47 protein-coding genes (2 of these 47 cut by a window edge) are annotated in these 57671 nt (G+C 71.3%); 26 read left to right on the plus strand and 21 right to left on the minus strand.

The genetic code is table 11. The features are described 5' to 3' along the window. The 5 genes in view from K8612_RS20715 to K8612_RS20735 are tightly spaced (at most 14 nt apart) and all read right to left on the minus strand, a layout consistent with a single transcriptional unit that may run on beyond the window. A protein-coding gene (locus tag K8612_RS20715) for a GMC oxidoreductase (RefSeq protein WP_223763539.1) crosses the window boundary here: on the minus strand, nucleotides 1–489 show its 5' portion. It extends 1287 nt beyond the left edge of the window; the window shows 489 of its 1776 coding nt (coding positions 1–489); the start codon lies at nucleotides 487–489; its stop codon lies beyond the left edge, outside the window. Further along, entirely contained in the window at nucleotides 473–2593 is a 2121-nt protein-coding gene (locus K8612_RS20720) for a patatin-like phospholipase family protein (protein ID WP_223763540.1), read from the minus strand. The genes K8612_RS20715 and K8612_RS20720 overlap by 17 nt, the downstream gene beginning before the upstream one ends. Beyond that, nucleotides 2590–3132, minus strand: a complete 543-nt coding sequence (locus K8612_RS20725; protein ID WP_223763541.1) for a hypothetical protein — start codon at nucleotides 3130–3132, stop codon at nucleotides 2590–2592. The genes K8612_RS20720 and K8612_RS20725 overlap by 4 nt, the downstream gene beginning before the upstream one ends. Then, complete coding sequence (locus K8612_RS20730; protein WP_223738292.1) at nucleotides 3129–4070, minus strand: acetoacetate decarboxylase family protein; 942 nt, start codon at nucleotides 4068–4070, stop codon at nucleotides 3129–3131. Before K8612_RS20730 ends, K8612_RS20725 begins: the two co-directional genes overlap by 4 nt. A gap of 14 nt (nucleotides 4071–4084) precedes the next feature. Continuing rightward, on the minus strand, nucleotides 4085–5143 hold the full coding sequence (locus K8612_RS20735) for an alpha/beta fold hydrolase (protein WP_223763542.1): 1059 nt from the start codon (nucleotides 5141–5143) through the stop codon (nucleotides 4085–4087). Between the two features lie 169 nt (nucleotides 5144–5312). Here K8612_RS20735 and K8612_RS20740 point away from each other — a divergent pair, with 169 nt between their 5' ends. The 4 genes from K8612_RS20740 (at nucleotide 5313) to K8612_RS20755 (ending at nucleotide 9069) form a co-directional block, all read left to right on the plus strand. Further along, the gene (locus K8612_RS20740) at nucleotides 5313–5660 is read left to right on the plus strand and encodes a hypothetical protein (protein ID WP_223763543.1); all 348 of its coding nucleotides are present in this window, start codon (nucleotides 5313–5315) and stop codon (nucleotides 5658–5660) included. A gap of 132 nt (nucleotides 5661–5792) precedes the next feature. Further along, complete coding sequence (locus K8612_RS20745; protein ID WP_223763544.1) at nucleotides 5793–6794, plus strand: protocatechuate 3,4-dioxygenase; 1002 nt, start codon at nucleotides 5793–5795, stop codon at nucleotides 6792–6794. A gap of 59 nt (nucleotides 6795–6853) precedes the next feature. Then, nucleotides 6854–7528, plus strand: a complete 675-nt coding sequence (locus K8612_RS20750; protein WP_223738288.1) for a response regulator transcription factor — start codon at nucleotides 6854–6856, stop codon at nucleotides 7526–7528. Next, nucleotides 7525–9069: a HAMP domain-containing sensor histidine kinase gene (locus tag K8612_RS20755; protein WP_223763545.1), complete on the plus strand. Its 1545-nt coding sequence runs from the start codon at nucleotides 7525–7527 to the stop codon at nucleotides 9067–9069. Before K8612_RS20750 ends, K8612_RS20755 begins: the two co-directional genes overlap by 4 nt. 67 nt (nucleotides 9070–9136) lie before the next feature. Here the strand turns inward: K8612_RS20755 and K8612_RS20760 are convergent, their stop codons facing one another. After that, complete coding sequence (locus K8612_RS20760) at nucleotides 9137–9892, minus strand: hypothetical protein (protein WP_223763546.1); 756 nt, start codon at nucleotides 9890–9892, stop codon at nucleotides 9137–9139. Between the two features lie 440 nt (nucleotides 9893–10332). Here K8612_RS20760 and K8612_RS20765 point away from each other — a divergent pair, with 440 nt between their 5' ends. Beyond that, nucleotides 10333–11769, plus strand: a complete 1437-nt coding sequence (locus tag K8612_RS20765) for a FadR/GntR family transcriptional regulator (protein ID WP_373692120.1) — start codon at nucleotides 10333–10335, stop codon at nucleotides 11767–11769. A gap of 463 nt (nucleotides 11770–12232) precedes the next feature. Here K8612_RS20765 and K8612_RS20770 read toward each other — a convergent pair whose 3' ends face one another. Continuing rightward, nucleotides 12233–12784, minus strand: a complete 552-nt coding sequence (locus K8612_RS20770; protein WP_223763548.1) for a hypothetical protein — start codon at nucleotides 12782–12784, stop codon at nucleotides 12233–12235. Nucleotides 12785–12912: 128 nt separating this feature from the next. After that, nucleotides 12913–13518: a sigma-70 family RNA polymerase sigma factor gene (locus tag K8612_RS20775; protein ID WP_223738283.1), complete on the minus strand. Its 606-nt coding sequence runs from the start codon at nucleotides 13516–13518 to the stop codon at nucleotides 12913–12915. A gap of 211 nt (nucleotides 13519–13729) precedes the next feature. Between K8612_RS20775 and K8612_RS20780 the strand changes: the two genes are divergently transcribed. The 5 genes from K8612_RS20780 to K8612_RS20800 are packed head-to-tail and all read left to right on the plus strand — an operon-like array spanning nucleotide 13730 to nucleotide 21931. Next, nucleotides 13730–15724, plus strand: coding sequence for an alpha-1,4-glucan--maltose-1-phosphate maltosyltransferase (locus K8612_RS20780; protein ID WP_223763549.1), 1995 nt, complete (start codon nucleotides 13730–13732; stop codon nucleotides 15722–15724). A gap of 17 nt (nucleotides 15725–15741) precedes the next feature. Continuing rightward, complete coding sequence (gene treS, locus K8612_RS20785) at nucleotides 15742–17391, plus strand: maltose alpha-D-glucosyltransferase (RefSeq protein WP_223738281.1); 1650 nt, start codon at nucleotides 15742–15744, stop codon at nucleotides 17389–17391. Between the two features lie 6 nt (nucleotides 17392–17397). Next, on the plus strand, nucleotides 17398–18732 hold the full coding sequence (locus K8612_RS20790; RefSeq protein WP_223763550.1) for a phosphotransferase: 1335 nt from the start codon (nucleotides 17398–17400) through the stop codon (nucleotides 18730–18732). Then, nucleotides 18729–20933: a 1,4-alpha-glucan branching protein GlgB gene (glgB, locus tag K8612_RS20795; protein WP_223763551.1), complete on the plus strand. Its 2205-nt coding sequence runs from the start codon at nucleotides 18729–18731 to the stop codon at nucleotides 20931–20933. Before K8612_RS20790 ends, glgB begins: the two co-directional genes overlap by 4 nt. Before the next feature lie 32 nt (nucleotides 20934–20965). After that, a complete protein-coding gene (locus K8612_RS20800; protein WP_223763552.1) occupies nucleotides 20966–21931 on the plus strand; it encodes an aldo/keto reductase in 966 nt (321 codons plus the stop codon). A 240-nt stretch (nucleotides 21932–22171) separates the two neighbouring features. On the opposite strand, the gene K8612_RS20805 is transcribed toward K8612_RS20800, so the two are convergent. The 3 genes from K8612_RS20805 to K8612_RS20815 all read right to left on the minus strand — a co-directional run bounded on the left by K8612_RS20805 (nucleotide 22172) and on the right by K8612_RS20815 (nucleotide 23671). Then, the gene (locus K8612_RS20805; RefSeq protein ID WP_223763609.1) at nucleotides 22172–22510 is read right to left on the minus strand and encodes a PilZ domain-containing protein; all 339 of its coding nucleotides are present in this window, start codon (nucleotides 22508–22510) and stop codon (nucleotides 22172–22174) included. Between the two features lie 115 nt (nucleotides 22511–22625). Further along, on the minus strand, nucleotides 22626–23399 hold the full coding sequence (locus K8612_RS20810; protein WP_223763553.1) for a heme oxygenase (biliverdin-producing): 774 nt from the start codon (nucleotides 23397–23399) through the stop codon (nucleotides 22626–22628). Nucleotides 23400–23413: 14 nt separating this feature from the next. Next, nucleotides 23414–23671 carry a hypothetical protein gene (locus K8612_RS20815; protein WP_223738277.1) on the minus strand — a complete coding sequence of 86 codons (258 nt, stop codon included), beginning with the start codon at nucleotides 23669–23671 and terminating at the stop codon, nucleotides 23414–23416. A 359-nt stretch (nucleotides 23672–24030) separates the two neighbouring features. Between K8612_RS20815 and K8612_RS20820 the strand changes: the two genes are divergently transcribed. Continuing rightward, nucleotides 24031–25407: a sorbosone dehydrogenase family protein gene (locus K8612_RS20820; protein WP_223763554.1), complete on the plus strand. Its 1377-nt coding sequence runs from the start codon at nucleotides 24031–24033 to the stop codon at nucleotides 25405–25407. A 16-nt stretch (nucleotides 25408–25423) separates the two neighbouring features. Here K8612_RS20820 and K8612_RS20825 read toward each other — a convergent pair whose 3' ends face one another. Genes K8612_RS20825 through K8612_RS20835 form a run of 3 tightly spaced genes read right to left on the minus strand, consistent with a single transcriptional unit; the run spans nucleotide 25424 to nucleotide 27564 of the window. Beyond that, entirely contained in the window at nucleotides 25424–25951 is a 528-nt protein-coding gene (locus K8612_RS20825; RefSeq protein WP_120590935.1) for a gamma-glutamylcyclotransferase, read from the minus strand. Nucleotides 25952–25969: 18 nt separating this feature from the next. Continuing rightward, nucleotides 25970–26569 carry a GbsR/MarR family transcriptional regulator gene (locus K8612_RS20830; protein ID WP_223738275.1) on the minus strand — a complete coding sequence of 200 codons (600 nt, stop codon included), beginning with the start codon at nucleotides 26567–26569 and terminating at the stop codon, nucleotides 25970–25972. Beyond that, nucleotides 26566–27564, minus strand: coding sequence for a polyprenyl synthetase family protein (locus tag K8612_RS20835; RefSeq protein WP_223738274.1), 999 nt, complete (start codon nucleotides 27562–27564; stop codon nucleotides 26566–26568). The genes K8612_RS20830 and K8612_RS20835 overlap by 4 nt, the downstream gene beginning before the upstream one ends. Nucleotides 27565–27730: 166 nt before the next feature. On the opposite strand from K8612_RS20835, the gene K8612_RS20840 reads away from it, so the two are divergent. After that, nucleotides 27731–29263, plus strand: coding sequence for an MFS transporter (locus K8612_RS20840; protein WP_223763555.1), 1533 nt, complete (start codon nucleotides 27731–27733; stop codon nucleotides 29261–29263). On the opposite strand, the gene K8612_RS20845 is transcribed toward K8612_RS20840, so the two are convergent. From K8612_RS20845 to K8612_RS20855, 3 genes are all read right to left on the minus strand, one after another. Further along, nucleotides 29211–30743, minus strand: coding sequence for a methyl-accepting chemotaxis protein (locus K8612_RS20845; RefSeq protein WP_223738272.1), 1533 nt, complete (start codon nucleotides 30741–30743; stop codon nucleotides 29211–29213). The two genes, K8612_RS20840 and K8612_RS20845, sit on opposite strands and share 53 nt — an antisense overlap. Before the next feature lie 187 nt (nucleotides 30744–30930). Then, entirely contained in the window at nucleotides 30931–32115 is a 1185-nt protein-coding gene (locus K8612_RS20850) for an alpha/beta fold hydrolase (RefSeq protein ID WP_223763556.1), read from the minus strand. A gap of 201 nt (nucleotides 32116–32316) precedes the next feature. Further along, complete coding sequence (locus K8612_RS20855) at nucleotides 32317–33588, minus strand: ATP-binding protein (protein ID WP_223763557.1); 1272 nt, start codon at nucleotides 33586–33588, stop codon at nucleotides 32317–32319. Between the two features lie 215 nt (nucleotides 33589–33803). Between K8612_RS20855 and K8612_RS20860 the strand changes: the two genes are divergently transcribed. The 12 genes from K8612_RS20860 (at nucleotide 33804) to K8612_RS20915 (ending at nucleotide 48209) form a co-directional block, all read left to right on the plus strand. Next, nucleotides 33804–34907 carry an ornithine cyclodeaminase family protein gene (locus K8612_RS20860; RefSeq protein ID WP_223763558.1) on the plus strand — a complete coding sequence of 368 codons (1104 nt, stop codon included), beginning with the start codon at nucleotides 33804–33806 and terminating at the stop codon, nucleotides 34905–34907. Nucleotides 34908–34994: 87 nt separating this feature from the next. Continuing rightward, nucleotides 34995–35861 carry an N-acetylmuramoyl-L-alanine amidase gene (locus K8612_RS20865; RefSeq protein WP_223763559.1) on the plus strand — a complete coding sequence of 289 codons (867 nt, stop codon included), beginning with the start codon at nucleotides 34995–34997 and terminating at the stop codon, nucleotides 35859–35861. Between the two features lie 73 nt (nucleotides 35862–35934). Further along, on the plus strand, nucleotides 35935–36252 hold the full coding sequence (locus tag K8612_RS20870) for a hypothetical protein (RefSeq protein WP_223763560.1): 318 nt from the start codon (nucleotides 35935–35937) through the stop codon (nucleotides 36250–36252). A 106-nt stretch (nucleotides 36253–36358) separates the two neighbouring features. Beyond that, on the plus strand, nucleotides 36359–37588 hold the full coding sequence (locus K8612_RS20875; RefSeq protein WP_223763561.1) for a TolC family protein: 1230 nt from the start codon (nucleotides 36359–36361) through the stop codon (nucleotides 37586–37588). Then, nucleotides 37585–38775: an efflux RND transporter periplasmic adaptor subunit gene (locus tag K8612_RS20880; protein WP_223763562.1), complete on the plus strand. Its 1191-nt coding sequence runs from the start codon at nucleotides 37585–37587 to the stop codon at nucleotides 38773–38775. The genes K8612_RS20875 and K8612_RS20880 overlap by 4 nt, the downstream gene beginning before the upstream one ends. Beyond that, nucleotides 38765–41893 (plus strand): efflux RND transporter permease subunit, encoded by a 3129-nt coding sequence (locus K8612_RS20885; RefSeq protein WP_223763563.1) that lies wholly within the window; start codon nucleotides 38765–38767, stop codon nucleotides 41891–41893. The genes K8612_RS20880 and K8612_RS20885 overlap by 11 nt, the downstream gene beginning before the upstream one ends. Beyond that, complete coding sequence (locus tag K8612_RS20890) at nucleotides 41890–42435, plus strand: RNA polymerase sigma factor (RefSeq protein WP_223738263.1); 546 nt, start codon at nucleotides 41890–41892, stop codon at nucleotides 42433–42435. The genes K8612_RS20885 and K8612_RS20890 overlap by 4 nt, the downstream gene beginning before the upstream one ends. Nucleotides 42436–42500: 65 nt before the next feature. Then, nucleotides 42501–43154, plus strand: coding sequence for an isoprenylcysteine carboxylmethyltransferase family protein (locus K8612_RS20895; RefSeq protein ID WP_223763564.1), 654 nt, complete (start codon nucleotides 42501–42503; stop codon nucleotides 43152–43154). Nucleotides 43155–43314: 160 nt separating this feature from the next. Then, on the plus strand, nucleotides 43315–44745 hold the full coding sequence (locus tag K8612_RS20900; protein ID WP_223763565.1) for a TolC family protein: 1431 nt from the start codon (nucleotides 43315–43317) through the stop codon (nucleotides 44743–44745). Then, a complete protein-coding gene (locus K8612_RS20905) occupies nucleotides 44723–46150 on the plus strand; it encodes a multicopper oxidase family protein (protein WP_223763566.1) in 1428 nt (475 codons plus the stop codon). The genes K8612_RS20900 and K8612_RS20905 overlap by 23 nt, the downstream gene beginning before the upstream one ends. Nucleotides 46151–46222: 72 nt before the next feature. After that, complete coding sequence (locus K8612_RS20910; RefSeq protein ID WP_223763567.1) at nucleotides 46223–46708, plus strand: PH domain-containing protein; 486 nt, start codon at nucleotides 46223–46225, stop codon at nucleotides 46706–46708. Next, nucleotides 46698–48209, plus strand: a complete 1512-nt coding sequence (locus K8612_RS20915; RefSeq protein ID WP_223763568.1) for a PH domain-containing protein — start codon at nucleotides 46698–46700, stop codon at nucleotides 48207–48209. Before K8612_RS20910 ends, K8612_RS20915 begins: the two co-directional genes overlap by 11 nt. 15 nt (nucleotides 48210–48224) lie before the next feature. Here the strand turns inward: K8612_RS20915 and dhaL are convergent, their stop codons facing one another. Next, entirely contained in the window at nucleotides 48225–49922 is a 1698-nt protein-coding gene (gene dhaL / locus K8612_RS20920; RefSeq protein WP_373692122.1) for a dihydroxyacetone kinase subunit DhaL, read from the minus strand. 198 nt (nucleotides 49923–50120) lie between these two features. Between dhaL and mxcL the strand changes: the two genes are divergently transcribed. Continuing rightward, on the plus strand, nucleotides 50121–51386 hold the full coding sequence (mxcL, locus tag K8612_RS20925; protein WP_223763570.1) for a myxochelin B biosynthesis transaminase MxcL: 1266 nt from the start codon (nucleotides 50121–50123) through the stop codon (nucleotides 51384–51386). Nucleotides 51387–51449: 63 nt separating this feature from the next. On the opposite strand, the gene K8612_RS20930 is transcribed toward mxcL, so the two are convergent. Continuing rightward, on the minus strand, nucleotides 51450–53483 hold the full coding sequence (locus K8612_RS20930; protein WP_223738254.1) for a membrane dipeptidase: 2034 nt from the start codon (nucleotides 53481–53483) through the stop codon (nucleotides 51450–51452). Nucleotides 53484–53636: 153 nt separating this feature from the next. On the opposite strand from K8612_RS20930, the gene K8612_RS20935 reads away from it, so the two are divergent. After that, nucleotides 53637–54779, plus strand: coding sequence for a hypothetical protein (locus K8612_RS20935; RefSeq protein ID WP_223738253.1), 1143 nt, complete (start codon nucleotides 53637–53639; stop codon nucleotides 54777–54779). 3 nt (nucleotides 54780–54782) lie between these two features. Here K8612_RS20935 and K8612_RS20940 read toward each other — a convergent pair whose 3' ends face one another. Then, on the minus strand, nucleotides 54783–57503 hold the full coding sequence (locus tag K8612_RS20940) for a hypothetical protein (RefSeq protein WP_223763571.1): 2721 nt from the start codon (nucleotides 57501–57503) through the stop codon (nucleotides 54783–54785). A 62-nt stretch (nucleotides 57504–57565) separates the two neighbouring features. Then, nucleotides 57566–57671, minus strand: partial view of a hypothetical protein gene (locus K8612_RS20945; RefSeq protein WP_223763572.1) — the 3' end only. Its footprint extends 2522 nt past the window's final position; 106 of the gene's 2628 nt are visible here — the last part of the coding sequence; its start codon lies beyond the right edge, outside the window; it ends in the stop codon at nucleotides 57566–57568.

Here is a 57671-nt window from a genome sequence, read left to right on the forward strand (position 1 = left end):
CAGGCGCTCGGCCGCGATCCTCATGGCCAGCGTCTTCGCGGTGGAGGCATACGGCGGATGCTCCAGCGGGTAGCGCTGCGCGTGCATCATCCGCTCCACGGCGTCGTAGTGCGTCTCCAGGTCCGCGCGGGTGACGGGCCAGTCCTCGTAGCCTCCGCCATGGAGGTCCTCGTGGATGAAGGTCTTCTCGTCCTTGCGCAGGAGCACGTTCGCGTAGATGAGCGACCCGCCCCCCAGCCCCGAGGACACCACGCCGCCCAGCCCCTGGAAGGACCAGAGGTTGAACAGGCCGAGCATGCCCTTGCTCGGGTCCCAGAAGTTGCGGCGCATGTCGTACGGACTGCGCGCGAAGGAGCCCGGCGGATACGCCTTGCCCCGCTCCAGCACGCACACCCGCAGGCCCGCCTCCGCCAGCCGCCACGCCATCACGGAACCACCGAAGCCAGAGCCCACGATGACGACGTCGAAGTGCTCATCCCTCGTGGCCATGGGGCGCCTCCCCTTCGTGCTCGCGCACCGGTGCCTCCGGGGCGTAGAGGTCCCAGAGCGCGCCCAGGAACAGGCGGCCGAAGCGCGCCATCATCTCCGCGCCCTCCACGCCCCCGCGCGACGAGTGCATGCTGGACACCAGGTGGAGCAGCTCGCGCATGCCCAGCACCAGGACGCCCGCGCCCACCACCGGGCCGCGCGCGTCCACGCCTTCGTGCAGGTAGCTGTAGAGCCGGGTGGTGTCGCGCCAGAGGTCCGGGCCCGGGTCGTCGCGCAGCGTCTTCGTGCCGTCCAGGTAGTAGTCCTGGCCGTTCGCCTGGAAGCGCAGGCCGTAGCTCATGATCTTCGTGCGCGGATCATCCGTGGCGCGGAAGAGGTTGAAGCTCCCGTCGCGCACGGGCAGGTCCATGCCCAGCGGCTTGTATTGCACGTGCGCCACCAGCCGGGCCGCGTGGTCCGGGTCGCGGATGAACGCCTCCATGTCGTCGATGGTGATGGTGCAGTGCATGGTGAAGGGCGTGGAGCGCCCGTCGTGGGCGCCCGCCTCGGGGTCGGTGGTGCCCATCGCGAGCGGACCGGACATGGTCTCGCGGAAGCTCAGGTCGTAGGCGGGTTCGGTCATCTGCGTGATCTCCGGGGTGAGGGGCAGGCCCCGGCCGTCCGCCACCGCCAGGTAGCGGCAGGCGTCCGAGTAGCCCTGGTCGATGAGGGTCGCCGCCGTGATGTGGCCCGCGTAGAAGTCCGGGTCCAGGGGCAGCGGGTGCTCGGGTTTGATGAGGTGCACGGTGATGGGCCGCGCGTGTCCCGGCACGCGCTCGCCCGCGAGGATGCGCGCGTTGAGCTCGCGCACCTGCTCCAACTGGGCGAAGAGCGCGCCGTTCGCGCTCAACTCGATCATGTGGACGTACTGGTGGAAGAAGCCGTCGGAGTACCGGGGCGTGTTGCCGATGCACCAGACGATCCACACCTCGTCCGCGCCCCGGCGCACGGCCTCCATCACGTTGGCGTCCTGGATCCACACCGAGTCCAGGTACAGGTGGCTGTCCTTCGCCACCGGGGGCATGAAGAGCGGCAGGGAGATGCCCGCCACCAGCAGGTCGCGGTCCACGTCCGTGTGCGGGATGGCCTCGTTCGTCTTCCGGGTGAAGTCGCACACGTTGAAGGTGCCGGAGCGGTCGCGGTTGGCGCGGATGGCGTCCACGTCCACGCCCAGGTGCGGGAAGACGCGCTGGATGATGCCGTCCGCGTCCCCCAGCGCGGTGAGCTTCCAGGGCCGCGCGTAGTCGTCCAGCGGCATCAGCGACACGAAGTCCTTCACGTCCAGCGTCCGCCACCGCTCGCACATCTCCGCGGGGGACTGGCCGGACAGCCACATCGCCAGGGTGATGATGCCGCCGGACGTGCCGTCCGCGTGGCGGAAGGACAGCCGCGCGTCCGTCAGCGCGCGCAGCACGCCCGCCTGCCACGCCACGCGCATGCCGCCGCCCGCGAGCACCAGCGAACGCCGGGGGCCCTCCGCTGGAGACACCGGGACGGCCGCGCCCTCCCCGAGCGCGCGCGGGGGCGGCCGGGGAGGCCCGCCATTCCGGGTCGCCTCCGCGACACGCAGCGCGCTGACGGAGGGGCTGGCGACCTCTGGAGAGGCCTCCTCTGTCCGCGGCTTGAGCACGGTGATGATCTGCTCGCGCTGGCGCAGCGACGCGTAGAACCCCAGCACCAGCACGGCGGACAGCAGGTCGAACGCCGCCACCCCCAGCGCCAGGGGCGACAGCAGGCCGCGCGCCACGCCCACGGTCACCATCCCGCAGGCGCCCACCTTCTGGAGGCCGGTCCATAGGAAGGCGGCGGGGTTCGCCCGGGGCTCGTGCAGGCCGTGCAGGAGCAGGCCGCCGAACAGCACCATGAACATGCCCACGATGCGGAAGAAGTGCGCGGGCGCGGCGGACGCGTCCGCGTGCAGCAGCCGCAGCTCCAGCCCCGGCAGGAACATCTGCGCCGTGCCGGTCGCGATCGTGATCCACCCGATGGCCGCGAGCGCCCAGCGCCACGGGCGTCCGTTGACGCGGGCCTGACGCTCCAACCATCGCGACGCGGCCGGGCTCATGCGTGGGCCTCCCGGCGCGCCGTCACGGACAGCCCCACGCGGAGGCGCTTCGCCGCCGGGTGCTCCGCGCGCAGCACCCGGTGCACGAAGTAGCCCAGCGTGAACAGCCACTGCACCGTCCACAGCCCCACGCGGATGCGGTTCATCCGCATCCACGCGTCCAGCACCTCCCTCAGCCGTTCGGGCGACGTGATGCCGGCCGCCATCTCGGCGTTGTACGGGAAGATGAAGATGCGCGTGAGCAGCGTGGCCACCACCACCGCCAGCAGCACGACCAGCGGGTACAAGAGAAGGGCCGTCCGGCGCTCGCGCCACGCCAGCACGCCGGAGGACAGCAGCATCACCGCCGTCATCCAGGTGAAGAAGCGCGTGGCCGCCTGCACCTGCGGCACGAACTGCAGGGAGTAGTTGTCCACCGTGAGCTGGGGCGCGATGGGGAACGAGAAGAGGATCAGCGACCAGCCCGTGCCCAGGTACATGGACGTGCACAGGAACAGCAGGCACGCGTTCGCCAGATCCAGACGGCCGCCGCGCTTCATGGACGCGCTTCCTCGCGAGGCCGCGCTCCGGGCACGGGCCCCACGGCCTGGAGCGCCTCCGGCGGTGCCCCCTCCGGCTCCGGCGGCGGCATGGGCGTCTGATCCTGCCCCAGGTCCACCACGCTCTTGAGCCCCTCCGGGTACGTGTCCGGAGGCAGCGTGGGCTCGGTGAGGAACCACGCCTCGCAGTGGTCATCCAGCACGCCGCTGGACGCCGGGAAGAACCCGGTGAGGAACGGCCGGGGGGAGATGCCCAGGTCCCTCAGCACCTGCACGCGCGGATGGTCGCCCAGCTCCAGCGTCCCCCACGCGCGCCTCCCCAACCGGAAGCCGAAGCGGCCCCGGAAGTAGATGGTGGACTTCATCAGCATCCCCCGGAAGGCGCAGTAGTTCACCGCCGCCATCCGCAGCGGCAGCCACGCGAGCTTCGGCCGCTCGATGCGCACGCGCACCGCCTGCTGGCCGCCCTCCTCGTAGCGGCTGCTCACGGAGCCGTCCTCCATGCGGAAGTCCAGCCGGGCCAGGTGCTTGGGCATGCCCCAGATGCCCTTGCCGCCCTTCACGGAGATCTCCGTGTTCACCGGCAGGTCCACCACGTACTGCCCCACGCCGAAGCGCTTCTGGAACAGCAGGGGCAGCAGCGGCGGCGCGGGCCTGCGCCCGTGCGTGCACGCGAGCGCGATGCTGAACTCGATGTACGCGCCGATGTCCGTCTGCTTGTAGTCGATGACGGAGACGAGCAGCACGCTCCGGTCGCGCGACACGCGCAGCGGGTGCAGTTCGTTGCCGGGCAGCAGGGCCGCCGCGCGCCGCGCGTCCACGGTGAAGGCGGCCAACATCGCCGGGGCCCCCTTGGAGTCCACGGGCAGCGCGTAGGGAATGTCATCCACCCGCGAATAGCGGCCGGACTGGGTCTGGATGCGTCGAGGCAGGAACATGGTTTTGCCTTTCGTCAGTGGATCACCGGGCGATCCAGCTCGGAGAGGATGAGGGGGAACACGTCCTGGGACGCGCGCTTGCCCATGAAGACGTCCAGGTGGCCGTAGTCCGGCAGGAGGTGCAGCGCGTGCCGGCCCGGGTGGAAGCGCTCCAGGTGTTCGAAGCTGCGGCGCTGGCTCTCCGCGAGGAAGCAGCGGTTCTGCTCGCCCGCGAGGAAGACGAACCGCGCGTCCGTCTGGGGCTCGCGCACGCCCAGGTCCTCCGGCAGCGCGCGGAAGCCCTCCACGGGCACCAGGTGGCCGGCGCGCACGCACGCGTCCATCTGGCGGAAGAAGCTGAAGGGCACCGGGCCGAACTCGTGCTGGAGCCAGTCATGCGTCTGGGCGTTGAGGTTCTCGTGGCGCCACAGCACCGGGAAGCCCGTGCCGTAGGTGAAGCTGGTCCAGCGGCAGACCAGGTTCTGGCACTCGTGATGCGTGGCCTGCACCACGCGCGTCAGCATCCGGGCCGTGCGCGTGGGGCCGCCGTAGGCCCACTGCGGATCCAGGAAGGGCGTCAGCCGCGCGACCAGCGGCACGGCGTAGTGCAGCTTCACCTTCGCGGTCGCGGGCACCACCGGGTGCAGCGACACCGCGTTGGTGATGATGAGGTCCACCTCCGGAAGGAGCCCCGCCACCGCGGCCATGGTGAAGCTGGTGGAGCCCTGGCAGTGGATGATGGCCTTGACCTTGTCCGCGCCCGTCTTCTCCCGCACGGCGCGGATGGCGGGCGGGTGGTCCATGACGGCGGCCTGGTCCAGGGTCCACTCGCCCGGCTCCACGTCCATGCTGGCGCGCCAGTTCTCCAGCCACACGTCGTAGCCGTCTTCAATCAGCGCATCCACGACGGTCTGGCGCACCGGCGCGCGGAAGATGTTCCCGCGCACGCCGGCCCCGTGCACCAGCACCACCGGCCCCTTGTCCGCCCTCTCAACGCCGCTCAGGTGCACCAGGTGCAGCGCGCGGCCGTCGCCCGCGAGGAAGGGAACGATCTCCTCGGTGTAGCGCGGCTCATGGATGGTCTCCGCGGACATGACAGCATCCCCCCACACCGCAAACGTTGGTCGGTGCGCGAGGGCCGACAACCGGCGTGCAACCCCACGCGGGGCGGCGCTCGCTGCGGCAGACCGGGACCGCGGGCAACGGCGCGGCGCCCCCCTGTCACGCCGCCCGCGCGGGCCTTCGGGGTGCTATGCGGGGGGCATGGGCACGGATGCGGGCTGGAGTGACTACGAGGGCGGCGCGACGCTCGGGGGCATGGGCAGCCAGGGAGGCGCCATCGTGCGGGACGAGGGCCTCCGCGGCCTCCTGCGTCTGACCTACGAAGCGGACGACTCGCGCTCGTTCCATGTCGTCACCTGCGGCATCTCCGGCTGGCTGGCGCATCCGCGCTTCTTCGACAACGCGGCGGACGCGCTCCACGCCTTCGAGTCGATGAAGCCCGCGTTGGAGGAACTGGGCACGACGCTCCCCGAGGGCGGGCCCCGGTCCACGGCGGACGGACGGGCGGCGGGTCCGCTGCTCGCGGCCTTCCGAGTGCGCTTCTCCTGAGTCGCGGCCCTTCCGCGCAAGGATTGCTTAAGGTTCTCCCGCGATAACCCGGTTCGCCGTCCGGTCAGCCCCGGGCGGTCCGCGGGTGGCCCCTCGCCGCCCCCGGCTCCCGAGCTCCCGGAGGAACCCCGGATGAAGAGCGAATCCCCCCAGGACCCTTCCCCCAAGGTCATCACGCGCCGGAGCCTCCTGCGCGGCATCGGCCTGTCGCTGGCCGCGGTTCCCGTGGCGAAGCTGCTCGTCGCCTGCGGAGGCGACGACACGACGGGCGGCGACACCAACACCGACGCGGGCACGGACACCGATGCGGGAGTGGTGGACCCGGGCACCTGGGCCACGGGAGGCACCGCGGCGATGACAGCCGCCGCCACGTATCCGGATCCGTTCGCGTCCGGCATGGGCACGGTGTGCAACCTCAACTGCGAGGCAACGCTGGGGCCCTGCTACGCGACCACGGTGGACCGCAAGGACATCAGCGAGGGCCATGACGGCCTGCCGGTGCGCCTGGCCTTCCTCGTCGTGGACGAGTCCTGCAAGCCCATCCCGGGTGCCACGGTGGACATCTGGCACGCGGGCCCGGAGGGCCTGTACTCCGGCGAGGACGCGAGCGACTTCTGCACGTCCGGGGACGCGACGGCCCGGTCGGCGCGGTGGTTCCGCGGCGTGCAGACCACGGACGCCAACGGGCGCGTGGACTTCGACACGTGCTTCCCCGGCTGGTACAGCAGCCGCACCATCCACATCCACTTCACGGTGCGGGTGAACGGCCAGGAGTTCGTCACGTCGCAGTTGTTCTTCGACGACGCGACGAGCGACGACATCATCAACCACCAGCCGCTCTACGACACGCGCGGCGCGCGCGACACGACCAACCAGAACGACACGGTGGTCTCCGCGGACGCGGTGGGCGACTACCTCTTCGCCACGCAGCGCATGTCGGACGGCGCGATGCTGGCGTCCAAGACGCTGGTCATCCGCTCGTCGCTGAACAACGCGTCCTGCGCCATACCGGGCGGCAGCAGTGGCGGTGGGCCCGGCGGTCCGCCTCCGGGCGGCGACGGAGGCATGGGTCCTCCACCTGGCTGGGATGGCGGCATGGGGCCGCCGCCGGGCTTCGACGGGGGCACGCCCTGAACTAGGGTGATCCGGGCCCCCGGAGTCCTCCGGCGGGTGTCCGAAGGGAGGCATGGCGCATGGGCGACCGCATCCTGCTGGTGGAGGATGACGACGCGCTCGGGTCCCAGATTGTCGGGCACCTGCGCGGCGCGGGCTTCGAGCCCGTGTGGTGGCGCGAGGGCCGGCTGCTGGTCTCCGGCGACCTGCCGGACGTGAGCCTCGTGGTGTTGGACCTGATGCTGCCGGGCGCCTATGGCATGGACATGCTCAAGGCGCTGAGGACCTTCTCGGAGGTCCCGGTGCTCATCCTGAGCGCGCGCAACGACACGCTGGACAAGGTCCGGGCGCTGAAGCTGGGCGCGGACGACTACATGACCAAGCCCTTCTGGCCGGAGGAGCTGGTGGAGCGCGTACGTGCGCGCCTGCGCCGGCCCACGTTGCAGAAGGAGCAGGCGGTGGTGGAGGTGGGCCCGGTGCGCATCGACCTGCAGGGGCACACGGTGCAGGTGCAGGGGCGGCCGGTGGAGCTGACGCGGGTGGAGTTCGGCTTGCTCGCGGCGCTGGCGCGCAGGCCGCAGGAGGCGGTGACGCGGCAGTGGCTGGTGGAGCACGTGTTGGATCCGGAGCGTGAGGGCACGGAGCGCACGTTGGACGTCCACGTGTCGAGGCTGCGGCGCAAACTGGGGCCGGTGAAGTGCGTGGAGACGGTGTGGGGCGTGGGCTACCGGCTGGTGCCCGGGGAGGATGCGTGAAGCTGCGGTTGCGGCTGGCGCTCACGGCGGTGGCGGTGACGGTGCCCGCGGTGTTCGCGCTGGTGCAGGTGGAGCACTCGGTGCGCCGCCGCACGACGGACGACGTCATCATCGCGTCCACGCTGTCGCAGATGCAGTCCGGCGGCCGCGAGCGCTGCGAGGCCGCGCCCGAGACGTGGATGGTCCGCGCCCGTTCGCCCCAACGTCCCCCCTGGGAGCGCGAAGGCCTGCCCGACGGCAACGGAGGTCCGCCCTCCGGCAAGGTCGCCCCGAACGCCCCCCCAGGCAAAAGGCCCGCAGGCCCCAGGCCCGGGGATGAAGGTCCGCCGCGCATGGAGCCCCGGGGGCCGCTGGGACGGCGCCTGCCCCCGGTGAACCTCTACCCGTTCGACGGACAGTTCGTTTCGCGAAACCCGCAGGCACCGGCGCTGGACGACGAGCTACGCAAGGGCGTGCGGGAAGATGGCGTGGGCGTGCGCCGCTACTCGAAGGCGGACGGCGCGCTGGTGCAGGACCTGCTGTTGCGAATGCCCTGGGATGGAGGCCCCTGCGAGTACGTGCTCGCGCGGCGGGTGGAGCCCGCGGAGTCGCCGGAGGTGGGACTGCCGCCACTGTACGTCTGGGGAGTGCCCACGTTGATCCTCCTGTCCGCGATGGTGGTCGCGCTGGGACCGGTGGTGCAGCGCCTGCGCCGGCTGACGGAAGAGGTGCGAGCCTCCTCGGGCAGCGGCTACGAGCAGCCCGTGACGGTGAGCGGCAGCGACGAGATCGCGGAGCTGGCCCGCGCCTTCCAGCAGGCGCGAGCGGAGATCCAGGCACAGATGGCGCACCAGCAAGCGCGCGAGCAGACGCTGCGGGACTTCCTGGCGAACACGACGCACGACGTGATGACGCCGCTCACGGTGTTGCAGGGGCACCTGGCCGCGATGCAGCAGCGGATGCGAGCAGGTGAGCCATTGGAGTCAGGCCTGATGGTGTCCGCGATGAGCGAGGCGCACTACATGGCCTCGCTGGTGCACAACCTGGGAGCGGCGGCGAGGCTGGAGGCGGGAGCACCGCAGGTGCAGCACGCGCCGGTGGACCTGAACGCGTTGGTGTCACGGGTGCTGGGCCGGCACCAGCCCATCGCGAGGCCCCAGCGCATCGCCCTGGAGAGCGGAGTCCCGGCGACGCCCACCTGGGTGATGGGCGACGAGACCTTGCTGGAGCAGGCGGTGAGCAACGTGGTGCTCAACGGCATCCGGTACGGCCGCGAGGACGGCCACGTGGCGGTGGTGCTGGAGACGACGCGCCACCAGACCTTCCACCTGAGGGTCATCGACGACGGACCCGGCATCGCCGAGGAAGAGCGTTCCAGGATCCTGGAGCGCCGCTTCCGAGGCAACGACGCGAGGACACGAGAGCCCCAAGGCCAGGGCCTGGGCCTGCACATCGTGCACAACGTAGTGGAGCTGCACGGCTGGAAGATGACCCTGGCCCCCTCGGAGTACGGAGGCCTGGAGGTCGCCTTCACCGGTCCGCTGATTCCCCCGCCGGAGTGACTGGACCCGATACATGGGGCCTGGGCCTCAAGTCAGCCCGAGTCGCTCCCACGGACCGGCTTCTGACTCAGCGAGACCGCTTCACCACATACGGCCACGCGGCCTGGAGCGAGTCCTGTGACGCCTCCCCGAACAGAGCGATGGCGTCCACCGGCCGAGCCTCCCCGGTGAGCTGCTCGACGCACCATGCTTCCAGCGCATTCCGCAGACCACGCAGCGGCCCGTTGAGATTCTCCAGCGCGGCATCGGCCAGCAGCGCGCGAGCCTCGGCCCAGTGCCCCTCTCGACACGCCACCACTGCGGAAGCGAGCGGGGCGAACCACAAGGGAACGTCCACCCGCGACCGCGCCTCAGCCAGACGGGGCGCCACCCGTGCCAGCCGACCTTCGATCGCATCCACCAGCGCGAGCGCCGCGGACAACACCGCGCGGAACTGCGCCGTCAAACCCTTCCGTGACTCCAGACTGGAAAGCTCCCGCCCCGCCACCGGCAATTGCCAGATCTGGAGCCGGGCGATGCCGATGTTATACGTGGGAACGACCTGGACCTTCGCCAGGGGCCGCGACGCCTCGAACCGCTCGAGCGCGGCGGCCACCCTCCCCTCCGACAACAACTGGAGCCCCTCGTCCGTGAGCTGCTTGCTCCGGCGGTAGCGAGGAAAAAAGTAGAGGGCTGTCGGCACCAGCAGGACGAACAGGACGACGGGAAACACCATCATCGCCAACTGTCGGTCGGGGATGAAGTGGCGCAGGAGCTGAGGCACTCCAAAGAACACCAGCAGCACCACTACGGCGTACGGCCAGGATTCCGCATGGGCCTTCATCGACAGAATTCGTAAGCAAACCCCGCGCCCAGACCATCAGGAGGGGGCGCGCGAAGCGTGACCGTGGGTCGCGACGTCGTGCGTGCGCGACCGCCAAGGTGGGGCGCGGACAGAGGCGCCCGACGGGGCCTCGTTGCATCAAAACTTGTCCGACCGTCGGACCAGTTTCCGCCGCGTGTACCCAAGGCCGGGCTGGACCGGTGCGGGCGTGACGCCGTGCGTGCATGAACACCAAGGTGGGGCGCGGAAGAGGCGCCCGCCCGGGGCCGGTGGCCTCAAAACCTGTCCGACAGTCGGACAGGTTTTCGCCTCCCGCCGCCCGGGGGTGGGCTTGGCAAGTCCGCGATGCGGAAGGTGGGCCGCACGTCCATGTCAGACCCCTGTGGTGGGATGGCGACGCTGGAACGAGGAGGGGGATGGGGATGGAGCGGCGAGGACTCGTGGCGTACGTGGAAGCGCAAATCGAGCGCGATATCGCACTGGGACGGCTGCCCCCGAGCGGGCAGCTTGGCTCCGAAGCGAAGCTGGCGCGTCGTTATGAGGTGTGCCGGGGCACCATCCGCGAGGCGCTGCGGCGGTTGGCGGCGCGGGGGCTGGTGGTGCAGCGCCCCGGGCGAAAGACTCGCGCGGTGGCGTTGGATGAGTCACTGACGCTGGAGAACCTGGGCCTGGCGCTGCATGACGCGCGCTCCCCGCAGGCCCGGTGGCTGCTGGAGGGCTACTTCAGCCTCAAGCGGCAGGTGCTGGTGGAATTGCTCGTCGACTGCTGTTCGAAGGCTTCGGACCGCGACCTGGACCGGCTGGGGAGCGCGTGCTTCCGGCTCCAGGACGCGGCGCGCTGGGAGTCGGGGGCAACCTGCGCCCAGGCGGAGTTCGACCTGCTTCGGGAGGCTGCACGCGTGGCGGAGCGGCCCGGGCATGTGCTCCTCGTCCAGTCCCTGCAGCGGGCCTTCATGGGAGGCGCCGCCAAACTGCTGCCGCTTCTGGGCGGAGCCGCGCTGCGCGCGTGGGCCTCCCGCGCGATGGCAATGCTGCATGAGCGCGACGGGCGGGCGCTTCAGCACGAACTGCCGGCGCTGATGAAGGCTTGCGATGAGCTCGTCCTGAATGCCTTCGCCCCCGCTCCGCGGGCATCTGTCTCTGCCGAAGCCCCGCACAAACAGGAGACCAGCCTCGGTGCGCCCGCACGAGATGAAACACTGGAGCCGCACCCTTGCAACGAGGAAGGTAGCACCGCCAATTCCTCATCAGCGGCGTTACACGACGAAGCACCGGAGCACCACTCTTTCTGTGAGGAGCACAGTGCCGGCTCCTCCGTGTCAGCGACAGTGCAGGTCGACACGATCAAGCGGATCCCATGCATTGAGAAGCATGACACCTGCGTGTCAACCGCCGCGCAGGACGTGGCGCTGGAGCGGAACAACTGTGGTGAGGAGCGCAGTGCCGGCTCCTCCGTTTCAGCAACAGTGCAGGTCGATACGCTGAAGCGGATCCCATGCATCGAGGAGCCTGGCGCCTGCGTGTCAGCCCCAGCGCAGGACGTGGCGCTGGAGCGGAGTACCTGCGGTGAGGAGAAGCGTGCCCGCGCCTCCGCTTTAGCGGCAGTGCAGGTCGACGCGCTGAAGCGGCTCCCATGCATCGAGGAGATTGGCGCCTGCGTGTCACCCGCCGCGCAGGACGTGGCGCTGGAGCGGAGCACCTGCGGTGAGGAGCAGGGTGCGCGCGCCGCCTCGTCAACGACCGAGCATGACGGAACGCCGGAGCCGCGCTCTGACATGGAAAAGCGTGCCGCCGACATCGTCGCTTCAGCCACCATGCCGGACGGCGCACAGGAGTCGTGCTCCGGTGCGGAGCTGGCGGCTCCCGATTTCCCCTAACGAGCTACCGAGGACACCGAAGCGCTCGGGCTTGCTCCTTGCATTCAGGTGGCGGCACTCCTCGTGGATCCGGACTTCGGGGCGATACCGTCTCCAGCGGCCCAGGATTCCCCCTCTATGCCCGTGAAGAATGCTCCGGGGACATGATGGGCTCTCCCACCTGGGAGTCCTGTTCAACGGCTCAGCACCGCTTAGGACTTTCTTCGGGCTTTCGGCGCGTAGACTGCGGTGGGCCTCTGGCGCTTCCCTGCCCATTTCGTTGCTCGGCCTGCGTCGTGCGCGGCGAAGCCTCTTCGTGTTCGCTCTCGCACGCTCACTTCAGCTTTGTCTGCGTCCTTCTGGCGACGGACTCAACTCGAGCCCACCGTGTCCGCCCCCATGTGGGGCGGACACAGTCCAGCTCCCCTCCCCCTCGCCAGGCCACGAGCTGGACGCGGACCCGGCTTCCCTCCCCCGAACTCCGCTACCGCGTCGCGGCCCGGCGCGCTGGCGTCCGCCCCTTCACGGTCCGGTGCGCCTGCGCCTTCATCGCCGGAACGCGCCGCGCCTTGTGCGCCCGCGCCTTCACCGGGCCCCGGCGCGCATAGCCCGCGGGGCGCAGCGCCTTCTTCGCCACCGTCTTCTTGCGCCTCGCCGTGGCGCGCGCCGCGGGCCGCAGCGTCTTCTTCGCCGCCGGCCGCTTGCGCAGGGTCGGCCTTGCCTTGCGCGCCGGCGCCATCTCCATCCGCCGCAACTGCGACTCGAAGCGCGTCAGCGCCTTGCGGAACAGGGCCGCCTTGCGCCGCGTGTCCATGCGCCCTCCCATCACGCGGCTCCCCATGGGGACGCGCATGGCCTCGCGGCGCAGCCGGTGCGCCAGCTTCTCGTAGTGGTCCACCAGGCCGCGCGCGCGCCGCACCATCCCCATCAGCTCGCGCCGGGACAGCTCCATCAGGTTGCGCGGCGCGCTGGCCAACACCAGCCGCATCTCCCGCGCGTTCATCAACGCCGTCCCCGTCTCCCGCATCTTGCGCATGTCCGCCCCCTCCCTCGGGTTCGCCAAACAGTCGCAAGCTTTGGGGCCCCTCCCGACAGCGGCAAGGCGGCCACGGCCGGGGCCTGCCCCACCGCCCGTCCCCGGGGAACAGGGCGGATGTCCTGCAATCAGCCGGATGCGCGCACCGGCGCCGCGTCCAGCAGCACCGCCAGCTTCTCCAGCCCCAGCCGCGCACGCGTCTTCACCGTCCCCAGCGGCTGGCCTGTCTTCTTCGCGATCTCACTCTGGGACAGCCCGTCGAAATACCCGAGCAGCACCACCTCCCGCTGCTCCGGCGGCAACTGCGCAATCGCCGCCCGCACCCGCGCCTGGTCCTGCGCCGCGGTGGCGGCGTCATCCGGCGACGGCGGCGTCGCGCTCACCGGAGGCGGCTGCTGCGCCACCCCCTCCACCATCCGCGACACCGTGCCCAGCGACCGCAGCCGGTCGATGGCCCGCGTGCGCGCGATGGTCGTGACCCACGTCTCCAGTCCGCCGCGCTCCGGGTCGAACTCGCGCGCGCGCCGCCAGACGTCCAGGAAGGTCTCCTGCAGCACCTCCTCCGCGTCCGCGCGCGTGGGCAACAGCCGCACCGCGATGGCGAACGCGCGCGCGGAACACCTCGCGTAGACCTCCCGCATGGCCGCCGCGCCGCCGAGCGCCACCTGCCTCAGCAGGTCGCGGTCGGCCGACAGGTCACTCGCTTGCTGGGCAGCGGAGTCGTTGGGCGGCATGGTCATCCCGGATACCGCAACCGGAGGGGCGGATCCCAGCTTCAACCATCGGGGCCCGTCCACCCAGCCCCTCGGGCTGGGCGTCCGCTCCCCTCGTTCCTAACGTTGACAGGCCAACGCGACCAGGCGGCACCCATCTTCAATCAACAACACCCGCGCATTGCCGCCTGGAGCCACTGACTCGGAGTCCTATAAGGGGCCGCCAGCCGATATGACCGAACGACTCGGAAGCGTGTTCATCGAGAACGTCCAGCCGGAGCTGGACGCGGGGCGCTACGCCATCAAGCGCGTCGCCGGGGAGACCCTCACCGTCCGGGCGGACATCTTCAAGGAAGGCCATGACGTCCTCGTGGCCGTCGCCCGCTGGCGCCAGGTCACCCCCGCCGCCCAGAAGACGGACTGGGCCGAGGTCCCCCTCGCCTTCAAGAACAACGACGCCTGGGAAGGCTCCATCCCGCTCGCGAACAACGGCCGCTACGAATTCACGATTGAAGCCTGGCCGGATCTCTTCCGCACCTGGGCCCACGAGCTGAAGCGCAAGGTGGACGCCGGCCGCGACGTGAAGAGCGAGCTGCTGGAGGGCGCCGCCCTGCTGGAGGGCGCCGCCGCGCGCGCGAAGGGCAGGTCCGCGGAGGACCACCGGCTGCTCGCCGAGGCGGGGGCCCGCCTGCGCACGCCACCCACGCCGGACCACCTCCTCATCGCGCTGTCCTCCGAGCTGGCGGACGCCGCGTCACGGCACCCGGACCGCACGCTCGCCGGCAAGTACGACAAGGTGCTGGAGGTGTTCGTGGACCGGGAGAAGGCGCGCAACGCCGCCTGGTACGAATTCTTCCCCCGCTCCGCGAAGCGCGACGGCAAGACGCACGGCACGTTCAAGGACGCGCAGGCCTGGCTGCCGTACATCCAGAAGCTCGGGTTCGACACGGTCTACCTGCCGCCCATCCACCCCATCGGGCGCACCGCTCGCAAGGGCCGGAACAACAGCCTGCGCGCGGAGCCCGGCGACGTGGGCAGCCCGTGGGCCATTGGCGCCGCGGAGGGCGGCCACAAGGCCGTGCACCCGGAGCTGGGCACGCTGCAGGACTTCCGCGCGTTCGTGGACGCGGCGAAGGCGCACGGCATCGAGGTGGCGCTGGACCTGGCCTTCCAGTGCTCGCCGGACCACCCGTACGTGAAGGAGCATCCGGAGTGGTTCCAGCACCGCCCGGACGGCACCATCAAGACGGCGGAGAACCCGCCCAAGCGCTACGAGGACATCGTCAACTTCGACTGGATGGGCCCCGCCCGGGACGCCCTCTGGAAGGAGCTCCGGTCCGTCGTCCTGCACTGGGTGGACAACGGCGTGCGGACCTTCCGCGTGGACAACCCGCACACCAAGCCCATGCGGTTCTGGCACTGGCTCATCCGCGAGGTGCAGGACCTGCACCCGGACGTGCTCTTCCTGTCGGAGGCCTTCACCCGCCCCAAGGTGATGAAGGCCCTGGCCAAGGTGGGCTTCACCCAGTCGTACACGTACTTCACCTGGCGCCTCTTCAAGGACGAGCTGCGCACGTACCTGGAGGAGATCACCCAGCCGCCCGTGGCGGACTACTTCCGCGGCAACCTCTGGCCCAACACGCCGGACATCCTCCCGGAGAACCTCCAGAACGCGGGGCCCGGCGCCTTCCGCCTGCGCGTGGCGCTGGCCGCCACGCTGTCCTCCGTGTGGGGCATGTACTCCGGCTACGAGCTGTGCGAGGGCCGCCCGGTGCCGGGCAAGGAGGAGTACCTGGACTCGGAGAAGTACCAGCTCGTCGCCTGGGACTGGGACCGCCCGGGCAACATCTCCGAATGGATCGCGAAGCTCAACGCCATCCGCAAGGCGCACCCCGCGCTCCAGCACTACCAGGCGCTGCGCTTCTTCGAGTCCGACAACGAGCGCGTCCTCTTCTACGGCAAGCGCTCGCCGGACGGCCTCAGCACGGTGCTGGTGGCGGTGAGCCTGGATCCGTACGCGCCCCAGGAGGCGCTGCTCCGCGTGCCCATGGAGTGGCTGGGCGTCAGCGCGGAGGAGACCTATCAGGTGCAGGAGCTGATGGCTGATCAGCGCTCGCTCTGGCAGGGTCCGGACGTGCAGGTGCGCCTGACGCCCGAACAGCCCGCGGCCATCTGGGCCGTGTACCGCTACCGCCGCACCGAACACGCGTTCGACTACTTCGAGTGACCCCTTCCGAGAGGCGTATGGACCTGGATCCGCTTTGGTACAAAAAAGCGCTCATCTACGAGCTGCACATCCGCGCATTCCACGACTCCAATGGGGACGGCCACGGGGACATCCCGGGCCTGATTGAAAAGCTGCCGTACCTGCAGGAGCTGGGCGTGGACTGCCTGTGGCTCCTGCCGCACTACCCGTCCCCGCTGCGTGACGACGGCTACGACATCGCGGACTACTACGGCATCCACCCGGACTACGGCACGCTGGCGGACTTCCAGCGCCTGGTGGAAGAGGCCCACAAGCGCGGGCTGCGCATCCTCATCGAGCTGGTCGTCAACCACACCAGCGACCAGCACCCCTGGTTCCAGGAGGCGCGGCGGGATCCCAAGAGCCCCAAGCGCAACTGGTACGTCTGGAGCGACACGGACGAGTCCTACAAGGGCGCGCGCATCATCTTCACCGACACGGAGCGCTCCAACTGGACGTGGGATCCGGTGGCCAAGCAGTACTTCTGGCACCGCTTCTTCAGCCACCAGCCGGACCTGAACTACGACAACCCCGAAGTGCAGGAAGCCATGCTGGACGTCATGCGCTTCTGGCTCAACATGGGCGTGGACGGGTTCCGCTGCGACGCCGTGCCCTACCTCTTCGAGCGCGAGGGCACCAACTGCGAGAACCTCCCGGAGACGCACGCGTTCCTGAAGCGCCTGCGCAAGACGATCGACTCCGAGTACCAGGGCAAGGTGCTGCTCGCGGAGGCGAACCAGTGGCCCGCCGACGTGCGCGTGTACTTCGGCGAGGGCGACGAGTTCCACATGGGCTTCCACTTCCCGGTGATGCCCCGCCTCTTCATGGCGGTGCGCCGCGAGGACCGCACGCCCATCGTGGAAATCATGCAGCAGACGCCGGACATCCCGGACAACTGCCAGTGGGCCATCTTCCTGCGCAACCACGATGAGCTGACGCTGGAGATGGTGACGGACGAGGACCGGGACTACATGTACCGGGAGTACGCCACCGACCCGCGCATGCGCATCAACCTGGGCATCCGCCGCAGGCTGGCGCCGCTGATGGACAACGGCCGGCGCCGCATCGAGCTGATGCACAGCCTGCTCTTCACGCTGCCCGGCACGCCGGTCCTCTACTACGGGGACGAGATCGGCATGGGGGACAACATCTACCTGGGTGACCGCAACGGCGTGCGCACCCCCATGCAGTGGACCGGCGACCGCAACGCGGGCTTCAGCCGCGCGGACTACGCGCGCCTGTTCGCGCCCGTCATCGCGGACCCCGTCTACGGCTACCAGTCCATCAACGTGGAGGCCCAGGAGCGGCAGAAGTCCAGCCTGCTCCAGTGGGTGAAGCGGATGATCGGCATCCGCCAGCGCTACCCCGTGTTCGCCATGGGCAGCTTGCGCTTCCTCACCACGGAGAACCGCAAGGTGCTGGCCTTCGTGCGCGAATGGGAGGGCCAGACGGTGCTCGTCGTGTGCAACCTGTCGCGCTTCGCGCAGCCGGGCGTGGTGGACCTGCGCGAGTTCGAGGGCAGCATCCCCGTGGAGTTGATTGGAGAGACGCCGTTCCCCCGCATCAGCGACCTGCCCTATCAGTTGTCGATGGGGCCTTACATGTTCCTGTGGTTCCGGTTGGACAAGCCGCTGCAGGCGAAGGAGTAACCCCGCGTGACCCCCCTGGACCTGACCAAGCTGCCCGACTTCCTCAAGGCCCAACGTTGGTTCGCCGGCAAGGCGTGGCCCATCAAGAGCGTCAGCGTGGCGGACCACGTGAACATGGAGCTGGGCACGTGCTCCTTCACCCTCGCCATCATCGAGGTCGTCTACGAGCTGGGGAACCCGGAGCGCTACCAGCTCCAGGCCCGCCACACGGCCGAGGGGCTGGTGAGCGCGCTGGATGACGACGACTGCGTGCGCGCCCTCTTCAACCTGGCGCGCGAGGGCCGGCAGGTGGTGTCCGGATCCGGCCGCGTGGTGGGCGAGTGGATCACCTCCACGGACAGCGGCGTGGCGCTGCCGGAGCCGCTCACGGTGCGCCGGCTCAACGTGGAGCAGAGCAACACCTCGCTGGTGCTGGGCGAGCGGGTCATCGTCAAGGTCATCCGCAAGCTGGAGGCCGGGGTGAACCCCGAATACGAGGTGGGCCGCTTCCTCGCGACGAAGACGTCCTTCCGCGCGACGCCGCAGTTGGTGGGCGCGCTGAACCTGGAGGGCCCCGCCGGCGCGACGCTCGCGCTGGCGCACCGCTTCGTGCCGGACGCCGTGGACGGCTGGAAGTACACGCTGGAGCGGCTGCGCCAGGAGAAGGCGCTCTCCGAGCGCTTCCTCGGGGAGATGCGCGAGCTGGGCGCGCGGCTGGGAGAGCTGCACAAGGCGTTCGCCTCCGCGGGGCCGGACGACCTGGCGTTCTCCCCGGAGCCGCTGCTCCAGGAGGACCTGCAGCGCTGGAGCGCGTCCATCGTGGGCGAGCTGGGCGTGACGCTGGCGGACGCCGGGCGGCTGCACGCGGACCTGGAGGGCCGGCGCGAGAGCCTCATCGCGTACGCGAAGCGGCTGGCGCAGGTGGCGCCCTCCGGCCAGAAGATCCGCATCCACGGCGACCTGCACCTGGGGCAGGTGCTGCGCTCGGAGGGCCAGTGGCTCTTCTTCGACTTCGAGGGCGAGCCGTCCCGCTCCTTCACCGCGCGCCGGGAGAAGTACAGCGCGCTGCGCGACGTGGCGGGGATGCTGCGCTCGTTCGACTACGCGGAGGCCACCGTGGCGCTGGAGGGCGGCCAGCCGCGCGGGCGCGTGGGCCCCACCCGTGACGCGTTCCTGCAAGGCTACCGCCAGGCGACGCGCGGCGCCCCCTTCCTGCCCGACACCGACGAAGCCTTCGACACGATGTTGCGCGCCTTCGAACTGGAGAAGCTGTTGTACGAAGTGCGCTACGAACTCGCCAACCGGCCGGACTGGGTGCGCATCCCCGTCGAGGCCCTGTTGCGGATGGAGGATGCCCAGTGAGGAAGCCTGCGGACAGAGCACAGGTGGACGCGGAGCTGCAACGCGTGGTGGAGCTGCGCCATCCGGAGCCCCACTCCGTGTTGGGCGTCCACCCGGATGGCGACGCGGTGGTGGTGCGCGCCTACCGCCCGGAGGCCGTGGCCATCCACGTCCTGCCGGAGTTCGGGGGCAAGGTGCCCATGCAGCACCGCACCGGCGGCGTCTTCGAGGCGCGCATCAACGGCCGCACGGAGCCCTTCAGCTACCTGCTGGAGGTGGAGTACCCGGGCAAGAAGGTCTTCACGCTGCGAGACCCGTACAGCTTCCTGCCCACCATCGGGGAGATGGACCTGTACTTCGCCGGCGAGGGCCGCCACGAGCGGCTCTGGGAGCGGATGGGCGCGCACCTGCTCCACCACAACGGCGTGAAGGGCACGTCGTTCGCCGTGTGGGCGCCCACCGCCCGGGGCGTGTCCGTGGTGGGGGACTTCAACGGCTGGGACGGCCGCCTGCACGCCATGCGGCGCATGGGGTCCTCCGGCATCTGGGAGCTGTTCGTCCCGGAGGTGGGTGAAGGCACCCGCTACAAGTTCGAGATAAGGCCCGGCCACGGCGGCGGCCCGCTGCTCAAGGCGGACCCCTTCGCCTTCCGCACGGAGACGCCGCCCGCCACCGCGTCCGTGGTGCATGACCTGCAGCGCTACGCCTGGGGCGACAGCGCGTGGCTGGAGGCGCGCGGCAAGCACGTGGACGCGGCCCACCACCCGTGGAGCGTCTACGAGGTCCACCTGAGCAGTTGGCGCCGCGTGGTGGAGGACGGCGACCGGCCCATGACGTACCGCGAGCTGGCGCCGGAGCTGTCGCGCTACGCGAAGGAGCTGGGCTTCACGCACGTGGAGCTGCTGCCCGTGTCGGAGCACCCCTACGGCGGCTCCTGGGGCTACCAGGTGGGGGGCTACTACGCGCCCACCGCGCGCTTCGGGCATCCGGACGACTTCCGCTACCTGGTGGACTACCTGCACCAGGAGGGCATCGGCATCATCGTGGACTGGGTGCCGGGCCACTTCCCGCGCGACAGCCACGCGCTGGGCCAGTTCGACGGAACGGCCCTCTACGAGCACGCGGACCCGCGCCAGGGCTCGCAGCCGGACTGGGGCACGCTCGTCTTCAACTTCGGCCGAAACGAGGTGCGCAACTTCCTCATCGCCAACGCGCTGTTCTGGCTGGAGGAGTACCACGTGGACGGGCTGCGCGTGGACGCGGTGGCCTCCATGCTCTACCTGGACTACAGCCGGAAGCACGGCGAGTGGGTCCCCAACCGCTGGGGCGGCCGGGAGAACGAAGAGGCCATCCAGTTCCTGCGCGAGCTCAACGAGACCCTCCGCCGCAAGCACCCGGGCGTGGTCGTCATCGCGGAGGAGTCCACCGCGTGGCCCAAGGTGTCCCAGCCCGTCAGCGAGGGCGGCCTGGGCTTCACCTTCAAGTGGAACATGGGCTGGATGCACGACACGCTGTCGTACTTCTCCAAGGACGCCGTCTACCGGCAGTACCACCACAACCAGCTCACCTTCGGCCTGCTGTACGCGTTCAGCGAGCACTTCATGCTGCCCTTGAGCCACGACGAGGTGGTGCACGGCAAGGGCAGCCTGTACGGGCGCATGCCGGGGGACGCGTGGCAGAAGCGCGCCAACCTGCGCGCGCTGTTCGCGTGGATGTGGGCCCACCCGGGCAAGAAGCTGCTCTTCATGGGCGGCGAGTTCGGCCAGCCGGCGGAGTGGAACCACGACAAGAGCCTGGACTGGCACCTGCTCCAGGATCCGGGCCACAAGGGCATCCAGAAGCTGGTGGGCGACCTGAACCGCGTCTACCGCGACGTGCCCGCGCTGTACGACTCGGACAGCGAGCCCATGGGCTTCCAGTGGCTGCAGCCGGACGCGTCCGCGGCGAACGTGCTGGCCTTCGTGCGCCGCTCGCGCACGCCGGGCCGCCACGTGGTGTGCGTGGCCAACCTGTCGCCGGTGCCTCGCGAGGACTATCGCGTGGGCTTCCCGCTCCACGGCCGTTATGTGGAGCTGGTCAACACCGACGCCGGGGAGTACGGCGGCAGCGGCATGGGCAACCGGGGCCAGGTGCACACGGAGGCGACGGGCTGGGACGGCCAGCCCGCGTCCGCGGTGCTCACCCTGCCCCCGCTGTCGGTGGTGTGGTTCACGCCGGGGTAGGACGGGCCCGGCCTCACCGGAAGGACTGGGGCATGGCGGCAGGAGCAGCGGCGAAGCGGAAGCTGGGAGCGACGGGCCTGGAGGTGTTCCCGCTGTGTCTGGGCGGGAACGTCTTCGGCTGGACGGCGGACGAGGCGACCTCGTTCGCCGTGCTCGACGCGTTCGTGGAAGGCGGCGGCAACTTCGTGGACACCGCGGACGTGTACTCGCGGTGGGTCCCCGGCCACGTGGGCGGCGAGTCGGAGACGGTGCTGGGCCGGTGGATTGCCTCGCGCAAGGCGAAGGACCGGCTGGTGGTGGCCACGAAGGTCGGCGCGGAGACGGCGCTGGGCAAGGGCCTCACGCGCGAGCACATCGAGAAGAGCGTGGACGCGTCCCTGCGCCGCCTGGGCGTGGAGCGCATCGACCTGTACTACGCGCACTATGACGACCCGAACACGCCCTTCGAGGAGACGCTCCGCGCCTTCGACGCGCTGGTGAAGGCGGGCAAGGTGAAGGCGCTGGGCCTGAGCAACCACACCGCGGAGCGCGCGCGGGAGGCCCTGGACACGCAGAAGAAGCTGGGGCTCGCGCGCTACCAGGTGCTTCAACCGGAGTACAACCTGGTGGAGCGCCCGAAGTTCGAGGGCGCGCTCCAGCAGGTGAGCGAGCAGGAGGGGCTGGCCGTGGCGCCCTACTTCGGGCTCGCCGCGGGCTTCCTCACCGGCAAGTACCAGGAGCGGCAGCCGGCCCCGGCGTCGGCGCGCGCGGGCAACGTGCTCAGGAAGTATGGCAACGCGAGGGGCTGGGGCGTCGTCGCCACACTGAAGAAGGTGGCGGAGCGCCGCGGGGCCACGCCGTCGCAGGTGGCGCTCGCGTGGCTGGAGACGCGGCCCACGGTGGTGGCGCCCATCGCCAGCGCCACGTCGGTGGCGCAGGTGAAGGAGCTGCTCGGGGCCTTCTCCCTGAAGCTGGAGACGGACGACCTGCGCGAGCTGGACCGCGCGTCGGCGGCGTAGCCGCGGTCCAACGAGGGACGGGCCCTGGCGCCGCGTGACGCCGGGCCCCCTGCCCTCCGGGAGGAAGTCGGCCGTTCCAGGCCGGGTCGGTGACGGGGAGGCCGCCGTTGATGCGGTTCTGCGCCTGGCAATCCTGCGGGCTGTCCTTGCCGCGGATGAGGGCCGAGTTGACGAACGGGGACTCGCGAGATGCGCGCCCCTGCTCAGCCGCTTCTTGCCTGGAGGCCCAAGCTCTTCGCGTCAGCGCTCGTCCGAGACGAGCACTGTCTTCAGCCGCGCCAGGACGGGCTCCGGCACGTCGATGAAGGACAGGCCGACCTCGAAGCGGGCCACGGCGTCCTTGGGTAACTTGATGGCCCAGACGACGCGCGCGGTACATTCCAGCGAGCTGCCGTCCGGAAGGAACAGCTCCAGGTCCAGACGCGTGCCCACGTCCTGTGGATCATCCGAGTAGATGCGCGCGCCCCCGAGGCTGACGTCGAGCACCTGCTTCTTTTCACCCACCTTCATTCGCGCGGGACGCGAATAGAGGGGCGCGTGGATGCGAGGGAAAGCGCGGCGATCAATGGGAGAGGTCATCTGGAGCGTCACGTTCCACCATCCTAGCGTGGCTGTCACGAAACGGCATATCGCCCTCCCAGCCGAGGCGGTGCCCGTGGTGCCGGCTCACCTCCCCGGTGGGTTTGAAGTCACCCTACCCGGCGGTCCCGCCCGGGCCCTCGAGCTCCGGTGCGTCCCGCGCCAGCTCGTCTCCGATGAGCACCTGGATGCGGAAGGCCAGCCGCGCCTCCTGCACCACCTCCTGGGCCTGGGCTTCCGTCAGCGGCACCTCGTCCAGCCGGGCCGCCCACCGGGACTGGAAGGCGGGCAGCTCCGCGGCGGACACCGCGTTGTAGAAGGCCGTGCCCCGGCCGTTCTCCAGCTCGAACGCCCTCGCGACGAGCTCCGAGCGCTGGGGCGCGGTGTACAGGTCCTGGACGCAGCGGGCCCAGGCATGGGCGATGAGCAGGTGCGGGGCCTCCGCCGCCACCTCGCGGATCCGCTCGGCGTGCAGCCGCGCCTCCGCGCAGGCGAACGGCTTCGTGCGCGTGTCGCCGCAGAACCAGTCCAGGTCCGCCAGCAGCGCGGAGGCCCGCCGCAGCTCCGGCAGCCGCAGCACGCGCGTGAGCGGGCCGTCCTTCAGTCCCGGCAGCACGGACTCCAGCGACTCGTAGACGACGTGGAGCTGGCGCAGGTGGTTCACGTAGTGGCGCGCCCGCACGAACTGGCCATAGACGCCGCCGTTCCACGAGCCGTGGAAGAGCGCCTCCAGGAAGGGGGACTGCTCCGCCTGGCGCCGCGCCATCCCCGTCCCCTGCTCCAGCCTCAGGGACAGCCGCTGCGTGGACGGGAGGCCCGCGAGGGCCGTGGACGCGCAAGGAAGGCGCTTGTCCCTCGCGGAGCGCCCGACGCCGCCCCAGCGGATCATACCCCGGACGCCGCTCACTGCTTCCACCCGCCGGTGGGGGCCCCGTGGGCGGCGGCCTCGGCCGGCTCCCGCGCGTCCGCCTCGTGCGTGGGCGGCAGCTCCAACTGGTGGATCGCCTCCACCAGGGTGTGGCCCAGCGCGCGCAGGACGTCCTCCTCCAGGCGAAGCGTCACCGGCCCCACCGCCAGGTGGATGTGCCCACAACTGCACCGCGTCACTTCAGCGCACGGGCCTCGCGCCAGCACCGCCCTGCAGCATCCCTGACCGAGCATCGCGTTCTCCAATTGATTTTGACTATCGAAATCAAATTCATGAGGCCACAACCCCCGTCCATCGTCAAGCCCGGCCGATCCGGAGGACGGCGGAAACACCCCAAACACAAACATGAAACACACCAAACAAAGACACACATGGCAATCAATCTCAGTCAATTATTGATGTTTGTTTCATGTTTCACCCCAGAGCCAATGCCTGGGCTTTTGTTCATGTAGGCATGGGCATTCGCCGACACGGAGAAAATCCCTGAAGGTTTGTTCAGGCCCGTTCAGGGGTGCGCGGGGCGGTGGGAAAAATGTCTGAAGGTTTGTTCAGGTCACCTTCCGCCATGGCCGGCGGTTATGAAAAGAGGACCATGCGGCGACCACTCGTGCTGACGATCTTCCTGGGGCTGGCGTGCCTGCAGCCCGGCTGCAAGTCCCAACCGCCCGAGGCCCCTGGCCCCTCCCCTTCGCTCCAGGACGCGGGCGTGGTGGACGCGGGGCAGCCGCCTGGCCCCTGGAGCCTCCAGGCGGCGCCGGTGGAGGTTCCAGAGGGCATGCGGAGCAGCCCGTTCGACGTGCCGCGCTCCCTGAACATCCCATCAGGCATGTCCGTGGCGGTCTGGGCACGGGTGCCGGGGGCGCGCTTCATCGCGTTCTCGCCGGAGGGCACCCTGCTCGTCTCCGTGCCCGGCCAGGGCAAGGTGATGCAGGTGCGCCCCCGCGCGGGACAGGACCCGGAGGTGACGCAGTGGGCGGGCGGCCTGGGCCGGCCCCACGACATCGTCTTCCACGAGCGCGACGGACAGATGTGGGTCTTCCTGTCGGAGAAGGACCGCGTCACGCGCTCGCGCTGGACGCCCGGTGAGACGACGCGCGGCGCGGCGGAGACGGTCGTCTCCGGGCTGCCGGACGCGTCCCTGCCGGAGCTTCACGGCGCCTATGGCCACGAGCTCAAGAACCTGGCGGTGGACTCCCGGCACCGCGTGTACGTGGCCATCGCGTCCACCTGCAACGTGTGCCTGGGCGACACCACCAGCGACCCGCTGCGCGGCGCCATCTACCGGTGGGACTGGAACGGCGGCTCGCGCGAGCTGTTCGCCCGGGGCCTGCGCAACGCGGAGGGGCTGGCGTGGGAGCCCGGCACCGACACGCTGTGGGTGGCGGTCAACAACCGCGACAACACGCCCTACCCGTTCGACGACGGCACCGGCCGGTACGGCAAGGTCATCCCCGAGTACGTGGACAACCACCCGCCGGAGGCGCTCACGTCCGTGCGCCAGGGCGGCGACTACGGCTGGCCCTTCTGCAACCCCAACCCGGACTCCCCCAGCGGCCTGAAGCACATGCCCCTGGACCGCGACTACGACATGAACCGGGACGGCTCCCGGGCGGACTGCGCCGCGATGGACAGGACGGACCAGGGCATCCAGGCGCACTCCGCGCCCCTGGGCCTGACGTTCTTCGACAAGGGGGAGCTCAACCCGGCGTGGCAGCGCGGCGCGCTGGTCGCCTACCACGGCTCGTGGAATCGCACGGAGCGGACCGGCTACAAGGTCACCGTCTTCCCGTGGGACCTGGCCACGCACCAGCCCACGGCGGAGGTGGACCTGGTCACCGGCTTCACCACCCCGGACCTGGGCGTGTGGGGCCGGCCGGTGGACGTGGCCCTGGCCCCGGGCGGCGGCTTCATCGTCAGCGACGACGCCGCCGGAGCGCTCTACCGCATCGCCCCCACCGCCCGGCCGTAGCCCGGCGGCGAGCGGCTCAGCGCGACTCGCCGCGCGCCAGCTTCTCCACGTAGTCCGCGGGCAGCCCGGCGCTCTTCGCGCCGCGCACCAGCGCCTCCACGAAGCGCGGGCTCACCGGCCCGTCGGAGGACGCGCGGCGCGGGTTGGTCACGAACGCGGTGGCCTCCACCTCCTGGCCGTCCACGCGCACGCGCACCGTGCGCTCCACGCACATGCTGGTGACGAAGCCCTCCTTGTGCTGGACGATGGGCCAGTCCTTGCCGGGGATTTCAAAGAGTCGGCCGTACACCCGCGCGCCCGGCGCGTCCGTCAGGCCCGCCACCCGGCCGCCCCACCAGCGCGACGGGAAGTCGTACACCAGGTCCACGTCCAGCGCCTCGGCGAGCCGGCCCTCCGGCAGCTCGAAGAAGCCGTAGCTGTGCTGGTGCTTCCACTCGTCGAAGGCGGCCCGGTCCAGGATGGTCGAGTACGCGAAGTAGCGCCGGGGTGCGTTCGCGTCCGCCTGCTCGCGCGCCTTCATCACCTGATCGTAGTGCGAATCCATGGTCTGTCCTCCTACCGGCTACCGCTCGGCCTTGCCGCGCGACAGGGCGCCGTCGCGGAACGCGCCCAGCACCCCGCCCACGTCCAGGCGGGACGTCTTGATGAACAACCGCAGCGCGCGCTCCACGTGGTCGGCCAGCACGGCCATGCGCTCCAGCCGCCGCAGCTTCTCCGCCTGCACGCCGCCAGCGCCCTCCGCCAGCCGGCGCGCCTCGGCCAGGTCCGCGCGGATGCGGGTGACGAAGGCCGCCTCGCGCTCCTCCACCACGTGCGTCACCATCCGCACCAGGTCCGTCTCCGCCGCGTAGCGCCACACCGTGTCCTGCGGCACGCGCACCCGCTGGACGACGCCCCAGTGCTCCAGGTCGCGCAGCAGCATGGACACGCCGCCCTTGGACAGATCCAGCTCGCGCTCGATCTCACCGGCGGTCAGGGGCTCGCCGCGCAGGTAGAGCAGGCCCCAGACCCGGCCCTGGTTGCGCTTGAAGCCCCAGAACTCGATGACGTTGCCCACCGCCTCCACCGCGATGGCTTCCCATGGCGCCAGCCGTCCGTTCTCCGGCGGCGCGACGGTCTTCTGGCTCCCGGGATCCCCCCCAGTCCACAGGTAGCCCTTCATGCAGCGCGTCCCTTCACCTGCTGCGCGATGCCCTCCGAAAGCCGGTGCGCCCAGCTCATCAGCTCCGCGCCCGCGGCGTCGTTGGCGAAGGGCCCCAGCTTGTCGAGCGCCGCGCCAATCTCCTGGTTCATCATCTCCATGGACGCCTCCACCGCGCCGGTGGCCTCGATGGCGGCGCCAATCTCCCGGGTGCGCTCCGGGGTGATGACGGAGAACGCCCACGCGTCCTTGAGCTTGCGGCGCAGGGACTCGTCCCGGGACACCGCCAGCAGGATGGGCAGCGACGGCGTGCGCGAGTGCACGTCCGCGTACCGGGGCTTGCCCACGTCCGTGCCCAGGATGTCGCGGATGTCGTCGGCGATCTGGAACGCCACGCCCAGGTGCCGGCCGAAGGCGTCGAAGCGCGCCTGCGCCTCCGGCTGGTCCGCCAGCGTCGCCGCGGCCTTGCCGCACCAGCCGAACAGCGAGCCCGTCTTGCCCTCGGCGATGTAGCGCAGCCGCGTGAGCGGCAGGTTCATGTCGCCACGCGCCTCCACCTCCGCGATGGCCGCGCGGGTCATCTCCGTGACGATGGCCAGGCCGCTCTGCACCAGGCGCGCGTCCAGCAGGGACAGCCGCGACAGCGCCGTGGACAGGATGAGGTCGCCGCTCATCACCGCGACGATGTTCCCCCAGCGCGCGTTCACCGTCGGGCGGCCCCGGCGGAACATGCCCGCGTCCACCACGTCGTCATGCAGCAGGCTGGCCGAGTGGATCATCTCCGCCGCCACGCCCACGTCCACCAGCCGGGCGGCCGGCACCCCCACCACGCCACCGAACAGGCGGACGAGCATGGGACGGGCCCGCTTGCCCCCGGCTCCCAGGCACAGGTGCCGCGCCGCGTCCATCAGCGTGTCGCCCTTCACGTCCGGCCCGACGTCACCATCCGCGAGCAATTCGGTCAGACGCTGCTCCACCTGCCCCAGAAACTCCGTCAGCTCGTGAGCGACATCCATGTGCGCGGTCTCCTTCCGGGTCGTTCATATAGTTCAAGACCGCGTGAACTGCACCTGAATCCCTCCTGCCCTCCAAGCGGGCGGACAGTGGGCTGAAAGCGACGAATAAGGCCGGTTGGTGTCCGGCCGGGCCCGGCGCACTCCTTGGAGGTCCGATTGAGGGGGAATGCGAGCCCGTGGGAAACGAATCCCAGTGTCCGCCGCCTTCCGTCGCCGCCTCGTCCAGAGCTTCGCTTCCCTCGCCACCGGCGTCCCCCTCTTCCGCCCTGGCGCCTCGCTGCCCGGCTCGTCCGCGCCCCTGCTGGGGGCCCCTCCGCCCCCGGACGGCCGCCCGGGCCCGCCCCTGCACCGGCGCCTGAGGGCGTCGCTGAAGGTGTCCATCGTGGAGGGGATGTTCGCGGAGGTGTTCACCGCGTGTGCTGGCCCCACGGTGCTCACCGCGTGGGCCATCGCGCTGAAGCTGGGGCCCTTCCTGGTGGGCGTGATGACGGCGCTGCCGTTCTTCGCGCAGTTCGTGCAGTTCCCCGCCGCGTGGCTCACCCTCTGCTTCGGCCACCGGCGGGTGGCGCTGACGGCGGTGTGCCTGTCCCGCCTGGCCCTGCTGCCCCTGGCACTGATGCCGTGGCTGGGGCTGTCCCTGGAGGGGCGGCAGCACCTGCTGCTGGCCGTGGCCGGGGCGTCCGCGGTGCTGGCGGTGGTGGGCAACAACGCGTGGGTGGCGTGGATGGGGGAGCTCGTGCCGGGCGCCGTGCGGGGCCGCTTCTTCGGCAAGCGCACCGCGCTCACCACGCTGATGGGCACCGCCGCGTCGCTCACCGCGGGCCTGCTGATGGACCGGCTCAAGGGGATGGACGGGGTGGGCCTGGCGCTGCCCATGCTGGCGCTCGCCGCCTGCGTCATGGGCGTCGTCACCACGCTGATGATGGCCGCGCAGCATGATCCTGCGCCCCCGGGCACCGCTCCGAAGCTGGAGCTCAAGGCGACGCTGCTGCCCTGGAAGGACGACGGGGCCCGGCGGGTGCTCCTGTACCAGGTGGCGTGGAACGCGGCGGTGGGCGTGTCCGCGCCCTTCTTCGCGCTGCACAGCCTGCAGAACCTCAAGATGACCTTCGTCATCATGGCCCTGCACGCGGCGGCGGTGGCGGGCGTGCGCGTGCTGACGGCGCCCCTGTGGGGCCGCGCCATCGACCGGCTGGGCGCGCAGCCGGTGCTGATGCTCTGCTCGCTGGGCATCAGCGCCATCCCCATGCTGTGGCTGTTGCCCTCCGCGGGGACGCTCTGGCCGCTCCTGTTCGACGTGCTCCTGGCGGGCGCGCTGTGGAGCGGCCACGGCCTGGCCATCTTCGCGCTGCCCCTCACGGTGGCGCCGCGCCACGGCCGGCCCTTCTACCTGGCGGCGTTCGCCACCGCGGGCGGGCTGGCCTACGCGGCGGCGGCGGCCCTGGGCGGGGCGCTGGCGGCGCGCGTGCCCCAGCAGTTCATGCTGGGCGGCCACCTCTGGGTGAACCTGCACGTGCTCTTCGTCGTGTCGTCGGTGGCCCGGCTGGGGGCCGCCTTCCTCGCGGCCCGGGTGAACGAACCGGGCGCCGCCACCACGCGCACCGTGGCCCAGGTGGTGGAGCGCTTCCTGCCCCGCCCCCGCCCGGCTACAGCCGGTAGTCGCGCACCATCGCCGCCACGCGCTCCGACAGGAGCTTGAGCGACACGGCGGACTCGCTGGTGGCGGAGATGCGCTTCACCGTGTCGCCCATCACCGTGTTGAGCTCGTTCACGGCGGTGAAGATCTGCTCGATGCCGGTGGCCTGCTGGTTCACCGTCTGCGAAATCTGACGGGCGGACACCACGCTGTCCCGGACGATGGAGGACAACTGGCGCAGCGTGTCCCCGGACGTGCGCACCTGCGCGAGGCCCGCCTCCATGCGCTGCGTGCCCGCGGCGGTGATCTCCACCGTGGCGAAGATGGCGGTGCTGATGTCCGCCAGGATGCCGCGCACCTGGTTCGTCGCGCGGATGGACTGGTCCGCCAGGCCGCGGATCTCCCGGGCCACCACCGCGAAGCCCTTGCCGTGCTCCCCGGAGCGCGCCGCCTCGATGGCCGCGTTCACCGCCAGCAGGTGGGACTGGTCCGCCAGGTCCTTCACCGTCTCCGTGATGCCGGAGATCTGCTCGGTGCGCTCGCCCAGGGCCATGATGCGCTCGGCGATCTGCTCCACCTGCGCGCGCAGGGCCACCATGCCCTCGATGCTCTCCGTGATGGCGATCTCGCCCGTCTTGCCCAGCACCTCCGCGCGCTCCGCCACGTCGATGACCGTCTCCGCCGCGCGCGACGCCACCACCGACGTCTGGCGGATCTCCTGCGCCGTCACCTGCGTCTCCTGCAGCGCGGCGGCGTGGCGGGACACCATCTCGTTCTGCCGGCCCGCGGAGTCGTTCAGGTGGTCCACCGAGCCGCGCAGCAGGTCCGACGACGCCTGGAGCTGCTGCAGCAGGTCCTTCACCTTGGACACCATCATGGAGAAGGCCTTCGCCAACTGGCCCACCTCGTCCGTGCCCCCCACGCGCACCGTCTCGCGCAGGTCGCCGTGCTCCGCGATGCGCTGGGCCGCCTCCGTCAACTGCACCAGCGGCGCCGCCACCCGGCGCGCCAGCAGGATGCCCACCACCACGAAGAGCGAGAGCGCCAGGACGATCACCACGCTCACCCCGGTGGTGATGGCCCGCACCTGCGCGCGCGCCGACGTGCGGTTGAAGCCCACGTGCACGGTGCCCGCCCCGTTCGCGAAGCGCGCGCTCACGTCCAGCAGCTCCGCGTCCCGCACGTAGAACGTCGCCTCACCCTGCGCGCGGCCCAGCCGGTCGCGCAGCTCCCGCATCGCGGCGGCGTACTCGCCCGCCACCGCGCGCATCTGCCCGGCCCCGTCGAAGACGGCCACGTAGGCCACCTGGTGGTGGCGCACCGCCTGCTCCAGCACCGCCTGGAGCGCCTCCGTCTGCCCTCCGGGCATCGCCGCGGGCAGCGTGGCCGCCAGCGCCGCGGGCAGCGCGCCTCCCACGTCCCGGCCCTGCGCCTCGAAGGCGGAGCTGACGCGCGGGATGAGGTACCCGAAGAAGAGGACCGTGAAGAACAGCGCCACCAACAGCGGCGCCAGCGTGAGCTTCTGGGAGAGGGAGAGTCGCATCCGGGAGCGGCGCCAAATCCAGAGGAAGTCTGGGAAACGAAGCCCCCCTGGACCATCCAGCGAGGTGCCGCATTGTGGACAATCCAGAGGAGCCGGCGCAATGGCCGCGCGCATGCCAGCCCGTGAAAGTCAGACACCGCGCCCTGGGTAGCGACGAACCCGGGGCGCGGGGGTCAAGCCGGCCGCGTCAGCCGGCCTTGAGGTTGGAGGGCGCGCTCTCGTCCCACTTCCCCATCAGGGTGTTGGACGGGAGGGTCTCATCCAGCAGCTTGTGGGCGGCCTCGGCGCCGGTGACGGGCAGGCCCTTCCTGTCAATCAGGCCCAGTTGCACGAGCACGGAGGCCTGATCCCAGTAGATGTGCTCGTGGTAGAGCTTGTCGCCGCGGAAGTTCACCACCGCCACGAAGGCCGCCTCCACGTACTTCCCGGTGGGCGGGATGCCCGGGAGCATCCAGTCCATCTCGACGTCGTGGGTGAAGCTGAAGATGAACTCGTCCACCACGCGGTCCGCGCCCACCGTGCGCGACAGCAGCGTCATCTTCGTGTCCTTGGGGTTGGCGTGCACGAAGTGGTTTTCGTAGAAGCGGTGCAGGTACTCCGCGCCCACGCCCCCCGTCATCACCGGCACGCTGTTGACGTACGGGTGCGACACCATGGTCTTCATGGTCGCGTCCGCGTCCCGGGTGGCGAACTCCAGCTCCGTGTGCTTGTCCCACAGCGCGGCCAGGTCGTAGCGCGGCCCCATCACGCGCTTGAGCAGCGCGAGCGTGCGCGTGTGCGCCGTCATCATGGAGGGCCGGTGCCAGGCCGGCGACCCCTCGCGGAAGAAGCCGTGGCGCACGCCCTGATACACGTACAGCTCCACGTCGACGCTCACGTGCTGCTTCACCCGCGCCACCGCGGCCGGGGGCACGAAGCCGTCCCACTCCGCGTAGTGGAGCACCATGGGGACCGCGTTCTCACCCGCCTGCGCGAGCACGTCCTCCATGCCGGGCGCGCAGTAGGCCACCGCGCAGTCCACGTGCGCGTGCGCCGCCAACTGCGCGGCCAGCGTCCCGCCCAGCCCGTAGCCGAGCGCGCCGACCTGCTTCTTCCCCCGGAGCCCCACCACCTCCGGAAGCGAGCGCGCCCAGGCCACCACCGGCTTGAGGTCCACCTCCTCCGGCTCCCCGCGCGAGGCGAGGTCCGGCACCACCACCACGTAGCCCTCTTCACTGAAGCGCTCGGCCATCAGCTTCAGGTGGGCGTTGCCCTCGAACGCCTCCACCATCAGCAGCAGCAGGGCCGGACCCGTTCCAGAGGCGGGGCGTCGCACCCACGCACGCATCGGGTCGCTTCCATCCACGGGAATCCACGTCGAGTTGTCGTTCATCTGTCGCGCACCCTCCCCAAAGCGGACACACTTCGCGCCCGGACGGACCGGCTCCCGGACGTCTGGCATTGTAGCAAACCCTCCACATCCTTGCCTCATCTCGTGAGAGGTTTTGATGTGGATGGATTGTTGTATGCCTTTACCATGGAGTAATCAGCCGGGACTGCAATCTCTTGTCCGTGACGCGGACGGCCTTGTGTTTCAGGCCGTCATCGGCTCGGCGACGCCCGCGCAGGCGGAGTGCGCGCGCGGCTCAACCAAAGCCTGACGCGGAAGACACATCGAGAAGATCGTACCGGCGTCCGGGGTGGATTCCACCCGGAGGGTGCCGCCGTGGGCCTCCACGATGCTTCGCGCGATGTAGAGCCCCAGGCCCAGGCTCTCGCGCTGGCCCGGGCCGTCGCCGCGGCGGAAGGGCTGGAAGAGCGTGGGCAGCACGTGCGCGGGGATGGGGGCCCCGGCGTTCTGGACCTCCAGGTGGACGGTGTCCGCGCCCTGCTCATAGGTGCGCAGGCGCACGGGCGTGTCCGGCGGGCTGTACTTGAGCGCGTTGTCCAGCAGGTTGGCCACCACCTGCGCCAGCCGGTCCAGGTCCCAGACGCCCGGGAGGCTGTCGCGGGCGAAGTCGCACAGGATGGAGCGCTCCGGCCTGGCCGCGCGCAGCTCGTCCGCGAGCTTGCGGCACAGCTCGTTGAGGTCGCCCGCGCCGGGCACCACCGGGATGCCGCCGCCCACGCGCGCGCGGGTGAAGTCCAGCAACTGGTCCACGATGCGCTGGATGCGCTCGCCGCCCCGGGCCACGCGCTCGAAGGCCTTGCGCTGGGCCTCCGGCAGCAGCTCGCGCGACAACTGGCCGTGGGCCGTGGCGAGGATGGCCGAGAGCGGCGTGCGGATGTCGTGCCCCACGATCCCCACCAACTGCTGCTCGAGCTCCGTCGCGCGCTGCAGCTCCTCCTCCACGCGGCGGCGCTCCGCCAGCTCCAGCGCCTGCTGCCGCAGCTTCTCTCCGCGCAGGTACAGCTCCACGAACACCGACACCTTGGCGCGCAGGATGTCCGGGTCCACGGGCTTGAGCAGGTAGTCCACCGCGCCGTATTCGTAGCCCCGGGTGACGTAGGCCGCTTCCCGGCTGAGCGCGGTGATGAAGAGGATGGGCAGGTGCCTCGTGCGCTCGCGGGTGCGCACCAGGCGCGCCGTCTCCAGGCCATCCAGCCCCGGCATCTGCACGTCCATCAGCACGCACGCGTACTCGTCCAGCAGCAGCGCCTTCAGCGCCTCGTCGCCGGAGCGCACCGACACCACCTGCTGGCCAAGCGGCTCCAGGATGGCCTCCAGGGCGAGCAGGTTCGACGGCGTGTCGTCCACCAGGAGGACGCGCGCGCGAGGCGCGTCAGGCACTTCATCGGCGCGGGGGTGGGCGGACACATCGGAGACGGCGGTGAGCACGGGCGTCCTGGGAACGGAGGGCTTCAAGGAGGCGTTCACTCGGGCGTTGAGGGTGGTGCGGCTCGGGGTGCGGGCACGAGGCCGGGGCCACGCGGAGCCGCCGGATGTCGAGCGCCCGCTTCCAACACGGCCCCTTCGCCGCCTTCTTCCCTGCACCTGTATTCAAAAGCCACAGCAAGACAGGAATTCGTAATCAAAACTGACCCGTTGCAATTCCTGTCAGGGGCGTAGACTCCGCGCGCATGACGCCCCCGCTTCCCCGCACCCTGTTGCTCGGCCCCACAGACCTGCGCGCGCTCGTGGAAGGCGTGGGGCTGGACGTCCTGATGGATGAGCTCATCCAGGCGCTCACCGTGGCGCTGCGGGAGCTGGACGAGTCCGTCCTCCAGGTGCCCAAGCGGGAGGGCTTCCAGGTGGCGGGCGACCCGCGGCCCTCCGGGACGATGGGCTGGATGCCCGCCCTGCGGCGCGGGGACAGCCTGACCGTGCGGGTGGCCGCCTCCCTCCCCGGCAACCGGGGGGACTCGGGGTTGCCCACCCTGGTCGCATCCCACAGCGTCTATGACGCGCGGACGGGCCACCTGGTGGCGGTGATGGACGGCGTGTTCGCCACGGCGCTGCGCACGGGCGCGGCGTCGGCGGTGGCCAGCCGCTACCTGGCGTCCCCGGACAGCCGGGTGCTGGGGCTGGTGGGCTGCGGCGCGCAGGCCGTGTCCCAGTTGCACGCGCTCAGCCGCGTGTTCCGGCTGGAGCAGGTGCTGGTGCACGACGTGGATCCGGACGCGGCGCGCTCCTTCGTGCGGCGCGTGGCGTTCCTGGGGCTGGACGTGCGGCCCACGCTGCTGCCGGACCTGGAGCTGCGCTCGGACATCCTCTGCACCGCGACCACCGTCGCGCCGGGAGCTGGCGCCGTCATCTCCGGCCACGCGCTCCGGCCGCACGCGCACGTCAACGCGGTGGGCTCGGACCAGCCGGGCAAGGCGGAGCTGCCGCTGGCGCTCCTGCGGCGCAGCCTCGTCGTGCCGGACTTCCCCGCCCAGGCGCGCCTGGAGGGCGAGTGCCAGCAGCTCCACCCGGACCAGATTGGCCCGGACCTGGCCACCGTGGTGCAGCAGCCGGAGGAGTTCGAGGGCTGGCGCGAGCGCAATACGGTGTTCGACTCCACCGGCCACGCGCTGGAGGACCACGTGGTGACGCGCCTGCTGCTGGATCACGCGCGGCGCATGGGCCTGGGCACCCTGGTGTCACTGGAGGCGCTGGGCGGGGATCCGCTGGATCCGTACTCCCAGGTGCGCACGGACGCGGCCGGACGCGCCGAGCCTCCGCGCCGCGCCACCGGCAGTTGATGGAACACGTCCGTCACACAACTTCCCGCCCACGCCGCCGATAATCGCGAAAGCAACAGCTCTCCACTATTCCTGGAATCTTTCACCATGACTGTCCGCGCCACGTCCCCCCGCGCCACCGCCACCGCGCCCGCGAGCACCGCCGCCACCGCGCCCCGCACCGCCGCTCCCACGCGCGCGGCGGCCGCGTCCACGGCCCTCACGGCGCCGCCGGCCGGCCTGGGCAAGGGGGACTCCGGGGCGAAGGTGAAGCAGCTCCAGCAGGGGCTGGTGAAGCTGGGCTACATGACGCAGGCGCAGATGAACACGGGCGCCGGCTCCTTCGGGCCGCAGACCGAGGCGGCGGTGAAGAAGTTCCAGACGGACCACAAGATCTCCGCCACCGGCTACTACGGGCCGCAGACGGCGGCGGCGCTGACGAAGGCGCTCAAGACGACGACGCCTCCGCCCACGGAGCCGGGGAAGTTCACCAAGCCGGCGGTCATCAGCGCGCCCTCGCCCAACAGCGACTCGCGCAACGGCGCGGACATCGACACCATCGTGCTGCACCACACCGGCACCAACAACGGCTCCGGGGACCTGTCGTGGATGCGCAACAAGGACAGCAAGGTGTCCGCGCACTACATGCTGGACCGCGACGGGAAGATCTACCAGCTCGTCGGTGACGACAAGCGCGCCTGGCACGCGGGCAAGGGGGAGCTGCACGGCGTCCCCACGGACGTGAACGCGCGCTCCATCGGCATCGAGATCGTCAACGACGGCAGCGGCAAGACGGCCTTCACGGAGGCGCAGTACAAGTCGCTGACGAAGCTCGTGGGCTACCTGAAGCAGGAGTACGACGTGCCCATGAAGAACATCCTGGGGCACAAGGACGTGGCCGTGCCCAAGGGCCGCAAGGACGACCCGGCGGCCAACTTCGACTGGTCCCGGCTGCGCAAGGGCATTGGCGGCTGAGCAGCGCTCCCCGCGCCGCCCGCCCTGCCGTCGCGTGTGCACTTCCGCCAGGGCGTGCTAGAAGACCGCTCCAGTGCTCCGACTCTGGCTCTTCCTCTGCCTGCTGCTGCTCGCTCCCATCGGGGGCGGGCTCGCGCACGCCTTCGGGCCGGCGCAACAGGCGGAGACGTGCCTCACGGGCTGCGCGGATGACGACGCGCAGGGCCAGTGCGCCCCCACCTGCGTGGACTGCGCCTGCTGCTCGCACGTCAGGCCCCTGGCCGTCGCCGTACCGCTGCAGGGCCTCGTGGACTCCCTGTTCCGGGAGCCCCCCATCACCCCCGAAGCCCTGGAGCCGTCCTCCGCCGACGCGGACGACATCCTCCATCCCCCCATAGTCCCTCTGGCTTAAGGCCCGCGTCCGCCGTCGTTCGCTCGCGCCCCGCCACCGGTGTGCCCGGCCTCCTGCCCGGGTGCATGGGTGCGCGCGGCCCGCCTTCCGCAAGAGGTCCTCTTCCGTGCCCATCCGTTCCGCGACGGCCGCCCTCGGGCTGGCCGCCGTCATCCTCTGGCCGCGCCCTGGTGGCGCGGATCCCTCCCGAATCTCCCTCCAGGACGCCCTCGCCCTGGCGCGCGAGCACGCCCCGGCGCTGGTCCAGGCCCGGGCCCGCGTGCGCGCCGCCCAGGGGCCCCTGGCGAGCGCCGCGCCGCTCTTGCGCGAGAACCCCCAGCTCGACGTCCAGGTGGGCTCGCGCCGGCTCCCCACGGGAGACCATGGCCTGGACCTCGCGGTGGGTCTGGCGCAGCCCTTCGAGCTGGGCGGCAAGCAGGGCCTGCGGCGCGAGGTGGCGCGCGCGGGCCTGTCCCTGGAGGGAGCCCGCCTGCGCGACGCGGAGCGGCTCCTGTTGGGGGACGTGGCCGCCGCCTACCTCCGCCTGCTGCAAGCCCGGGAGCGGCGGAAGCTGGTGGAGGCCGCGGCGGAAGCGGCGGAGCGCACCGTCCAGGCCACGGAGCGGCGCTACGCGGCCGGTGACGTCCCGGCCGTGGACGTGAACGTGGCGAAGGTGGCCCACGCCCGCGCCCGCGCGGAGGTCCAGGTCGCCACCGGCGAGGTCCAGGCCCTGCGCGAGGAGCTGGAGGCGCGCGTGGGCCAGCGCGCGAGCCCCCAGGCCACCTACGACGATGACCTGCGGTCGCTCGCGCGGGCGCCGGTCCGCGACGTGCCGGACGGCGCGGGAGCGCGCGCGGACCTGGTGGCGCTGGAGCAGGAGCAGGTCCAGGCGGAGGCCGCCGCGACGCTGGGCCGGCGCCAGGTGCTGCCGGACATAACGGTGGGCGCGCGCTACCAGAAGGAGGCGGACGAGACGGTGTTCCTGGGGACGCTCAGCGTGCCCCTGCCCCTCTTCGCCCGCGGCCAGGAGGCGCGCCTCGTGGGCGAGGCGGAGGCGAGCCGCGCCGGACAGGAGCTCGCCGCCGCGCGCACCGTCGTGCCCGCCCAGGTCCAGGCCGCGCGCCACCGCTACCGCGCGAGCCTGGCCGCCCTCGGGGACCTGGAGCAGGTGCTGCCGCTCCTGGATGACAACGAGGCGCTGGCGCAGCGGTCCTATGACGCCGGGGAGATGGACCTCGCGGCCTTCCTCCTCGTCCGGCGCGACACATTGGAGACGCGGGCCGCGTGGCTGGAAGGCCTGCTGCGATTGGCCCTGGCCCGGGTGCAGTTGGAAGTCGAGACGGGAGTCCTGCCATGAAGCCCACCCTGCTGCTGCTGTCCGTCCTCGTGGGCCTCACCGCCTGCAAGTCCTCCAAGTCCGAACACGACGACGCGCACGAACACGGCCACGACGAGGCGGCCCCGGAGAAGCTCCACGTCGAGTCCGGGGACGTCATCCACGTGCACGTCCCCCAGGAGATGCTCCGGGACCTGCGCGTCACCACCGAGAAGGTGGAGGCCCGCCCGGGCGGAGAGAGCGTCACCGCGCTGGGCGAGCTGACCTTCAGCGAGGACGCCTACGCGGAGGTGGCCTCGCCGGTCTCCGCGCGCGTGGCCTCCGTCGCCGTGACGACGGGCCAGGCCGTGAAGCAGGGCCAGCGGCTGGCGGAGCTCCAGAGTCCGGAGCTGGGCCGTGCCCGCGCGGACCTCCAGGCCGCCCAGGCCCGCGCCGCCGCCGCCCGTCAGGCCGCGGACCGCAAGCGCACGCTGGCCGACGAGCGCATCGTCGCGCGCAAGGACGCGCAGGCCGCCGAGGCGGACGCCGCCGCCGCCGAGGCGGAGGTCGCCGCCGCGAAGGCCGCGCTCACGTCGCTGGGCGCGGGCGGCCCCGGAGGGGATGGCACGTCCGGCTTCGTGCTCAAGGCGCCCATCGACGGCACCGTCGTGGAGCGCACCGCGCGGCTGGGGCAGATGGCGGATCCCTCCCAGCCGCTCTTCCGCGTCGGAGACCTGTCGTCGCTGTGGCTCATCGTGCACGCGTTCGAGCGGGACGCGGTGCGCCTGAAGCCCGGCGCGGACGCGCGCGTCACCCTGGCCGCGTTCCCGGGCCAGGAGTTCGCCGCGAAGGTGGGGCACGTGGGACAGCAGGTGGATCCGCGCAGCCGCACCATCCCCGTGCGCCTGGAGTTGGACAACGGCAAGGGGCTGCTCAGGCCGGGCATGTCCGCGTCGGCGTCCCTCCCGCTGGGGGATCCGGGCGCCACGCTCACGGCCGTTCCGGCGCCAGCGCTCCAGCGGCTGGCGAACGGCTGGGTGGTCTTCCTTCCCACGCCGGAGGCCGGCGTCTTCGAGCAGCGCGAGGTGGGCCGGGGCCGCAGCCTGGGCACGCAGGTGGAGGTGCTCAAGGGGCTCTCCGTGGGCGACGAGGTGGTGGTGGAGGGCGCGTTCCTCCTCAAGGCCGAGGTGGAGAATTCCCAGGGCGGAGGCGATGAACATGGCCACTGATCCCCGCGAGACGTTGCCGGGGCGCATCCTCCGCGCGTCCTTCGCCCGGCCCGGGCTGACGGTGCTCATCGTCCTGGCGATGGCGGCCTTTGGCGCGGTGGCGCTGCGCAACCTGCGCCAGGACGTGTTCCCGGACCTGTCCGCGCCCATCTTCAACGTCATCGTGCAGAACCCGGCCATGGGCGCCGAGGAGCTGGAGACGGCGGTGGCCATCCCCATGGAGGTGGCGCTGGCGGGTCTGCCCGAGGTGCGCCGCATCCGCTCCACGTCCCAACTGGGCGTCACGCAGGTGACGGTGGAGTTCGAACCGGACGCGGACTACTTCCGCAGCCGCCAGTACGTGGCGGAGCGCGTGGCGCAGGTGGAGGGCGAGCTGCCCCTGGGCACCGACGCGCCGCTCGTGTCCAGCCTCACCGGCCGGCTCAACGAGGTCTTCGAGTTCACGCTGGAGGCGGAGCCCGGCACCGCGGACCTGATGGCGCTGCGCGACCTGGCGGACTTCGACATCAAGAACCGGCTGCTGGCGGTGCCCGGCGTGTCGGGCGTGGAGCGGCTGGGCGGCTACCTGCGCCAGTTCCAGGTGCTGCTGGATCCGGATCAACTGGTCGCGCGCGGCATCACCCTGGACGAGGTGCAGCACGGCCTGGAGGGCGCCAGCGTCAACGCGGCCGGAGGCTTCGTCACGCAGGGCCCCATGGAGTGGGCCGTGCGCGCGGTGGGCCGGGCGGAGACGGTGGAGGACCTGAACAACACCGTGGTCGCGCTGCGGGACGGGACCCCGGTGCTGCTGGGGGACGTGGCGGACGTGCGCGAGGCCCCCGCGGTGCGCCGGGGCATGGCGCACCGGCTGGACGGCGAGGTGGTGAGCTGCCGCGTGAGCAAGCAGTTCGGCGCGGACACCGTGCGCGTGGCCGAAGGCGTTCGCGCGGCAATCGAGGAGCTGCGCCGTTCGCTGCCGCCGGGCGTGCACCTGCGCGTCGTCTACGATCAGTCGGAGCTGGTGGGCTCCGCGCTGGGAGGCGTGGGGCGGGCCATCCTGCTGGGCGCGTTCCTGGTGGTGGGCGTGCTCTTCCTGCTGCTGGGGGACTGGCGCGCGGCGCTCATCGTCACGCTCACCCTGCCCCTGTCGCTGGCGCTGGCGGGGCTGCTGCTCAAGGCGGCGGGCATCGGGTTGAACACGATGACGCTGGGCGGGCTGGCCATCGCGGTGGGCCTGCTGGTGGACGCGGCCATCATCGTCGTGGAGAACGTCATCCACGACCTGCGCGAGGGCAAGGGCCGCCGCCCGGTGCGCGAAGAGGCGCTGGCGGCGGCGCTGGAGGTGGGCCGCCCCATCGCCTTCGCCACGCTCATCGTCGTCGCGGTGTTCATCCCCCTCTTCGCGATGACGGGCATCGAGGGCCGCATGTACCAGCCGCTCGCGGCGGCGGTGGTGGCGTGCCTGGCCGCGTCGCTCGCGCTGGCGCTCACGCTGGTGCCGGTGGTGTCGGGGCTGTTCCTGCGCGCGCCGCGCGAGGACTCGCAGGAGGACGTGTGGCTCATCCGCAAGGTGAAGGCCGCGTACGCGCCGCTCCTGGACCGGTGCATGCGCCACGCGGGCCTGGTGCGCGTGGTGGCGCTGGCCATCACCGTGCCCGCGCTGGGCCTGGCCTTCCTGGTGGGCAGCGACTTCATGCCCAGGCTGGACGAGGGCGCCTTCCTCCTCCAGACGGTGCTGCCCCCGGAGGCGTCCCTGGACGAGGTGGACCGCCTCAACCACCGCGTGGAGGACGTGCTGCGCGGGTTCCCGGAGGTGGAGGACGTGGTGCGCCGCACCGGCCGCGCCGAGCGCACCGAGGACCCGATGCCCCACACCCTGTCCGACGTGCTGGTGGTCCTCAAGAAGGACGCGACGGGCGGCCGCGAGGCGCTGGAGTCGCGGATGCGCGAGGCGGTGGAGAAGGTGCCCGGCGTGTCGGTGCTCTTCACCACGCCGCTGGGGATGCGCATCGACGAGGGGCTGGGCGGCAGCCCCGCGGACCTCTCCGTGCGCGTCTTCGGGCCGGACCTGGACACCCTGGCGCAGCTCGCGGAGAAGGCACGCGCGCTGATGGCGAAGGTGGAGGGCGTGGAGGACCTGCGGGTGGAGCGGCTGAGCGGCCTGCCCCAGTTGCGCGTCGCGGTGAACCGCGCGGCGGTGGCGCGCGTGGGGCTCACGCCCGGGGACGTCATCCGGGCCGTGCGCGTGGGGCTGGTGGGTGAGGAGGCCGCGCAGATCTGGCGGGGCCAGCGCCGCTACGACCTGGTGCTCCGGCTGGCGGACCACCGCCGGGGGGACGTGAACGCCATCCGCAACCTGCTGGTGGACGGGCACGACGGCACGCGCATCCCGCTGAGCCAGTTGGCCACCATCGAGGAGACCTCCGGCGCGGGGAGCGTGCGCCGCGAGGCGGGCAGCCGGCGCATCGCGGTGGAGGCGGGCGTGTCCGGCCGCGACCTGGGCAGCACGGCGGCGGAGGTGCGGGAGCTGCTGGCCGCGCAGTTGAAGCTGCCCACGGGCTACTTCGTGGACGTGGGCGGCAAGGTGGAGAGCCAGGAGCGCGCGGCGCAGGCGCTGACCGTGGCCATCACCCTGGCGCTGCTGGCGGTGTTCGTCCTGCTGTACCTCGCGCTGGACTCCGTGGCGGAGGCCCTGGTCATCCTGGCCACGCTGCCGGACGCGTTCGTGGGCGGCATCCTCGCGCTGCTCCTCGCGGGCGAGACCTGGAACGTCTCCAGCCTGGTGGGCCTCATCGGCCTGTTCGGCATCGCGGTGCAGAACGGCCTGGTGCTCGTGGCGCAGACGAAGGACCTGATGCACCGGGGCAGGCCCTTCGCGGAGGCCGTGCGCGAGGCGAGCCTCGGCCGCGTGCGGCCCAAGCTGATGACCGCGGGCACGGCCATCCTCGGGCTCCTGCCGCTGCTGGTGCTGCCGCTGCACGGGACGGAGATTGAGCGTCCCCTGGCGGTGGTGATGGTGGGCGGGCTCGTCACGTCCACCCTCTTCACGCTGCTGGCCCTGCCCACGTTCTACGCGCTGGTGCACGGGTTCCAGGAGCGCCTCGCGGCGCGCAGGGCTGCTAGAAGGCCCGCGGCATGAGCCTGTCGCCCGAAGCCATGGACGCGCTGCTGCGCCATCACCACGCGTTCCTCGCGTTCCTCACGCCGCGCGTGGGGAGCCAGGAGGCGGCGCGCGAGGTGCTTCAGGCCGCGTTCGTGAAGGGCATGGAACAGGGGGGCGCGCTGCGCGAGGAGCAGAGCGCGGTGGCCTGGTTCTACCGGCTGCTGCGCAACGCCCTGGTGGACCGCCACCGCCGGGGCCAGCGGGAGGTCTCCACGCTGGAGTCGCTGGCCCACGAGCAGCCCCTGTCCACCGAGGACGCGAGCGGCCTGGAGGCCACGGTGTGCGGGTGCGTGGCGGGGCTCGCGGGGACGCTCAAGCCCGAGTACGCGCAAGCCGTGCGCCGGGTGGACCTGGAGGGGCTCACCGTGGCCGCGTACGCGAAGGAGGCGGGCCTCTCCGCCAACAACGCCGCCGTGCGCCTGCACCGCGCCCGGAAGGCCCTGGGCGCGCGGCTGGTGGAGCTGTGCGGCCACTGCTGCGCGCAGGGCTGCGTGGACTGCGACTGCGCGCCCGCGTGAAGAATCCGCTGTAAGAGCGCGCGGGGCCGGGCGTCAGCGGGGGTGAACGCAGTGGGAGGTCACCCATGGACGTCGTCACCTTCACCCGGCCGGCCCTGCCCGCCGCCACCCTCGCCTTCCTCCTCTTCGCCATGGTGTTGCCGTCGGTGCGCCTGCGCCGCCGCACGGGCCGCCCGGCGCTGGTGCTGCACCGCTCCGGCCCGCCGCTCCAGCGCGTCATCGGCGCGGGCATGGCGCTGTTCATGGGGGCCATCGTGCTGTGGAGCGCGGCGCACCTGGCCTTCGGGGAGCAGGCGCTGGGCGTGTGGCGCGTGCCGGCCGTGCTCCGGTGGAGCGGCTGGGCCCTGGTGGCCGTGGGGTTCGCCTTCACCGTGCGGGCCCAGGTGGAGATGGGCGCGTCGTGGCGCATCGGCATCGACTCGGAGCGGACGGAGCTGGTGACGTGGGGCCTCTTCGGCGTCGTACGAAACCCCATCTTCAGCGGGATGCTCGTCGTGGTGACGGGCATGGCGCTCGCGGCCCCGAGCGCGTGGACCGTGATGGGCTGGCTCGACTACGTGCTGCTGGTGTCGCTCCAGGTGCGGCTGGAGGAGGACCACCTGCTCGGCCTGCACGGCGCCGCCTACCAGCGCTACGCGGCGCGCGTGGGCCGCTTCCTCCCCGGCGTGGGGCGGCTGGAGGCCCCCGGCCTGGACGCCGCGCCGCGCATCACAGTGTGACGTGCGCGGTCACACCTGGCACGAAGCGCCCATGCGAGCGTGTGGCTTCCGACGCTGTCATTCCATGGGGTTGCGATACCTGACGCCCTGGCCCGGCCCTTGCTCGACAGGCGCCGGTGCCCTGGCTGCCGTACGGACACATCCCTTCTCGAGGTCTCGTGTGAATTGGAAATCCCCCTGGCTCCTCGCGGTTCTGCTGCTCGGTGGCTGCGCGTCCATCCAGAAGGAGCGCGGTCACCAGGAAGTGGCGGCGCTCGTGGAGGAGCGGACGGGCTTGAAGACGCGTTGGAACCAGGGGACGCCGGAGGACGCCCAGGTGCAGCAACACCTGGATGCCCTGCTGGCCGGCGACCTCACGTCGGACCGCGCGGTGGAGGTGGCGCTGCTCAACAACCCCGCGCTACAGGGGACGTACGAGGAGCTGGGCGTGTCCCAGGCGGACATGGTGCAGGCCGGGCTGCTCACCAACCCGTCCTTCAACGGGAGCATCGGCTTCCCGCTGTCCTCGGACGGCGTCACCGAGCACGAGTTCTCCATCGTCCAGAGCTTCGTGGACCTCTTCACGCTGCCCCTGCGCAAGCGCGTGGCGAAGGAGCAGTTCCTGGCGGACACGCTGCGCGTCGCGCACCAGGCGCTGGCCACCACGGCGGAGGTGCGCCAGGCGTTCACGGAGGTGCAGGCGCGGCAGCAACTGGTCGCGCTGCGCCGCGAGGTGTACCAGGCCGCGGACGCGGCGGCGGACCTGTCCCAGCGGCAGCGCGCCGCGGGCAACATCACGGTGCTCGCGCTGGCCACCGAGCAGGCCGCGCTGGAGCAGGCGCGGCTGGAGCTGGCGCAGGACGAGCTGGCGCTGGTGGAGGCGCGTGAGCACCTCACCCGCCTGATGGGCCTGTACGGCGAGAGGGTCCAGTGGAAGCTGACGCTGAAGCTGCCGGAGGTCCCCGCCTCCGAGTCCTCGCTGGAGCATCTGGAGACGCTGGCCATGCGGCAGCGGCTGGACATCGACGCGGCCCGCAAGCAGACGTCGCTGTTGTGGAACGCGCTGGAGCTGGCGCGCAGCACGCGCTTCTTCGGCCGCGTGGAGGTGGGCGTGCACACGCACCAGGACGCGAACGGGCCGCGGCTGCTGGGCCCCACGCTGTCGCTGGAGCTGCCCATCTTCGATCAACGTCAGGCGCTCATCGCGAAGCTGGAGGCGCAGCACCGCCAGGGCGAGAGCCGGCTGATGGAGCTGGCGGTCAACGCCCGCTCGGAGGTGCGCGCGGCCAGGGCGAAGCTGGTGACGCTGCGGAACATGGCGGAGCGCTACCAGAAGGTCGTGCTCCCGCTGCGCACCACCATCCTCGAGGAGTCGCAACGCCAGTACAACGCCATGCAGATCGGCCTTCCCGCCCTCCTCCTCGCGCGGCGCGAGCAGGTGGAGGCCTGGAGGGCGTACCTGGAGACGGTCCGCGACTACTGGATGGCGCGGGCCGACCTGGAGCGCCTCGTGGGGGGACGCCTGCCCTCCACCGCCGCGCCCGCGCCCGCTCCCGCGCCCACCCCCACTCCTTCTCCCGAGCCCACCCATGAGCACCATGAATCCCACTGACGAAACCCAGGGCCCCACCGAAACCCCCGAGTCTTCCCCCGGCCTCACGCGCCGGGGACTGCTCGCGCGCACCGGAGCCACGCTGGCGACGGGAGCCCTGCTGATGCACGGCCGCTCCGCCCAGGCGCAATCCAGCGCACCCGGCGCGAAGGCTCCGCGCGAAGGGTCCATGGCGGACACGGGCGGCGACGTGGGCCGCGGCTACCGTCCCGTCATCGTGCCCAACGGCGCGAAGCTGCCGTGGAAGATGGTGGGCGGCGTGAAGGTGTTCCACCTGGTGGCCCAGGAGGTGGAGCACGAGTTCGCGCCCGGCCTCAAGGCCACGTGCTGGGGCTACAACGGCCACGTGCACGGGCCCACCATCGAGGTGGTGGAGGGCGACCGCGTGCGCTTCTACGTCACGAACCGGCTGCCCGCGTCCACCACGGTGCACTGGCACGGCGTCCTGCTCCCCAGCGGCATGGACGGCGTGGGCGGGCTGAACCAGAAGGCCATCGCGCCGGGCGAGACGTACCGCTACGAGTTCACGGTGCGGCAGGCGGGGACGTGCATGTATCACTCGCACCACGACGAGATGACGCAGATGGCGCTGGGCATGGTGGGCCTGTTCATCATCCACCCGCGCAGGCCGGTGGGGCCGCGCGTGGACCGCGACTTCGCCATCATGCTGCACGAGTGGCGCATCGACCCGGGCACGCAGCGCCCGGACCCCAACGAGATGACGGACTTCAACATCCTGACGATGAACGCGAAGGCGTTCCCGGGCACGGCGCCGCTGGTGGTGCGCAAGGGCGAGCGGGTGCGGATCCGCTTCGGCAACCTGAGCGCGATGGACCACCACCCCATCCACCTGCACGGCTACCAGTTCCGCATCACGGAGACGGACGGAGGCCGCATCGCGGAGAGCGCGCAGTGGCCGGAGACGACGGTGCTGGTGCCCACGGGCAGCACGCGCACCATCGAGTTCGTGGCGGACGAGCCCGGTGACTGGGCGATGCACTGTCACATGACCCACCACGTGATGAACCAGATGGGTCACGGCATCCCGAACATGGTGGGCGTGAAGCCCGGAGACCTCGACACCAAGGTGCGGCCGCTGCTGCCCGGCTACATGACGATGGGCCAGACGGGCATGGGGGACATGGCGGGCATGCACCACATGCCCATGCCCTCGAACTCCATCCCCATGGTCGGCGGCAAGGGCCCCTACGACGAGATCACCATGGGAGGCATGTTCACGATCCTCAAGGTGCGCGACCGGCTGGACGGAGAGGGCGATCCCGGCTGGTACGCGCCGCCGAAGGGGACGCTGGCGCAGCTCGCCCACGCGGACGAACTTCGCCGGGACGGCATCGACGTGGAGCAGCCGCCGCCCACGAAGCCCACGGGTCACCCGCACGGCTGAGCCCGGGGACATGAAGGCCTGTTCAGCTTCACGGGCCTGATGGAGTAGGTTCGGGCCTCCCCCGGAGGCCCCATGACCGCCCCACTGCCGACGCTGGAACGCCTTCCTCGTGGAGCGCTCACGCTGTTCCGCATCCGGGCGCTCCTGCGCATGGGGCTCTACGGTGGCGTCGCGTTCGCCGTGGCGCTGGGCTTGAGCTTCGCGGGCAACGAGCGCTGGCCGTTCCTGCTGCCGTGCGCGGTGGTGCTGGGCTTGAGCGTGCTGACGGCGTGGTATCCGCAGCGCGCGCACGAGCGCTGGGGCTGGGCGCTGCGCGATCACGACCTGGTCATCTCCCACGGCGTGCTCCTGCACGAGGTGGTGTCCATCCCGGCGGGGCGCATCCAGCACGTGGACGTGCACCAGGGCCCCATCGAGCGCTCACTGGGGCTCGCGCGCCTGCAGATCTACACGGCCGCGGGCAGCGGCGCGGACGGTGAGATCCCCGGCCTGACGCGGGAGACCGCGGACGCCCTGCGCGAGCGGTTGGTGCGGCGCGAGGCCGACGATGTCGTCTGAGCCGGCGGTGCTGGCCGTCCCGGAGGAGGTGCCCTGGAAGCGGCTGAGCGCGAAGGCGCCGCTCGCGGCGCTGGTGCCCCTGTCGGCGACGATTGGCCGCATGCTCCTGGGCGCGCTGCTGCCCACGTACTTCGCGGGGGAGCGCGGCCTTCCGGGGGTGCTCTGGGGCATCGTGCTGAGCATGGCGGGACTGCTGCTCGCCGCCGGGCTCTATGAAGTGGCCACGCTGAGCTACCGCGTGGTGGGCGCGCAGTTGGAGATCCGCTCGGGCATCTTCACGCGCACCTCACGCTTCATCGAGGCCGCGCGGGTGCAGAACACGGAGGTCTTGCAGCCCTTCGTGTCGAAGCTGCTCGGGCTGGTGGAGGTGAAGGTGGAGACGGCCTCCGGGGGCAAGGCGGACGGCCACCTGCGGGGCCTGACGCCGGAGGATGCCCAGGCGCTGATCCACGCGCTCCAGGCCATGAGGGGCGAAGGCACGGCGGCGGTGCTCCTGCCCGGCGAGGCCGCGCCGCCGGAGCGCGTGCTCTCCGAGGCCCACCTGGGCGGCCTGCTGCTCTACGGCGCGACCGCGCTGGGGCTGGGCGTCATCGCGGTGGTGATGGGCGCGTTGCATGAAATCACCGAGACCTTCCACAAGCTCCTGCTGCCGTGGATGGAGGCGCACTGGGACGCGGTGGCGGCGCCGGGCATGGGCTGGTTGGCCGCGACGGTGGCGGCGCTCACGGGGCTGTTCGGCCTGTGGCTGGTGAGCGGCGCGCGAGCGGTGCTGCGGTTCCACGGCTTCCGGCTGGTGGACACGGGCACGCACCTGCGCGCGGTGGGCGGGTTGATCACCCGCCGGCAGGTGACGGTGCGGCGCGCGCGCATCCAGCAGGTGGTGCTGGATGAGCCGCTCCTGCGCCGCACGCTGGGCTTCGGTTCGGTGGAGGTGGAGACGGCGGGCGTCCGCACGGGCAAGGAGGCCGCGGACCGCGCGGAGCTGCTGGTGCCGGTGGTGCCCACGGCGCGCATGCCGGAGCTGCTGCGGGAGTTCGTGCCGGAGCTGCCCGACGCCATGCCCTTCCAGCGGGCGCATCCCAAGGCGCTCCTGCGGGCACGGATCCGCGCGGTGGGCTTGAGCGTGCTGGTGGCGGCGCCAGCGACCTGGTTCCTGGGAGCCTGGGGCGCGGTGGCCTGGCTCCTGCTGCCCGCGCAGTTGCTGGGAGCCTGGTTCGACTGGCGCTTCCAGGGATGGCACGTCACGGAGGCCCTGGTGGTGGTGCGCCAGGGCTTCTGGCGCAGGCGCACGACGGTGGTGCAGCGCTCCCGCATCCAGTCCGTCCGCGCGAGGCAGGGCCCGCTGGAGCGCGGCTACGGCATCGGGCACGTGCGCATCGACGTGGCGGGCTCGTACGTCATCCTCCCCAGCGTGGGTTGGGACGAAGCCCAGTCGCTCATCGACGTGCTCCCGGCCCGGCGCCCCGCGCGCCGTGGGTCGCCCGTTCGGCTTCCCGGGTAGCACGCTGGCGCCGCGTCACCCGGCGCGCCCACCCAGCGCCTTCATCCAGATGACGACCGCCACGGCCCCCGCGTCCGGGACGCCCTTCGCGCGCTCCCCCAGGTAGCTGGCCCGCCCCAGCCGCGGTGACATGCTCGCGGTCGCCTCCGCGCCCTGCTCCGCCGCGCGCGTCGCCTCCGCCCACGCCTCCCCCAGCGTCCTCCCCTCCCGGACCGCGCGCATGAGCGCCGCCGCCGCCGGGTGCAGCGCGTCCACCATCGTCCGGTCTCCCGGCTTCGCCCCGCCCAGCTCCGACACCGCCTCCGCCGCCGCTTCGAACGCCTTCGCCCACGCCGCCGCGTCCGCCGGCTTGTTCGCCAGGAAGCGCGCCGCCCGCAGCAGCGCGGTCGCGTAGAACGGCCCGGAGCTGCCGCCGATGTTCCGGCGCAGCGCCTGCCCCAGCTCCGTCAACGCCCCGGACGGCGTGGCCCACGCCCCCTCCGGCAACGCGCGGATCGCCGCCGCGCCGCGCGCCAGGCTCAAACCCAGATCTCCATCTCCCGCCTTGCTGTCCAGCTCCGTCAGCCTCGCCTCCGCCGCGTCCCAGGCGTCCGCGACCGCCAACGCCGCCGCGCGCACCTGCGCCATCACCGGCTGCGGCTTCCGGTGCCCCTCCACCGTCGGCAGCGCGGCGCGCGCGCGCACCACCTGACGCCGCGTCACCACCTGCCCCCGTCCCGGCCACGCTGGCGCCTCCGTCGGCGCGTCCAACCGCGCGAGCCGCGCGTCATCCACCTTCATCAACGTCAGCGAACACCCCGGCATCTCCAGCGCGGACAGGAACGTGCCCTGCCACGCACGCTCCACCGCCACGCCCCGGTCCGCCAGGAACGCCAGCGCCTTGCGCGTCACGATGGCCAGCTCCATGGGCGGCGTGCCTCCCAGCCCATTCACCATCAACACCACCCGGTCGCCCCGCCCCACCTTCCGGTCCTCCACGATGGTGGACAGCAACGTGTCCGCCAGCTCGTCCGCGGGCTGCAAGGCCACGCGGCGCACGCCCTGCTCACCGTGGATGCCCAGCCCCAGCTCCACCTCCGCCTCGCCCAACGTGAAGCCCGGCTTGCCCGCCGCCGGCACCGTGCACGGCCCCAGCGCCACGCCCATGCTGCCCAGCGCCGCCGCCGCTTCGGTCGCCTCGCGCGCCACCTCCGCCAGCGACGCGCCCGCCGCCGCCGCGGCCCCCGCCACCTTGTGCACCAGCACCACGCCCGCGATGCCCCGGCGCCGCTCGGGCTCCACCGTGTCCCGCAGCGCCACGTCGTCCGCCACCACCACCACTTCCGTCGGGATCCCCTCCGCCCGCGCCAGCTCCGCCGCGAGCCCGAAGTTGAGCCGGTCCCCCGTGTAGTTCTTCACGATGAGCAGCGCCCCCGCCGTCCCCGCCACCGCGCGGATCGCCGCCAGCACCGCGTCCGAGCTGGGCGACGTGAACACGTCCCCCGCCACCGCCGCGTGCAACATGCCCGTCCCCACGTAGCCCGCGTGCGCCGGCTCGTGGCCGCTGCCGCCGCCCGACAGCACCGCCACCCTCCTCGCCCCCAGCGCCGCCGGCACGTCCGCGCGCACCACCACCGTCTCCCCCTCCAGCAGCGCCTGCCCCGGCGCCAGCGCCACGAACCCCTCCAACATCTCCTGGACCACCGCGCGCGGCGCATTGACGAGCTTCTTCACCATCGACTCCTTGGAGTGAACGGACAGGGGACGGACTGCGCTCGGCGTCCACCCTTCCGCTCCACTTGCGACCCGTCAAGCTGGACCCACGGCGCGAGGCCGCGGAGAGACGCTTGTGTCACAGAAACCGCTTTCCCATTGACTCCCTGAGTTCCATGGTGATGACCATCATTGCCAGTCTCCCCAGCGCGACACGACATGGCGACCTCCCAGACAACGTCCCGGCACCCGTCCCTGCCCCGCCCCATCGAGGGTGAGCTCAAGTTGGAGCGCTCGAACGAGTTGCTCGCCGAGGCGCGCAGGTGGGTGCCCGGCGTCACTCAGACGATGATGAAGAAGCCGGACCACTTCGCGCCCGGCGCCTTCCCCGTGTTCCTCACCCGGGGCCATGGCGCCCTGGTGGAGGACGCGGACGGTCAGGAGTACATCGACTTCATCCAGGCGCTGGGCGCCAACATGCTGGGGCACAACCACCCGGCCGTCGTGGAGACGCTTCGCAAGCACCTGGCGGAGGGCATCCTCCACTCGCTGCCCACGCCGGTGGAGGTCTCCGCGGTGAAGGCGCTGGTGGAGGTGATCCCCGGCGCGCGGATGGCCCGCTTCTTCAAGACGGGCGCGGACGCGACCTCCGCCGCCGTGCGCCTGTCACGCCACCTCACCGGCCGCGAGCACATCGTCACCGTGGGCTACAACGGCTGGCACGACCACTTCATGCATGACACCCCGGGCGTGCCCCAGACGGTGGCGAGGCTCACCACGCGCCTGCCCCTCTTCACGCCCCAGGACGAGCCCGCGCTCCTCCAGCACCTGGAGCAGCATGGCGAACACCTGGCCTGCGTGCTCCTGGCCATCCCCTACAACCGGACCGTCACCCGCGAGTTCCTCCTCCAGGTGAAGCAGGCCTGCGCGAGGCACGGCGTGCTGTTCGTCCTGGACGAGGTCGTCACCGGCTTCCGCCTGGCCCTGGGCGGCGCGCAGCAGTACTTCGACCTCCAGGCGGACTTCGTCACGCTGTCCAAGGGCATCGCCGCGGGCATGCCCCTGTCCGCCATCGCCGGGCCGGAGAAGTTCCTCAGCCGCCTGGGCGAGCTCCACGTGTCCACCACCTTCGGCGGCGAGATGCTCTCCCTGGCCGTGTGCGAGGCCGTCATCAACGAGTACCGCCGCACGCCCTACATCGAGCACATCGCCAGCCTGGGCCGCCGCCTGCGCGAGGGCATCAACGCCCACGCGCGCGAGGCGGGCTCCACCCTGGAGGTCATCGGCTACGACGCCGTGCCCTTCTTCCGCTTCGACCAGGTCGTCCCCGAGCACGTCGAGAAGATGATCCCCTTCCAGGCCGGCATGGCCCGCCGGGGCGTCCTCCTGCGCCGCGACCTGAACTTCATCAGCGCCGTGCACACCGTGGAGCAGATCGATCACACCATCGCCGCCGCGGGCGAGGTGCTGCGCGAGCTGGCCTGAGCCAGGCGAAGCATCCAGCCCCCGGGATCCAAGGACCCCGGGGGCCGTTTCATCACGGGTGGCTCAGGTGCACATCAGCCACGAGCACTTGCCGGACTGGCACTCGCGGCCGGAGGAGCACAGCGAGCCCTTGGGGCGCTTGTTCACGCACTTGCCGTCGTTGGTGCCCCAGCCGCAGAACTGGTTCGAGGCGCAGTGCGAGTCCGTGGAGCAGGTGCAGACGCCCGGGATGTCACCGCAGGCGTCCAACGCGCTGCACTGGTTGGACTTGCACTCCTGGTCGAAGCGGCACGTCTCCGACACCAGCTTGGTGCTGGGGGCGTAGGCCTTGCCGCAGAGCTTCGGGTACGCCGCCTCGCGGGTGGCCTTGGCGACGTAGGGGTCGACGCCGCCGGTGTCGATGTCGTTCGCCGCGTCCGCCATGCCGGTGCGGGTGCCGTTGGCGCGCTCCCACATCCGGATGAAGGTCTCCGCGGAGCCCTCCAGGCCCGTGGTGTTGACGCCCAACTGCTTCAGGTCCTTCACCACGTCCGGCAGGAGGCCCACGTGGGCCAGGCCGTACACGTCGAAGTCGGTGCCCAGCGGCGGCGGGCCGGAGACGCGCTGCTGCTCCTCCTGCGCGTCCGCCTCCGCGCGGAAGCCCGCGGAGCACGCGCCGAAGTCACCGAAGCGCGGGCGCGTCTGCTGGATGAAGCCGTTCAGGTCCGCGCCGAAGCCCATGTTGACCTTGAGGCCCTGGCGGCCGAACTCGTACGCCTGCGCGAGCGAGCGCGTGGAGCCCTGGCAGTTGTTGGCCACCGGCGTGCGGTTGTAGTTGCGCGTCTCGTCGTGCGCGGTGCGCAGGCCGAACATGCCGCCCGTCTGGCGCACGTAGCGGACCACCCACGACGGCGTCGTCTTCTCGTTGGCGGCCAGGTCCGGGTTCATCACCTCGCGGAAGTGGCCGTGGGAGATGAACAGCGGGTAGTACGTCCGGGCCTGGGACAGGGCGAAGGCGTCCTGGACGCTCTTCTCGGACATGTGGGCCATGTCGATGAGCATCCCCTTGTTCATCATCTCCTGGACCAGCGCCTGGCCGTCCGCGGTCAGGCCCTTGGTGTTCTTGCAGTTGGCGTCCACGTCGAAGCCCAGCGTGAAGCCGTTGCCGGTGAGGCCGCAGTCCGTATCGATGTGACAGTTCTCCAGGAACTGGGCCACCTGGAAGATGGCGTTGTGCGGGGCCGCGCCGCCAAAGCGGTTGTCCAACTGGTGCACCGGCTGCAACGAGCGCACGCCCAGCGAATAGACGCGGTTCAGCTCCGCGCGCCAGTCCTTGGTGCCGAAGAGCTTGCTGGACTCGATGGAGAGCACCATGGCGAGCTTGCCCTGCGAGATGATCTGCCGGGCGTGCGCGGGCGACAGGGCGATCTCCGCCCAGTCCGTGCGCGCGTCGAAGTCGCGGGCCATCTGGAGCTGGACGTCCACGTCCATCATCTCGTCACAGGGCCGCTTGAGGTTCTGGTACGGCAGCGCCTTGCAGAGGAACTCGTTGCTGACCAGCGACACCATGACCAGGGACATGCCGCCCTGGCGGGCCTTGTTGAGCCAGCCCTCCCACGCCTGCTGATGCGCGATGGTGTCCCAGCGCGGCCACTGGGTGGGCGTCTCCATGCGGCCCAGGTGCAGGCCGGTGTCGCCCTCGGTGCCCTCCACCTGGCCGATGACCTCCGACGCCACCGCGCCGCCCACGCCGAAGACGTCCGACAGGATGGGGATGCCGCTCAGGTTCACGCTGCCGGCGTTGGGACACAGGTTGAGCATGTCCCGCAGGTCCATGCGGACGCGCGCGTGGTCGCTCTCCGGCATGCCGCCGTCACAGCTCGCCAGCGTGCCGGTGTGGCTCCCGTGGAACCACCCGCCGCCGAAGGCCTCCTCCGCGAACATGTGGTGGTGCATCTCCGCGAAGCCGCTCACCGCCAGCGGCTGGGCCGCCTGCGCGGGCGCCTCCGGGGGAGCGGGCGGCTCGTCGGTGACGGGGCCGCAGGCCAGCGCGAGCGACGTGGCCGCGAGCAGCGGTGAAGACAGAAATCTTGAGACAATTCGGGAGCGACGCGACATGCAGTGCACCTTTCCGGGTGGAGGTTCACCGGGCGTATCAGCACCTGTTCCAGCTAATCAACTCTAGCGGTCTAAGCACGGTGACGCATGGTATTGACGCGCCGCGCAACGCAGTGGGTTGTCACCAGCTCGCGCCGTGGCCATGAGTGCTTCATGGCGGCCACCGACACGTTCCCCGACCCTCCGCTCCCGGAGCTGCTGAAGCGCGCGGGACTCCTGCGGCGTCAGGGCCGGTTTGGCTCGGCCACCCAGTTGCTATGGGCCAGGTTGGAGAGCAACGCCTCGCTCATCGAGCTGTGCCGGAAGGGCTCGGAGCGCATTGCCGGTAGCGAAGCCATCCTGGCCCAATGCGATCAAAAGCTGGAAGTCGCCCGGCGCTGTCTGGACAAGCCGACGCGGCGCTGGTCCTTCACCTTCTGGGAGGTCCTCCACGAGGTGGACGGGCTGCTGCTGCTCGTGATGCCCCAGGCCATGCTGGTGCCGCGAGCACTGGAGATCCAGCAGCAGTTCGAGCGCCGGGTGACGGACGCGCGAGCCGCGCTCTGGCTCGGCACGGACAGGAGGAACGGGCCCCTGCCCCATTGTGTGCGCAGGCTCGCCCGGCTGGACACGGACGGCTGCTGCGCCTCCACCTCCCCGCCCCTCGGCGGGGAGGAGCTTGGCTACTGCCGCCACGTGCTGCGCGGCGCGCTCGACACCGTCAACCAGCAGGTGGACAAGACGTTCTGGCAGCTCTCCATCAACGTCTCCCTGCAGGTCTTCAGCACGCTGATGCTGCTGGGGGTCTTCATCGTCTCCGCCTTCCTGCTGTCCCAGAATTTCGTCGAGGACTGGCCCCATACCCTGGTGCGAAAGGGCCTGCTGCTCATCGGCCTCGCGGGGGCCTCCGGGGCCATCGCCTCCAACATGCTGTCCAAGGAGCGCTTCGTCGTCGCCACGGGGGCGACGAGCCGCTACTTCGCCTACCACCTGATGGTGAAGCCCGTCATCGGCGCGTTCGCGGCGCTGATGCTCCTCTTCCTGGAGCGGTCCCGCCTGCTGCTGTCCGTGGAAACACGGGACGCTTCCAGCAGCGCGGACACCGGCTCCGCCATCCTCCACATCGTCGTGAACGACAACCAGGCGGCCTTCTTCACCATGGTCGCGCTGGCGGTGGTCGCGGGCTGGTCCGCGGACAGGCTCCTGGGCTCCGTCATGGACAAGGTGCTGAGCAAGCTCCTGGGCCAGTCGGAGAAGGTGCTGCCTCCGCCCGGTCCCCCGGTGCCTCCCTCCGAGCCGCTCCCGGAGGCGCAGTGACGCTCACGCGGGCGCGTGGGCCTCATCCCGGCGCACGGCCCTCCGGGTGAAGTGGGCCAGGGCTTCCAGCAGCTCGTCCGCCATGTGCAGCGCGCCAGGCCTCCACGGCACGGTGAAGCGCGCGTCCATGCTCGTCTGGCGGATGTTGGACAGCCACTCGTGCACCTGCCGCTCGGAGTAGCCCGCGCTGCGCGCCGCCTCGTGCAGCAGGGAGTACTCGCGCAGCAGGAAGGTGGAGAACGTGACCGGGTCGTCCGCGCCCAGCGCGATGGGGACGGGCGGCGGCGCGCCCTCCTCGGCGCACGGGGGATTGAGGCGGAGGATGGGGTGGTTGCGAAGGTCCAGCAGGTTGCCGATGAGCAGGTTGCTGGACGGGTTCACCTCCACCACGGTCCCCCGCGCGCCCACGTGCCGGCGCATCGCGGCCTGCACCGACCGGAGCGTGGCGATCTCCGATGCGTCCAGCGGGATGTCCACCAACTGCTGCCCGCGCTGGAACACGCGCTCGTCCTCCCGGTAGGCCATGAGGACGCGCCGCACGTGGGCGGCGTTGAGCACCCGGCTCCAGTTGAGGCGGCGGAAGGCCCGGCTGAAGGCGTCCAGGCCCACGCCTCCCTCGTCGCGCGCCAGCGGCGGGCACCACAGGTTGTGCAGCACGTGGTGCGCCTCGGCCAGCACGTGCGGCGCCACGCACCTGCCGAAGACGGCCTCGGACAGCTCGCGCAGGAGGTTCTCCACCCGCTGCGGCCGTCCGGGTGGGGCCTCCGCGGACAGCGCCAGGGGCAGCCGGTAGTCGCTGTACAGCCGCCACTCGAAGACCAGGTCCCACAGCCGGTCCTCGGCCGGCATCATCACCGCGCCCACGGACTCGGCCCACGCCCCGGGCTCCACGCCCAGCGCGGTGGCGTGGCCCAGCCGCCCTCCCGTGCGGTCCAGGAGGTAGTGCACGCTCTCGTAGATGCGGCGCAGGCCCTCCATGAGGTGCCGGTAGTCCTCGCCCACGTGCGATGTCAGCTTGAGCGGTGGCGCGCCCCGTGACTCCCGCTTCGCCGCGGCGCGCGCGGCGCCCCACCGGATGTAGCGGTACAGCGGCGCCAGCACCCACGTGGGCACGCTCAGCTCGTCCGACGCCACGTCCAGTCCCCGCACCAGCCAGAGCGACAGCGGCACCGCCCGCAGCAGGTCCACCAGGGCCTCCACCTGCACGGACTGCGCGGCGAAGTAGTCCGAATAGCGCCCGCCCAACTGCACGCGCCGCTCGGGCACCGGCTCCGCGTACGTCCCCATGCCGTGGGCGGGCGGCTGTCCCTGCGCCCAGTGGTGGCTCGGGTCCCGGTCCTTGATGAGGTGCATCACCACGCCGAACTCCGGCGACCGCCCATCCGCGACGCGCTCCCCCGTCCGGGTCAGCACGCCCCGCCATGACCGGGTGAGGGAGGTCAGCTCCTCCGCGATGCGGATGGGGTCGTCCGAGGGGCTCGTGCGCACCTCCAGCGCGGCGATGGGTTGATCCCCGCCCGCCACCGCGTACGACACCTCCGCGCGCACGGCGCTCAGGGGCCCCTTCATGGCGCGCGGACGGCCATAGAAGCGGATGAACCATTGGAGCCCCGCGGTCAGCGGCCGCTGCACGTAGGCGCGGTAGCTGAGGCACCGCACGCGCTGGACCTGCCAGAAGAGGCGCTCGAAGTGCACGTCCTGGAGGCCCGTGTGCTCCAGGGCCGCCAGGTGCTTCAGGCCCGAGCGCACCAGCCAGCGCTCGCCTCCATTGGGCGTGTCCAGCCGCAGCCGGAGCGCGATCGGATCACACCGCCGCCACACCTCGTCGAGCGTGGCCGGGGGCTCGGTCACGTTGTGGGTCGCCAGCGGATGCAGATCCTCATAGAGGCCGCGCAGCTCATACAGGTCGGGGAGGATCTCCGAGCGGCCCCTGGAGAGCGCCTCCAACGTCCGCGCGAGCACGCGCCTGCGCTGCGGCAGCCAGGCCCGGGACTCGGAGAGGCCGCGCACGAAGTCCAGGAGCAGGGGCGTCTCGCGGCGCAGCAGGAGCTCCGCGAGGACACAGCGGGTCACCGCGGCCGCCAGCAGCCAGCACAGCATCCGCTCCCCGTCCTCGAAGGGCACCCCGGGCCCCTTCAGCGACTTCGCATCCAGGTCTGGATCCCCCACGGCGGACAGCAGCGAGGCCCACAGCAGCGGGAAGTCCATGCCCGCGCCGACGTGGTGGTGGACCTCCGCCACGCCGCGATCCAGCAGGTGCCGCACCAGCAGGGGCGGCTCGATGTCCACGCGCGTGGGAGGCGGCTCAACCGGCACGGCCGCCAGCAGCAGGTCCTCCGGCATCGCGAAGGTGAGCCAGCGGTAGTGCGTCAGCGCCTCCACCGCCTCCGCGCCCGTGCCCTGGAAGATGACCGTGACGCCGGGCCGCCGCTCCAGGTGGGTGTCCGCCAGGTTCCGCAGGTAGTGGAACATGGACACGCCCTGGCGTGGGGACTGCCGGTGGCGGGCGTGTCCTCGCGACGGGAACCAGAACGCGTCGCGCACGGCGATGATCCGATCCAGCGACCAGCCGCTCGCGTGCTCCGACAGGCGCTTCTCGCACTCGCGCCAGAGCGCCCAGGTGGAGCCGTCATCGCTCGCGTCCGGAGACGGCTCCAGCTCCGTCACCGCCGAGCGGAAGGCCTCGATGCTCGTCAGCGGAAAGCTGGCGACCTCCGCGCGCACGTACGCCTCCGGGACGCGGCGGGGGGCCAGACTGCCGGCGGGTGGGCGCGAGCCGTCCTGGTTCACGAGTGCAGTTGGATGCGGGAGGCGTCCAGCCCCGGCACCACCTCCGCCAGCGGATCCCCCATGTGGTCCACCACGGCGAACCAGGCGTTCACCACGGTGTCG

It is taken from the genome of Corallococcus sp. AS-1-6 (assembly GCF_020037015.1).
GTDB lineage: Bacteria > Myxococcota > Myxococcia > Myxococcales > Myxococcaceae > Corallococcus.

Excerpts from the sequence above, each read along its gene's own strand:
- K8612_RS20895 (WP_223763564.1), top strand. The coding sequence starts at position 42,501 with ATGGACGTCGTCACCTTCACCCGGCCGGCCCTGCCCGCCGCCACCCTC.
- K8612_RS20750 (WP_223738288.1), top strand. The coding sequence starts at position 6,854 with ATGGGCGACCGCATCCTGCTGGTGGAGGATGACGACGCGCTCGGGTCC.
- K8612_RS20880 (WP_223763562.1), top strand. The coding sequence starts at position 37,585 with ATGAAGCCCACCCTGCTGCTGCTGTCCGTCCTCGTGGGCCTCACCGCC.
- K8612_RS20740 (WP_223763543.1), top strand. The coding sequence starts at position 5,313 with ATGGGCACGGATGCGGGCTGGAGTGACTACGAGGGCGGCGCGACGCTC.
- K8612_RS20890 (WP_223738263.1), top strand. The coding sequence starts at position 41,890 with ATGAGCCTGTCGCCCGAAGCCATGGACGCGCTGCTGCGCCATCACCAC.
- K8612_RS20840 (WP_223763555.1), top strand. The coding sequence starts at position 27,731 with ATGCGAGCCCGTGGGAAACGAATCCCAGTGTCCGCCGCCTTCCGTCGC.
- K8612_RS20810 (WP_223763553.1), bottom strand. The coding sequence starts at position 23,399 with ATGATCCGCTGGGGCGGCGTCGGGCGCTCCGCGAGGGACAAGCGCCTT.
- K8612_RS20885 (WP_223763563.1), top strand. The coding sequence starts at position 38,765 with ATGGCCACTGATCCCCGCGAGACGTTGCCGGGGCGCATCCTCCGCGCG.
- K8612_RS20845 (WP_223738272.1), bottom strand. The coding sequence starts at position 30,743 with ATGCGACTCTCCCTCTCCCAGAAGCTCACGCTGGCGCCGCTGTTGGTG.
- K8612_RS20850 (WP_223763556.1), bottom strand. The coding sequence starts at position 32,115 with ATGAACGACAACTCGACGTGGATTCCCGTGGATGGAAGCGACCCGATG.
- mxcL (WP_223763570.1), top strand. The coding sequence starts at position 50,121 with ATGGCGACCTCCCAGACAACGTCCCGGCACCCGTCCCTGCCCCGCCCC.
- K8612_RS20800 (WP_223763552.1), top strand. The coding sequence starts at position 20,966 with ATGGCGGCAGGAGCAGCGGCGAAGCGGAAGCTGGGAGCGACGGGCCTG.
- K8612_RS20815 (WP_223738277.1), bottom strand. The coding sequence starts at position 23,671 with ATGCTCGGTCAGGGATGCTGCAGGGCGGTGCTGGCGCGAGGCCCGTGC.
- K8612_RS20775 (WP_223738283.1), bottom strand. The coding sequence starts at position 13,518 with ATGCCGCCCAACGACTCCGCTGCCCAGCAAGCGAGTGACCTGTCGGCC.
- K8612_RS20860 (WP_223763558.1), top strand. The coding sequence starts at position 33,804 with ATGACGCCCCCGCTTCCCCGCACCCTGTTGCTCGGCCCCACAGACCTG.
- K8612_RS20725 (WP_223763541.1), bottom strand. The coding sequence starts at position 3,132 with ATGAAGCGCGGCGGCCGTCTGGATCTGGCGAACGCGTGCCTGCTGTTC.
- K8612_RS20720 (WP_223763540.1), bottom strand. The coding sequence starts at position 2,593 with ATGAGCCCGGCCGCGTCGCGATGGTTGGAGCGTCAGGCCCGCGTCAAC.
- K8612_RS20760 (WP_223763546.1), bottom strand. The coding sequence starts at position 9,892 with ATGAAGGCCCATGCGGAATCCTGGCCGTACGCCGTAGTGGTGCTGCTG.
- K8612_RS20730 (WP_223738292.1), bottom strand. The coding sequence starts at position 4,070 with ATGTTCCTGCCTCGACGCATCCAGACCCAGTCCGGCCGCTATTCGCGG.
- K8612_RS20835 (WP_223738274.1), bottom strand. The coding sequence starts at position 27,564 with ATGGATGTCGCTCACGAGCTGACGGAGTTTCTGGGGCAGGTGGAGCAG.
- K8612_RS20905 (WP_223763566.1), top strand. The coding sequence starts at position 44,723 with ATGAGCACCATGAATCCCACTGACGAAACCCAGGGCCCCACCGAAACC.
- K8612_RS20805 (WP_223763609.1), bottom strand. The coding sequence starts at position 22,510 with ATGACCTCTCCCATTGATCGCCGCGCTTTCCCTCGCATCCACGCGCCC.
- K8612_RS20745 (WP_223763544.1), top strand. The coding sequence starts at position 5,793 with ATGAAGAGCGAATCCCCCCAGGACCCTTCCCCCAAGGTCATCACGCGC.
- K8612_RS20825 (WP_120590935.1), bottom strand. The coding sequence starts at position 25,951 with ATGGATTCGCACTACGATCAGGTGATGAAGGCGCGCGAGCAGGCGGAC.
- K8612_RS20865 (WP_223763559.1), top strand. The coding sequence starts at position 34,995 with ATGACTGTCCGCGCCACGTCCCCCCGCGCCACCGCCACCGCGCCCGCG.
- K8612_RS20915 (WP_223763568.1), top strand. The coding sequence starts at position 46,698 with ATGTCGTCTGAGCCGGCGGTGCTGGCCGTCCCGGAGGAGGTGCCCTGG.
- K8612_RS20770 (WP_223763548.1), bottom strand. The coding sequence starts at position 12,784 with ATGCGCAAGATGCGGGAGACGGGGACGGCGTTGATGAACGCGCGGGAG.
- K8612_RS20780 (WP_223763549.1), top strand. The coding sequence starts at position 13,730 with ATGACCGAACGACTCGGAAGCGTGTTCATCGAGAACGTCCAGCCGGAG.
- K8612_RS20910 (WP_223763567.1), top strand. The coding sequence starts at position 46,223 with ATGACCGCCCCACTGCCGACGCTGGAACGCCTTCCTCGTGGAGCGCTC.
- K8612_RS20935 (WP_223738253.1), top strand. The coding sequence starts at position 53,637 with ATGGCGGCCACCGACACGTTCCCCGACCCTCCGCTCCCGGAGCTGCTG.
- K8612_RS20930 (WP_223738254.1), bottom strand. The coding sequence starts at position 53,483 with ATGTCGCGTCGCTCCCGAATTGTCTCAAGATTTCTGTCTTCACCGCTG.
- K8612_RS20820 (WP_223763554.1), top strand. The coding sequence starts at position 24,031 with ATGCGGCGACCACTCGTGCTGACGATCTTCCTGGGGCTGGCGTGCCTG.
- K8612_RS20735 (WP_223763542.1), bottom strand. The coding sequence starts at position 5,143 with ATGTCCGCGGAGACCATCCATGAGCCGCGCTACACCGAGGAGATCGTT.
- K8612_RS20830 (WP_223738275.1), bottom strand. The coding sequence starts at position 26,569 with ATGAAGGGCTACCTGTGGACTGGGGGGGATCCCGGGAGCCAGAAGACC.
- treS (WP_223738281.1), top strand. The coding sequence starts at position 15,742 with ATGGACCTGGATCCGCTTTGGTACAAAAAAGCGCTCATCTACGAGCTG.